Genomic DNA, 55,198 nt, shown 5'->3' with positions numbered 1-55,198 from the left:
CAGGACGTGGGACGCCTCGTCGACGAGTTGCCGGACGCGCTCGGAGCGAGCGCGCGCGCGGAGCATCAACCGCTCCGTCGCCAGGAGCAGCGCTCGCAGCTTCAGGTCACCCAGGAATGCTTGCATGTCATGCGGCTCCGCGAATCAGGTCGATGAGCCGACGCGGCTCGGACGGGAGCGTCTCGCCCCGGAAGCAGACGTGCTGGTCGGGCCGCACCAGCACGAGGGGACGTTCGTAGAGCTGCCTCAACCTCGGCTCCTCGAGGAGGACCTGCCTGAGCGGGACCCCGGCCTCACGCGCGGCGAGGGTCAACCGCTCCGCTTCGTTCCTCGCGGACGACGCGGCGAGGAGTGTGAACCCGCTCGCGTCCAGCAGGTCGAACACCGCCTGCCCATCATCGCGGAAGGCGCTCGGCAGCCGCGCGCCGGGCCACGTCGTGGGCAGGTACGCCACCTCGTCACAGGGCGGCTCCCTGCCCTCCTCCCTCGCGATGATGGGGGAGTCGCCGTAGCGATACCCCAACTCCGCGCCGAGCGACTCGTAGAGACGTGACGTCCGGGCCTCGAACTCGCGGGCGACCAGGGCCCGCGCGGCCTCGCCCACGGCGCCCGGCGCCAGCACCGCGGCGCTCGTCTGGAACTGGGACTCGAACGCGGCGGCGGCGCACTTCTTCACGTGCTCGCGGTTCCTCCGGGCCACGGGCAGGCGCTCGGCCTCGTAGCTCGGCAGCAACTTCGGACCGCCCCAGCCCGCGAGCGTCGCGGCCAGCTTCCACGCCAGGTTGTGGGCCTCCGTCACGCCCGTGTTCATGCCCAGCCCGCCCGTCGGCATGTACTGGTGCGTGGCGTCGCCCGCGAGGAAGACGCGGTGACGACCGAAGGACTTCGCGACGAGGAACTGCGGGCGCCACGGTCCGCTCTGCACGATGTCATAGGGCACCTGGGTGCCCAGCGCCGCGTCCACGATGTCCTCGAGCGACTCGCCCGGGCGTGGACCGAAGGGGCGGTGGAGCACGTAGTCGTCCCGGCTCGCGTCGGGCGACACCAGCAGGCCGCTGAAGCCGGGGCGGGACAGCCACGTGTGCCAGTACGGCTGCCCGTTCGGGAAGAGGCCCGCGATGGCCTTGGACCGCAGGTGGATGATGAACAGCTCGCCCATCAGGTCCCGCGTCCCGTCGTAGTCGATGTTGAGGAAGTTGCGGACCCGACTCGATGGACCGTCGCAGCCGATGAGGTAGCGGGCCCGGTGGTGCTGTTGCGCGCGGGTGTCCACGTCGTGGACGAGCGCCGTCACCCCCGTGGCATCCTGCTCGAAGCCGAAGAGGCGAGCACCGAAGCGCACGTCGATGTTCGGATCGGCGCGCGCTTCGGCGAGCAGCACCGGCTCCAGGTGCATCTGGGCGATGCGCTGCATCGACTCGAGCGGCAGGCTCCCGTCCGTGCATTCCCGGATGAGCGTCCGGGCCGTCTCGACAGGTTGGTAGATGAGGTGACGCTCCCGCATCACCGTGTACACGGGCCCCTTCACCGACGCGGCGATGGCCGAGTACTGGTTGGCATCGAGCGGGTTTCCCGCCGCGCGGATCTTCTCGTCCAGCCCGAGCTGCCGGAAGATCTCCATCGAGCGGCAGTTGACCACGTCCAGCTTGGGGTGACGCGTCGTCTCCTTCCGGTCGTTGACGACCGTGGAGCGGACGCCCTGTCGGCTCAAGGCCAGCGCGAGCGTGAGCCCCACCGGTCCACCGCCGACGATGAGCACGGGTGTCTCGTTCATGCGGCCTCCCGCATCGCCACCGGGGTGAATCGGCTCAACGCGAACTCCACCACGCGCCCCAGGTCCGCCAACCGGCCAGCCCCCAGGACGTACCGGTCCGGCCGCAGCAGCACGAAGTCGAGGTCCTTCTCCGTGAACCACGCCGTCAGCACGCCGTCGCGGTCTCCCAGCTCGGCGCCAGGGCCGAAGTCCCGGACCTCCAGCGGCAACCGCTCCCGCAGCAACGAAACCGAGGCCCGTGCCTCGGGCGTGTCGAGCAACCGCGAGCGCGCGAGCAGCGTGAAGTCCGTGCCCAGGGTCTCGTCCAACAGGACCTCCGCGCCATCCCGTCTCAGCACCCACGGTTGGGGGGGCAGTTCGCCCGCGCAGGTGCTGCCCTTCAGGAGGTACCCCGTCTCGAGGGGGCGCTTGCGGTTGGCGTGCCGATACGCGAGTCGCTTGAGCGGCGCGAGTGCCTCGGTCGGACGGAACAGCAGCCAGTCACGCAGGAAGCCGACGAGCCTGCTTCGCGTCTGGATGACGCGACCGAGGTACATCGCGCCCTCGATGATGTGCCGCACGTGCGTCGAGCGCTCCGCCTGGTAGTCGTCGAGCAGCCGCTCATCCCCGAGCCCTCGGAGCAACAGCCGCAGGCGCCACGCCAGGCTCACGGCGTCCCGGATGCCCGCGCACATCCCCTGCCCCAGGAACGGCGGCATCTGATGGGCGGCGTCTCCCGCGAGCAGGATGCGCCCCGCCCGCCAGTCCGGCGCCCAGAGCGCGTGGAACTTGTAGTACGCGATGCGGACCAGCTCGACGGTGTCGAGGTCGACGAAGCCGCGCAGTTGCTCCCGCACCCGCACCGGGTCGGTGGCCTCCCGCTCCGACAGGCCCCCCATCACCATGAACTGCCATTCGTAGTGAGGGCCCGCCAGGGGCACGTACGTCACCGGCTGCCGCGGGTCGCAGATCTGCCGATGATGGCGTGGCAGGTCCGGGTGCTTCTGCCCCGTCCGCGTCTTCGTATCGACGACGACCCAGGCCTCGTCGAAGTCCGCGCTGACCAGGGGCAGCGCCGCCTCACGACGGACCATGCTCCGCGCCCCGTCACAGCCCACGACGTAGCGCGCGCGGAAGAGGTGCTCCTCGCCCGAGCGGGACCGCGCGCGCACCTCCACGTGCCCACCCTGGTCGACGACGCTCGTCACCTCCATGCCCCGGTGGACCTTCACGTGGGGATACCGCGCCAGCCCCGCGTGGAAATGTCCCTCCAGGGTCGGCTGGTGGAACCAGTACGCCCCCGCATATCCGTGCCGCCCGTCCTGCGAGCCGATGGTGGTGCGCATCACCGGCTCCGTCCCCGGCTTCAACAGGAACTCCATCTGCGTGAAGGGCTCGCTCGTCCGGGCAATCTCCGAGGCCAACCCCACGCCCTGGAAGACGCGCATGACCTCGTCGTCGAAGTGCACGGCGCGAGGCGCGAAGTAGATGTCGTCCTCCCGCTCCAGCCCCACCACCGAGCAGCCTTCCCTGCCCAGCAGGTTGCCGAGCATGGCCCCCGTCGGGCCCAACCCCACCACCACCACGTCGTGGAGCACTCCTGAGGAATCGATGACCATGATGGGATAAAATTGAACACGAGTGTTCATTTCGTCAAGCCAATGTTGAACTTGACGAATCAATTTTGAACACGCATGTTCAAGTCCATGAATGTCGCCCAGGTTCGCATCCATGACGCCGCGCTTCGGCTCTTCGCCGAGAAGGGCGTGACCCAGCTCACGGTGAAGGAGCTGGCGGACGCCGCGGGGGTGGCGCGAGGCACCGTCTACAACCACTTCGAGTCGGTCGATTCGCTGTTCCAGCAGGTGGCCACGCGGCTGGCGGACGAGATGCACGAGCGCGTCACCGCGAGCTTCGAGCAGACGGCGGATCCCGCGCAGCGACTCGCCAACGGCATCCGCTTCTTCGTGCGGCGGGCGCATGAAGAGCCACACTGGGGTCGCTTCCTCGTCCGCTTCGCGGTCAGCACCCCCACCCTCCAGGGACTGTGGAGCGGCCCGCCCGCGAGCGACATGGCGTTGGGCATGGAGCGCGGCCGGTTCTCGTTGAGGCCGGAGCAGTTCCCCTCGGCCATCGCCCTGCTCGGCGGCGGGGTGCTCGCCGCGATGGCGCTGGTGCTCGAGGGGCACCGCACCTGGCGCGACGCGGGCGCGGAGACCGCGGAGCTCTACCTGCGAGCCCTGGGCGTCCCGCCGGACGAGGCCCTCCGGCTCTCCACCACGGAGCTGCCCGCGCTCCCACCTCCCGGAGGCCTGGCATGACGCCCACGCTCCAGACGCCGCAACCCGCGCGCCATCCGAACCCGACAACGAAGGCACGCAGTCTCGCCTTCCTGCGCTTCGAGCGTCCGAACGGCGCCGACACGGAGCGCTTCCTCACCGACTTCGGTCTCCCGTTCGCGGGACGGTCCGGCGAGGCGTCGTTCTACCGCGCGGCGGACGCCGCTGCGTACTGCTACCGCGTCGACGTGGGGAGGCGCGCGCGCTTCGTGGGGCTGGGCTTCGAGGTGGCCTCGCGTCGAGAGCTCGCCGCGCTCACCCAACTGCCCGGCGCGTCCGGCATCGAGCCGCTCGAAGGCCCCGGCGGTGGCGCCGTCGTGCGACTCACGGACCCCTCCGGTTTCCAGGTCGAGGCCGTCTGCGGACGCGAGCCCGCGACAGTCCTGCCCCATCGCGCGCCCCTGCCGCTCAACCTGGACGCGCCCACGCGCATCAACGCCACCCAGCGGCTCCCTGAGTCCCCCCCCGAGGTGCTCCGCCTGGGCCACGTCGTGCTGGAGGTCGCCGACTACCAGGCGACGTGCGCCTGGTACACGCAGCACTTCGGGCTCATCCCGTCCGACGTGCAGGTGCTGCCGGATGGCTCTCCCGCCGTCACGTTCCTCCGGCTCGACCTGGGCGCGACGCCCGCGGACCACCACACGCTCGCGCTCGCGCAGGGCGTGATGCCCACGTACAGCCACAGCGCCTACGAGGTGGTCGACGCGGACGCGGTCGGCATGGGCCAGCGCATCCTGCGTGAGCGGGGCTACACGCACGCGTGGGGCATCGGCCGACACATCCTCGGCAGCCAGGTCTTCGACTATTGGAAGGACCCGTTCGGGGCGAAGCATGAGCACTACTGCGACGGAGACCTCTTCACCTCCGAAGTCCCCATGGGCGTCCACACCGTGAGCCGCGAGGCCATGGCGCAGTGGGGCCCTCGCATGCCCGCGAGCTTCACCCGCCCGCCGCTCTCCCCCGCCACGTTGGCCCGAATCCTCGGCCACGTGCGCAGCAGTCCCGACCTCTCGCTCTCCAAGCTCAGGACGCTCGCCACCCTGTTCGGGTGACGGCCCCTCCCAGAGGACTCACTCACATGGCTCTCAATGTCGTTCGCTGTGCGTTCGAGGGACGCACCCGGTGGGGTGTGCTCGAAAAGGACCAGGTCGCCCTCGTCCCGGGGGAGTTCGCCACCACGGGGGACTTCGTCACCGCGATGCCCGTCTCCCGCCTGTCCGGACTCGACGGGCCGCGCGTCCCACGGAGCGCGATCACGGTGCTGTCGCCCGTGACACGCAACCAGCGCTTCGTCTGCCAGGGGGCGAACTACCGGCAGCACATGATCGAGTCCGGCGTCGATCCCGACGTGAAGAACTTCAACATGATCTTCACCAAGGCCCCCAGTTGCATCGTGCCCGCGGACAGCGACGTCGTGCGGCCTCGACGCGTGCGCTTCCTCGACTACGAGGTCGAGCTGGGCCTCGTGCTGCGGCGGGACATCACCGGGCCGGAGACCTTCACCGAGTCGAACCTGCTCGGGGTCCTCGCGGGGCTCGTCATCGTCAACGACTACTCCGCCCGCGACATCCAGATCCCCGAGGGACAGTTCCACAAGGGCAAGAGCTTCCGCACCTTCGGCCCCGTGGGCCCGCACCTGTGCCTGTTGGAGCCCCAGGACCTTCCCCGGCTGCGAGCGCTCGAGCTGGAGTTGAGGGTGGATGGGCAGGTGCGCCAGCGCGACAGCACCCGGAACCTCGTGTACGGCCCGGCGGAGACCCTCACGGAGCTGTCCAGCGTGCAGGACCTCTCCGCGGGGGACCTGCTCGCCACCGGTACGCCCGCGGGCTGCGCGCTCGCGGTGCCCTCGCCCCTCAAGCAGCGGCTGGGGGCCCTCCTCCCGGAGAGGAAGAAGTGGGAGCTCTTCTTCGCCCAGCAGGCGCGGCGCCCGTACCTCCAGCCCGGTCAGCTCGTGGAGGCCACCATTCGCAGCGGTGACGGCGCCATCGACCTGGGCCTCCAGCGCAACCGCGTGGTCCAGGAGGCATGATGTCCGGCATCGCGCGGCTCGCGGACGTCGAAGCCATCGAGGCCGAGGGACTTCCGTCCGACCTTCCCTCCAGCACCTACGAGCTGCTCCAGCGCACCGCGCGACGAACACCCGACGCCCCCGCGCTGTCGTTCTTCCTGTCCATCGACGAGCACCGGCGCCCGGAGACCTGGAGCTACAGCGGGCTCCTGTCCATGGTCACTCGCGCGGCGAACGCCTTCCACCGCCTGGGCGCGACCCGGGACACCGTCATCGCCTACGTGCTCCCCAACCTCCCGGAGACCCACTTCGTCCTCTGGGGCGGCGAGGCCACGGGCGTGGCGATGGCCATCAATCCCTTGCTGGAGGCCTCCACCCTCGGCGCCCTGCTGCGCGCGACCCACACCAGAATCGTCGTGACGTTGGCCCCCTTCCCGGGAACGGACGTCTTCCCGAAGGTGGCCCGCGCGCTCGAACAGGCGCCGTCCGTGCGCGACGTACTCCTCGTCGACCTGTCCGACCACGTGCGAGGCCCCCGGCGATTCGCCGCGCGCGCCCTCCAGAGACTCGAGGCGGCTCGACGCCACGGCCTTCGCGGCGCACGCGGCGCGCTCCCCGCCCACGTGCGCGTCCAGGACTTCGGCCGCGCCCTCGCCCGGGAGCGCGGCGACACCCTGCTCAGCGGCCGGGTCATCGCGCCGGAGGACCGCTCCTCGCTGTTCTGCACGGGCGGCACCACGGGCCAGCCGAAGATCGCCGTGCGCCGACACCGCAACGAGGTGGCCAATGCCTGGAGCGCCTCGCGCCTGCTCGGGCGCAACGTAGGCCCTGGCAAGAACATCTTCTGTGGCCTCCCGCTGTTCCACGTCAACGCGGGCATGGTCACCGGGCTCCTCCCCTTCTCCGTCGGGGCCCACGTCGTCCTCGGCACGCCGCAGGGCTACCGGGGCCCCGGAGTCGTCCCCCGCTTCTGGGAGGTGGTCGAGCACCACCGGCTCCACTTCTTCAGCGGCGTCCCCACGCTGTTCGCGTCGCTGCTCCAGGTCCCGGTCGGAGACCACCGCATCGACTCGCTCGAGTTCGGCCTGTGCGGCGCCGCGCCATTGCCGGTGCAGGTGCTCCACGACTTCGAGGCACGCACGGGCCTGCGCATCCTCGAGGGCTACGGTCTGACCGAGGGGACCTGCATCAGCAGCGTGAACCCGCCCGAGGGTGAACGCCGCCACGGTTCGATCGGCCTGCGCATCCCGGGTCAAGCGATGAAGGTCATCCAACTCGACGCGCGCGGGCGCTTTCTGCGCGACTGCGCCGACGACGAAGTCGGGCTCCTCGTCGTGAGCGGCCCCAACGTGTTCGACGGGTATCTGTCCGCGGAGCAGAACACCGGCCTGTTCCTCGACCTGGGGGACGGCAAGCACTGGCTGGATACCGGCGACCTGGGGCGGCGCGACGCGGACGGCTTCTTCTGGCTCACCGGACGCAAGAAGGAGCTCATCATCCGAGGCGGACACAACATCGACCCGGCCGACATCGAGACGGCCCTCTACAAGCACGCGGCGGTCCAGCTCGCCGCGGCCGTGGGTCGCCCTGATGTCCACGCGGGCGAACTCCCCGTTGCCTACGTCCAGCTCAAACCGGGCACGAGCGCGACCTCCGAGGCCCTGCTCGCCTTCGTCGCGAAGGAGATTGGCGAGCGGGCGGCCATGCCCAAGGCCATCCACGTCGTGGAGTCCCTGGCCCTCACCGCGTTGGGGAAGATCCACAAGCCTTCGCTCAAGCGGCTCGAGATCGAATCCGCCCTGGGCGCCGCGCTGCGGGACGGCGACATCCGGCTCCTCCAGCTCGACGTCCTGGAGGACGCGAACCGGGGCCTGAGCGTCCGGGCACGCATCGCGGACGCACGGCAGGCCCCGCACGCGGCGAGCATCCTGGGCCGGTTCGCGTTCGCCAGCTCCGTCGAGGTGACCCCATGAGTCCCCACGGGAAGATCGACGTCCACCATCACGTCATCCCGCCCGCGTTCTCCCAGGCGATGGAGCGCCATGGGCTGCGGGAGGTCGCCGGCGCGCCACTGCCGCGTTGGACGCCCACGCGCTCGCTGTCGGTGATGGAGGAGAACGACATCGCCACGGCCCTCCTGTCGCTGTCCTGTCCCGGGGTGTACTTCGGAGACCTCGCGGAGGCCGTCGACCTGGCGCGACGCTGCAACGACTCCGTCGCGGAGCTGACACGGCTCCACCCCGGCCGCTTCGGCTCCTTCGCGGTGCTCCCCATGCCCTTCGTGGAGGAGTCCTGCGCCGAGGCCATCCGCGCGCTCGACGTGCTGCACGCGGACGGCGTGGTGCTGCTGGGCAGCACGGAGGGCGTGTTCCTGGGAGCCCCCCGGCTGGAGGAGTTGATGGCCGAACTGGATGCGCGCGGAGCGACGGTGTTCGTGCACCCCAACCTCCACGCCACCAGCACCACCCTGGGCCTCGAGGGCCCCGGCTTCCTCCTCGAGTTCCTCTGCGACACCACCCGCGCCGCGCTCAACCTCATCCTCACCGGGACGATGGAGCGCTACCCGCGCATCCGGTTCATCCTCGCGCACGCGGGCGGCTTCCTGCCCTATGCCGCGTGGCGGCTGTCGTTGGCGAACCTCATGCCGCCCTATGACACACAGGCCCCCCAAGGCATCCTGACCTACCTGCGACGCTTCTACTTCGACACCGCGCTGTCCCCCGGGGCACCGACGCTGGCGGCCCTCCGTGAGTTCGTCGACCCGTCGCACCTCCTCTTCGGAAGCGATTTCCCGTTCGCCCCCGAGCCCATCACCGCGCTCCAGGTGAAGACGCTGAAGGAGAGTCACGTCCTGTCTCCCGACCTGAGGGCCGGAGTGGACCGGGCGCACGCGCTGCGGCTCTTCCCTCGCTACGCGAGCGCGTCCGAGCACCCCGAGCCGCTCCCCACCCCACCGCGAGAGGCGGCCCTCGACCGCGTGAAGCGGCTGCTGCGCCGGCCGCTCGTCTCCGTGGCGCAGCGGCTGAGAGATCGCTGACACTCGCCACGCGCGAGACCTCCGGCCCCGGCCAGCCGTGGCCCCCTCCCCCGCAGGACGCTTCCCCGTCGGCTCCCCGACCCGACGGGTCCGGGCGGCTTCCCACAACCAACACAACGGCGGATTGCGGCACGACGAGGACTCACGACCGCGGGCGCCTCCTCTAGCGTGTCGTCCGACTGGAACCTCGCCCTGACATGGCACGCGTCGCGCTCATTGCCCACGTCGCCCACATCCCGGACTCGGGGCCTCCTCCCGACCGGCCTGCTCGCGCTCCCCGCGCCTGGCCGTGGTCGCCTCGGCCCCACGACATCGCCCACCTCACACCGCGGTCCGAGCACGTCGACCTCCATCGACGCCTTTCGGACACGCCGCCCCCGCGACGGGAGGCGCCTCCGTGCAGTTGAAGGTGCTGCTCCCCAAGACGCACTACACCGCGGGCGAACACCGCACGGCGCTGCTCATCCTGCGCAACGAGAGCCACGTCCCCTTGGAGTTCCCGGACCCGCTCCATGCGCCGGAACAGGCCCTGCGCTACACGCTCACGGGCCCCGTGTTCCCGGAGTCACGTCACATCCCCTGTCGGGAGGTCTCCTCGCGAGGACTCTCACACGTCCTCGCCTCGCGGCCCGGCGCGCGGGTGCGGCTCGCGCCGGGGCAGACCTTCGAGTCCCTCATCGCCTTGCATGACTGGCTCCCCGTGACCCGGCCGGGCCGGTACCGACTGGAGGCGAGCCTCACGCACCCCGACTTCTCCATCACCTCGCCTCCCGTGGAGTTCGACATCCTCGCGCCTCCCACGGGGCCGGTGTCGCTGGCCTGTGACGTGGCCGCGCCCGACGGGAGCGGCGTCGAGGCGACGTGGCTCCAGGACGTCGAGGGACGGCCCTCGCTCCTGGTGCGCGGCTACGAGGAGCCACGCGAGGACACCTCGCGGCCCCCCTCACCCCGGCAACCCGCGAGCGTCATCGGCCCGGTGGCGCCGGGCATCACCGAGGCCCTCGCACCGTGGTCGAACGACCCGGATCGCATCTCGTCGGTGTCATGGCGGGTGTGGCGCCAGGGCGCTTCCCTCATGGCCCTGGCCGGACCGGCGACGCCGGGGCGTCCGTTCCGCTTCGACCTGGAGGCGCCACCCGCCCAGGTCGTCCGCCCACCACTGCAGACGGCGGCCGGGGAGCTGTTCATCCCCGTGGTGGCCGCGTGCGGAAGGGAGTTGCGGCTCATCTGCTTCCAGACCTCGTCCGACGCATCGGACCTCACCCCGGGCTGGGAGATGGGGCGCGTGGGCTTGCACGGTCGCATCGTCGCGGCGCGCGCCACCCTCCAGCCCGCCTCGCGCGGCAATGGCGTCAGCGTGGTGCTCGTCGAGCAGACCGACCGCGGGCTGGACCTGCACCATGTCCGGACCCATGGGTCGGGCCGCTTCACGCGGGTGGCGACCACGCGACTGAAGGGGCTCCATGCCCTCCCGGACTCCGAACCGGGGATATGGGTGGACGAGGCGGGACGGCTCCACGCCGCGCTGTTGACGCTGTCCCGGAAGAACCCACGGCAGGTGGTCCTCGCGGAGGTGCACCACCGGCCGGATGGGCGTCCTGCCGCGAAGCCGCGGCTCACCGCCCTGCGCGAGCTGCCGTGTGCCCCCCGCGCCGCCGTGGCCCGCCATCACCCCGAGCGGAGCCGCGCCGGAGTCCTGACCTGGGCCATCCTGCTGGAGAATGGGAGCCTGCTGACGCCCCACACCGTGGGCGCGCCCATGCGCCCCCGGCACCCCGTGGGGCTCCCGCTGGAGCTGTTCCCCGCGCGCAGGACGTATGTCCTCACCTGGGACCCGGTGCAGGGGCCCGCGTTCGAGGCGCTGCGCTGAGCGGGAGGCCCCGGCCAGGCCCCACTTGACGGATGCCCACCTACAGTGCGGTCGGCGGGCCGGGCGTCCGCCGCACCGGTTTCGGATTCCAATGGGCGCCCGGTAGCGCTAGGTAGGGGCGGCGCCCTGGGAGTCCCGATGACCGCCGCCCTGCTGTCCCTGACCCTTGCCTTCGGCCTCGCCACCGGCCAGTTCGCCCCGCAGCAGGCGGGCAGCGAACCGCTCGCGCCAGAGCTGGAGGCCCGCGTCCAGAAGCTCGGCAAGACGCTGCGCTGCGCCGTCTGCCAGGGCCTCTCCATCTCCGACAGCCCGTCCTCCATGGCCCGCGCCCAGCTCGACATGGTCCGCGAGCTGGTCTCCGAGGGGAAGAACGACCAGGAGGTCGTCGACTTCTTCGTGTCGCGCTACGGCGAGTGGGTCCTCCTGGAGCCCAAGGCCGAGGGCTTCAACTGGCTCGTGTGGCTCGGCCCCATCGCCCTGCTCGGCGTGGGGGGCTTCGTCATCTGGCGCCAGCTCCAGCACGGCCCTCCGGAGGCGACCCCCGCCGCGGGCGGGACTTCCGCCGCCGCGGCGCCCTCCGCGACTCCTTCCGCGTCCGCAGACGACGCCGACCCCTATCTCCAGGCCGTGCGCCGGGAACTGGAACGCTAAGTCATGCAGCCTCAACCGACGAACTGGTTGCCGGGAATCATCGTGCTCGCGGTGGCCTTCGTGGCCGCCGCCGCGTGGCTCCTCTTCATGCGCCGCAAGGGCGCCCTCTCCGCGCCCGAGCCCAAGGACGGCGTGCTCGATGACCTGACCCAGCGGGCCCAGTCGCTCATCGACCAGCTCCGCGCGTTGGAGGCGGAGAAGCACCACCTGGGCGCCGAGCAGTACGCGGCGGAGAAGTCCCGCCTGGAGCGCGAGGCCGCCGGGGCGCTGCGCGCCAAGGACGAGCACCTCCAGCGCAAGACGTCCGCGAAGGACGCGCGTCCCCGGGCGCACCAGGCTCCCGCCGCCACGGGCTGGTCCGCGCGCAATCCCCAGTTGGCCGGCGCCCTGTGGGGCGCGGGCATCGTCCTGTTCTTCGGCGGCCTGGGCTACCTCCTCGTCTCCGAGCAGCAGGGCCGCGGCGAGGGCCAGCAGGCCACCGGCCGCATTCCCCCGGGCGGCGGCGCCGCCGCGCAGCAGGGCGGGATGGACGACCAGGGCGAGAGCCCCGACATGACCGAGGCCCGCGCGCGCCTGGCCGGGAACCCCTCCGACCTCGAGTCCGCCTCGCTGCTCAGCCACGAGCTCATCCGCCGCCAGGCGTTCGACGAGGCCGCCACGGTGACGGCGAAGGGGCTGGCCGTGGACCCGTTCCACGTCGAGCTGCGCGTGCACCGCGGTGTCCTGCGCGCCACCAAGGGCGACCTGGAGGGCGCCGAGGCGGAGCTGACGGAGCTGGTGAACACCTGGCCCGACTCGCAGGAGGCGCTCATCTTCCTGGGCAGCCTCGCCCTGCGCCGCGGTGACAAGCCCAGGGCCCTGGAGCACTTCGAGCGCTTCTCCGTCGAAGTGCCCCGCAACATGCAGCCGCCCCAGCTCGCCGCCGCCATCGCCCAGCTTCGCGCCGAGGTCGCCGCGCCCTGACCGTGGGGCCCGCGGGCGACGGGTCAGTCCACCTCCTCCATCTCGTCCCCCGTCGAGGCGCTCCCGCCCACCGGGTCATCCGCCCACGTCGCGCCCCCGATGCCGCCTTCGACGTGCGCGTAGAACATCATGATGGCGTCGTGCAGCCAGCCCTCGTGGTTCATGATGAACGACCGGGCCTGGATGATGTTCGGCTTCGAGATGACGTTGCAGTAATCGAGGTACTGCAACGTCCGGCTCAGGGCGACGCTCGAAGGGTCCATCGCGAAGTCCGTCTTGCTCCTGTAGCTGTAGGGCAGGTCCCGCTTCATGAAGGGGACCGTCTTCCCGGCCCGCTGGACCTCGTAGACGAGCGCGGCCTCGATGGCCCACGCGCGCCACTCCGCGTGGAGGGTCGCCTCGTCCCGCCCGTTGAACGTCACGTTCTTGGCGAGATGATCGATGGCGTGCTGGGTCTCGTGAGCCATGGCCGCGAGGAGGCCGAAGTACTCGGACCCCGCCTCCTTGATCTTGTCCCCGGGGAGGGCACCAATCTCGAGCTTCCCCGTCGCCGCGCTCACCTGCTTGTACAACGCACTCCCCAGAGGCTGCGGCGAGTGCTCTGGAGCGAAGCTCACGTAGATGGTCTGGGGCAACCGCTTCGCCTGCATCAAGATGTCGTTGTAGACCTTCGAAGGGATCTTCGAGTTGAGCTCCGGGTCCAGGAAGCGGGTCCCCTGGAATGGGTCGTCCGCCCCGATGAAGATCATCTTCGTCTGGATGACCGGAGCGACGCCGGGTGCCCTGGCCATGGCAGGCGGGCACGGGGCCCCGTGGCGAGCCCCGACGGGCGCGAAGTCGTCGGGCCGCCGTCCTAGCTCGAACCAGGCCCTGGCCTGACGCCCGAGGAGGTCCGCCTCGCCCTCGAGCGTGGCGTCGACGAGCAGGCCGGAGGCTTCGGTGCGTCGCCGCTCCGTCAGCCCCTGTCGCTGCTGGAGCACATGGGTCAGCTCGTGCGCGAGCAACTCGAGGCCCGCCAACGTCTGGGGCCGATACTGCCCGCGGGCGAAATGGAGCGCTTCGCCAGAGGCGAACGCGCGCGCGCCCAGCGCTTCGGCGGCGGCGCTCTCGTGGACGCGCACCGGGGCGAGGTCCGCGTCGAAGAACGCCTCCAACGCGTGCCGCAACCTCGCGGGAAGAGGCCTGCCTTCCGGGGCAGGCAACCCACGCGGCGAGCACGAAGCCCTGGCTTCATCGAGTTCGGGTCCACGATGCATTGCGACAATCTCCAGGATGAGGGACGAGGGACGCCCTCGATGTTCTCACCCCCGACCTTGGGCGACAATGTGCCCCCTGGCCGCATCGCTCACGGCGCCACGTCCCGGCAGGACGCGACCATTGGAAGATGCCCGCGCATCCCGCATACACTTGTAGCGCCGTAACCAACACCCCACGAGGAGTCGAGCATGAACAAGACGTTTGCCGTCCTGTCCTGTGTCGTGACCATGGCGCTGATGGGTTGTGGTGGAGCCCCCGAGCAGGAGGCCGCGCCGGAGGACGTCCAGTCGGCGGAGCAGTCCATCATCTGGGCTTGTGATGGCACGCGCGAGTTCGACCGCATCTGGTCGCGGAACGGGGTCGAGGTGGGTCGCGAGAGCTGCTACTGCGACGGGTCCACCTACGCGGCCGGCACGCTGAGCGGCAGCTACACGCAGAACCTCATCCGCTACTGCAACTGACGCGGCGCCACCGGGACGGCGCGTCCACACGGTCGCCGTCTTCCGTATCACCCGCGAAGCCGTGCCCCGCTTCGCGGGTCCTTCCGTCGGCACCGAGCACGTGTGCCGCCCGGAGGGCTCAGTGCAGGGCCGCGCGCCGCCGCCGCAGTCGCCGCACCTTCTCCACCAGGTGCGCCGGCAGGGCGTGCTTCACGGCGTTGCGCGTCTTGCGCGCCAGCTCCTCCGAGCGGGTGAACCAGCGCGCCGCGCGCGTCCCCGCATGGACGCGGACCGACACCGTGTGCCGCTGCTTCGACACCCAGTCGGACTTGTACGTCTCCGTGCCGCGAAGGAAGTCGTACTCCGTCAGCCCCTCCGCCAGCGCGTCCTTGAAGGTCTCCCCCACCAGCACCAGGCCCACGCTGCGCGAGCGCCACTCCGGGTCGTATCCGGATTGGAAGTAGACGAAGCGGCCCCCGTGGACGAGCCCGTACACCGAGGCCACGGCGCGGCCTCCCACCTTCATCGTGTACAGGCGCAGCCGGCCCCGCTCGGCCAGCAACTGCGTCGCGTCCCGGTGGAACGCCTCCACGCCCGTGCCCTTGATGCCCTGGGAGCCACCGTCCGTGGCCCACCGCGCCGCGTGCAGGCGGAAGAAGTCCGTCATCGGGGCCGCCAGCTCACCGGGCGCCTCCACGCGCTCGATGCGGTAGCCCTCCTGCTTCTCCAGCCACTTGCGCCGCCGCAGGTAGTTGTCCCGACGCCCCGTGCGCTTGAGGAACGCGTCGAAGGACTCGTCGGGTGTGAGGACGTCGTAGGGGCATACGTAGCGCTCGGCCAGCCGCACGTCGTCGGCCGCGAACACCTGACGCAGCACCTCCACGGTGACGGAGTCGTCGCGCAGGTCCGTCAGGTCCAGCACGTCCCACTCCTCGCGCAACGCCGACAGCATCCGCGCGAAGACCTCGCCCACCTCGCGCTCCGCGCCACGACGGGCGACGACGTCCAGGTAGTCGCTGCCCACGTGGGTCTCGCCCAGGAACCCCAGGCGGCGCACGGGGACCCCGGCCACCCGGCGCGTCTCCAGCCCCAGCGGCCACAGCCCCACCAGCGTCCCCGCCGCGTCCCGCGCGGTGAGCACCAGCGGCCGCCGCTCCGGCGCGATGCGGCGACACCAGGGATACAGCCACTCCCAGGCGTTGAAGGGCCCCGCGTCGCTCGCGTCGAGCAACGCATCCCACTCCGCGCGCATGCCCGCCAGCGCGGACAGGCTGCCCACGGCACTCACGTCCAGCCGCCGCGCGGCGCGCGGCCCCTGCTTCAGCTCGTCCTCGCGGATCATCGCCCGTCTCTCCCGAGGGGCTCGACGGCCCCTCGCCAAACCTGGACTCGCGCTACCCCGCGCGCTTGCGCGTGCGCCGGTCCGCCTTCACCGCGTCGCGCACCACCAACGCCACGTCCGCCATCACCTCCGGTGTCAGGTCCTGATGACATGGAATCTCCACGATGGTGCGCCGGAGCTGCACCACCTCCGGGAAGGCCGCCGCGTCACACGCCGGATGGAAGCGCTTCCAGAAGTCGATGGCGTCCACGCCCCGGGCCCGCAGGCGCGCCAGCACCTCCGCCTTCTCCTGCACCACCAGCGGGTAGAACAGCGGACAGGCCCCCGGCGGCAACTGGTTGAACAGCGGCGGCACCACGTCGCGCAGCCGGCCCAGGAGGTAGAAGTAGTTGCGACGCCGGCGCTCGACGATGGCCTCCAGGTCCTGCGCCTGCGCGATGCGCTTCGTCAGCGGGCTCATGCCCAGGTCCACGTGCTTGCGGTCGAAGTGCTGCGTGCCCGTGGCGACCCGCTCGATGCTCGCCGCCTTCACGGTGCCGTGGCCGACCGCCCGCACCAGGCCCCGCAGCGAGCGGCCCATCGGCCCGCCGCGCAGCTCCAGGTTCTGCAGGAGCGCGGACACGGTGTGGCTGAACGTCGACGCGGACGGCGGCGACGGAGGCTCCGGCAGGCTGTACTGGCGGGGCCCGTTGATGACCAGCGCGCCCCCGTTGGGCACCGGCAGCGTCTTGTAGAGGCAGAAGATGCCCACGTCGCCGGTGGTGCCCAGCGGCACGCTCCCGTCCGAGGACAGGAGCGACAGCGCGCAATCCTCGATGAGCACCAGCCCGTGCTGGTCCGCCAGCTTGCGCATCTGCTCCACCGGCCCCGGGAAGCCCGCGTAGTGCGTCAGGTACAGGGCCTTGGTCTTCGGACCGATGCGCCGGGCCACGTCGTCCAGGTCCACGTCCCAGTGGTGGCCCACCCGGTAGAAGCGGGGCGTGGCGCCCGCGTCCACCAGCGCCTCCACCTCCACGCCGTGGTGGTAGGCGGGCATGAGCACCTCGCCCTGGTCCAACCCCAGCATCTTCACGGTGAGCCAGACGGCGTTGCGCGCGAAATAGAAGTAGCGGACGTTGGGCGACGAGAACGGCGGCAGCGCCCCCGGCTTCGGCCGCGACAGCAACATGCCGGGCCAGAGCGTCGGAAGGGACGGCACGAACAGGCGCCCCGGTTGCTTCATCTCTTCCATTTCGACACCACCTCTTTCGCCGCCGGACCCCACCGGAACTTCGCCGCGCACAGCGCCCGGCCATAGGTGGAGTCATTGAAGACGTAGAGCCAGGTGTGGCGACGGACCTGGTCGGTCCAGTCCCGCTTCCACACCATGTCCGGCCCCAGGAAGTCGAACTCGCGCAGCCCCCGGTCGACGCACGTCCCCGCCACCTCCTCCAACAGGAGCTGTCCGGGACTGCACTCGCGAAGCTGCTCGTCGTAGCCGGGCTTCAGGAGGAAGTAGCGCCCCCCGTATTCGAGCCCGTAGTGGAACGCCACCGCGCGGCCGTCCAGCCGCAGGAAGTACAGCGCCAGCCGGTCGCGGTAGGCCGCGTCCCGCGCCAGCTCCGTGTAGAAGCCACGCGTGCGCGCGTCCTGCGCCATCGCCGTGCCCCGCTCCCCCTTCCAGCCGCTCTGCTCCAGCAGGAAGCCCTGCTCCAGCATCCCCTCCAGGCCGAGCCCGCCGGACACCCGCTCGAAGTCGACGCGCCCCTTCTCCTCGAGCTTGCGTCGACGCCGCCGGCAGTTGGCCTTGAACTTGGCCTGGAGCGACGCCTGGAAGGCCTCCCGCGTCCTGGGCAGCGGGATGTAGGGCGATTGGAGCGACTCCCAGGCCCCCACGGGGAGGCCCGCGGCGCCGGCCGCCGCGTGGAACCGCCACGCCGCCCCACCGTCCGGCACGTCCGTCAGCCGCAGCACGTCCCAGCCCTTCTTCCCGCGCAGGTGCGCGACGAAGGCCTCGGCGGCCACGTCCGGCTCGCGTGCCAGGAGGTCGAAGCGGCACGAGTGCGCGTTGGCCGCGCCGGACAACTGCCGGACGGGCACGCCGTAGAGCGTGGTGCGCTCCTCCCACAGGGGCAGCGCCGCGCTCAGCCGGCCCTCCGCGTCCCGCAGGGTGAGCACGCACAGCCGCGCACCCGGCGCGAAGTTGTCCAGCCAGATGCGCAGGAACTCGTGCCGGTAGAACACCTCGTCGGAGGTGGCCTCCACCAGCGCGTTCCACTCCGACTCCAGGGCCATGAAGGCCGCCCGGTCGTCGACCTCGACGACGCGCGGCCCGGGTCTGCTCAGGATTGCTTCCATGTTCGGGCGCCCAAGGTGGTGATGGGGGTGCGTGACTACAAGCCGCTGCGGGCCATCTTCAGCAGGCACGCGGCGACCTTGCGGCTGTCGTGTCGGATCCTCGACCCCGCCTTGAGCAGATCCGCCCGCACGGGCACCACGCCCGCGGCGATGAGCTCACGCGTGTCCACCTCCACCGGGAACGAGCCCCGCCGGCCATAGCGCTTCATGGCGTCCGGTGACGGCGCCGTGCCATTGACGAGCACCGCGTCCAGCACCGGCCCCACGTGGTCCCGCACCGCGTGGACGTGGTCCAGGCACGACATGCCGTCCGTCTCCCCCGGCTGCGTCATCAGGTTGGAGACCATGACCTTCAGCGCCCGCGTCTCCTTGAGCGCCTGGGCCACGCCGTCCACCAGCATGTTGGGCAGCAGGCTCGAGTAGAGCGAGCCCGGCCCGATGGCCACCAGGTCCGCGGTGTAGATGGCCTCCAGCAGCCCCTCCACCGGCGGCGGCGAGCGCGGGCTCAGCGACACCCGGCGCACGCGCCCCCGCGCGCGGCAGATGTTGCGCTCCCCCACCACCTCCGTGTCGTCGTCCATCTGCGCCACCAACTGCACCGAGGCCAGCGTCGACGGCAGCACCCGGCCCCGCGCGCCCAGCAGCTCGCCGGACATGCGCACCGCCTCCATGAAGTCGCCCCGCAGCTCCGCCAGCGCGGCGATGAGCAGGTTGCCCACCGCGTGCCCGGCCAGGCCCCTCGCGCCCCCGAAGCGGAACTGGAACACCTCCTTGAGGGCGCTGCGGCCGCCCGCCAACGCCACCAGGCAGTTGCGGATGTCGCCGGGCGGCAGCGCGCCGTGCAGCCGGCGCAAGCGCCCGGAGCTGCCCCCGTCGTCGCTCATCGCCACCACGGCGGTGATGTCCACCCCCGGGTCCCCCGGCTTCGGCGTGGCGCGCCGGGCCAGGCCCCTCAGCACCATGGGCAGGCCCGTGCCGCCGCCGATGGCGACGATGCGCGTGGGCCGCTCCAGCTGCGGCTGCAACAGCTCGTTGCGCTCCGCTTCCCGCTCCCACTCGCGCTGCTTGCGGGCCCGGGCCTCCTCCCATGACTCCGGGAGCGGTGAATCCATGTCCATTCCCACCATGTCCCAACCCCCATCCACGACGCCCGACCCGCCACCCCTGGCGGGCCCCCGCCCGACCTCCCGCCCCAGGAGGCCGTCCAGGTGGTGTTGCTACCGAGCTCCACGCCCGAGCAAGACATGCCTCACGGTGTGGAAGATGATTCCCATGTCCAGGAACAGCGAACCGTTCTTCACGTAGTACAGGTCGAACTCGAGCTTGTTGCGTGCATCCTCCACCGAGGCCCCATAGGGGTAGCGGATCTGCGCCCAGCCGGTCAGCCCCGGCTTGACGGCCTCGCGCAGCCCGTAGAACGGAATCTGTTGCTTGAGCTGTGCCACGAAGACCGGCCGCTCGGGCCGCGGGCCCACGAAGCTCATCTCCCCCATCAACACGTTGAACACCTGGGGAATCTCGTCGATGCGCGTGCGCCGGATGAAGCGCCCCACCCGCGTGACGCGGTCGTCGTTGGCGCGCGCCCACACCGCGCCGTTCTTCTCCGCGTCCGTGCGCATGCTGCGGAACTTCCACAAGTGGTACGTCGCGCCGCCCAGGCCCGTCCGCTCCTGGCGGTAGAAGACCGGCCCGCGCGAGTCGAGCTTGATGGCCGCGGCCACCAGCAGCAGGAACGGCGCGGACAGGCCGAGCAGCAGCGAGGCGATGGCCAGGTCGAACGCCCGCTTGAAGGCCCGCCGCAGCGGCGACACCGTCAGCTCGTCCGCGAACGCGAAGTCGCTCGCCCTGAGGAACTGCACGGGGATGCGCCGCAGCACCCGCTCGCAGAAGCCCGTCGCGTCGTAGACGCGCCGGCCCTGCAGCCGGCACGACAGCAGCGAATCCACCCACTTCACCCCGCCGCGCATGTCGTCCGCGGCTTGCACGACGAAGTCCGCGCCCAGCCCGGCCGCGAGCCGGTCGAGGGGCTCCTCGAGGGTCGCCGGGTTGACCATGCCCACCACGCGGTAGCTCCCCTCGCCCCCCGCCTCGATGGAGGTGGCCACCGCGCGGGCCTTGAGGCCGTCGCCGACGATGAGGACGTCATGCGGCGCGCCCACCAGCGCGCGGATGGACACGCGCACCACCAGGGTGCCCGCCAGCGCACCCATGGCGCCGCCGAGCAGCGCGCCGGGCGGCAGCGCCACGGGCAGCACCAGCGGCACCACCAGCATCACCCCACCGGCCACCATCGCCGTGACGCCGGCGGCCTTGAGGAAGCGGTAGCCCCGCGCGCGGTCCTCCGCGGCGATGCGCAGGTCATACAAATCCAGCAGGTACAACGTGAACTGGAAGGTGACGACGAAGGCCGCCCCCAGCCCCAGCAGCGTCGGCCACAACGTCGAGAGCGGCGGCCGCGTGCCCGCGGGCGCGAAGAGTGCCGCACAGGCCGCCGCGCCCATCACGCAAGCCAGTGCGATCGCCGAACTCTCGGCGAGGAAGAACGTCAATTTCTTGGCAGAAAAATAGTGGTGAAAGACCCGGAGCACGTGCCCCTCCGACCAACCCGCCCGACTCACGACCGTCCCCAGAACACCCCACCTCCGCCCCTCTCCCGGTGAAGGGAGGCCGGGGCGGAGGGCACCACCGCTACCGCTGCTTCTCGTAGTTCTTCAGGTATGGCGTCGCCTGGATCTCCGCGCCATTGAGCACGCAGCCGAGGATGGGCGCGCCCGCCAACTGCTCCACCGCCTGGTGCACCGTCTTGCCCGGCGTCACGTTGGCGCGGATGACCATCAGCAGACCGTCCACCTGGTGGCCGAGGATGGCCGCGTCCGCGAACGGCAGCGTCGGCGGCAGGTCCACGTACACCTCGTCGAAGCCCTCGCGCACCGCCTTGAGGAACTGCTTCATGCGGGGGCTGGCCAGCACCTGGGACGGGTCCTCCGGCGTGGCCCCGGCGGGGATGAGTGCCATGCGCGTGGCGTGGAAGCGGCGCACCACCTCGCGCACCTCCACCTCCCCCGTCAACAGCTCCGCCAGGCCCGTCTTGTTGCGTACCCCCAGCGTCGCGGCCACGCCGCCGCGCCGCAGGTCCGCGTCCACCAGGAGGATGCGCCGGTCGGGGTTCGCCCGCGCGGCCGCCATCGCCAGGTTGACGCTCGTCACCGTCTTGCCCTCCCCCGGCATGGCCGAGGTGAGCGCCACGACCTTCATGGGCCGCAGCTCCCGCATCCGCTCCAACCGGTAGTAGAGGCTCCGGTACTGCTCCGCCGCCGCCGAAGCCGGGGCCGTGAGTGTCACCACCCGCCGGTCCACCGAGTTCGGATTCGTCGTGTTGTCATCCACGCGGGGGAGGAAGTTGCCCGCCCGCTCCATCGTCTGGTCCATGTCCGCCTTCCGTCCTTTCCGTCGGTGTCAGTTCAATGAGGTGGGGCTCTGAACGTTGTTCCGAGTCCCCGAAGACGGCATCAGCACGCGCTTCTCCGTCTTGCCCTGCATGTCCGGCACCACCGCCAGCACCGGGAGCGTCAGGCGCTGATGCACCTCCGTCCCATCGCGCAGGCTGTCATCCCGCATCTCCAACACCGCCCCCGTGAGGACCCCCAGGCCCAGCGCCACCAGCAGCGCGATGAGCATCCCCGTCATCCGGTCCGGCCGCGCCGGCGTCACCGGCGCCCCCGCGGGCGAGATGACGTTGAACAGGCTCTTGGAGCTCTTGGCCTCCAGCTCCTGGGCGATCTCCGCCTCCACCTTCCGGCTCACCACGCTCTGGTACTTGGTGCGCGCGATTTCATAGTCGCGGTTCATCACCCCCAGCTCGTGCGCCCAGCGCGGCGTGTTGTTCAGCCGCCCCTGGTACGCCTCCGCCTTCTGCTGCAGGTCGACGATCTCCTTCTGGATGTTGGCGATGAGCGAGGCCACGCGGGTGCGCTCGGCGCGCTCCGCCCACAGCCGCCCCTCCGCGTCCTTGCGCCGCGCGACCATGCCCTCGAGCTCCGCCTCCATGCGCTTGATCTCCGGGTGGTCCTCCGTCCAGTTGGTGCGCGCGCCCACCAGCGCCCGGGTGAGCCCGCTCTCCGCGGCCTCCAGGCGGCCGGCCTCGCTGTCCACCGCGTTGCGGGCCCGCGCCAGGTCGGAGCGACGCGCCTCCGCCACGCGCAGCTCCTCCGACTTCGTCTGCATCTCGTGCGACACCCGCTCCAGGCCGCGCATGTTCATCTCGATCTGCTCGGGCAGCTCCCCCAGGTGGTCCACCTTGAACTGGGCGATCTTCCGCTCCCAGCTCGAGACGGCCTTGCCCATCTGCGACATCTCCTCGTTGAAGAGGTCCGTGGCGCGCGCCGCCTGCGCCTGACGGATCTTCAGCGTCTCCTCGGAGAAGATGGTCGGCAGGCGGTTGGCCACCTGCGCCGCCACCTGCGGGTCGTGGTTCGCGTACGTCAGCTCGAAGGCCGTGTCGCCCTCCACGCGCACCGTCAGGTCCTTGCGCATCTGCGTGACTGCCGCCTCCATGCCCTTCTCGGACACGATGTCCGGATAGAGGTTCATCTCCTCGATGGCCTTCTGGAGCACGGGGCGCGCCAGGAGCTCCTGTCGGACGGTGAGGAGCCGCTGCTCGATGAGCTCGCTCACCGTGCGCTGCACCATGTCCTCCCCTGGCCGCTGCGGCTCCACGCGGACCACCACGGACGCCTCATACATGCTCGGCCGGGTCATCACGATGGCCGCGCCCACCGCGAAGACCGCCGCTGCGATCGCCCCCACCAGCGCCTTGCGACGCCAGAGTGAGGCCAGCAGCTGATCCGCCGTCATCCCACGCTCCATGTTCCGCTCCTCCTCCAACCCACTCACGTGTTGTCACCACGCCGTCACGATGAGGCGGACGGCGAATACGTTGCGCGTCAGATCACCCGCAGCGCCCGCCGCCTCCGCCACGCCCACCTGGGCAATCCGATCCACCGCTCCCTGCGCCGCCATCCGGCGGTTGAAGCGGTACTCCACTCCGCCCCCCACTGCGTACCCCTGGGACACGAGGGGCGTACTGCCGAACGTCGTCCAGTCCCGCGAGGGCGCGCGCCCGTTGCGGAAGAAGCTCGCCGCGCCGAACGCGGAGAACTCGTGGTTGAAGCGACGCGCCAGGCTCACCGTCGCGTAGTCGGCCCACAGCGCGTTGGCGAAGCCGCTGGCGCCCACCAGGTCGTGCCCCACCGCGATGCCCAGGTCGAACAGCTCGCCGTCGCGCGCCAGCTCCACGTTCACCCGCGGCACCCAGCCGCCCTCCTGTCCGTCCGGCGCCAGGTAGCGCACCGGGCCGCCCCGGACGATGAGCGTCGTGGGACGCGTCAGCCGGTAGCGCAGCGTGGCCGCCACGCCGTGGGACTGGGACAGGGTGTTGTCGTAGAGGAAGCCCTGGTAGCGGTACTCCGCGCCCAGGGTGAGCCGCCGCGTGGTGCGGTACATCAGCTCCAGCGTCGGCGTGTGCGCGTAGCCCGCCTTCTGCCCGGCGTCGAGGATCTTCACCGCCTCGAGCGTGTAGCCGACGCGCACGTCCGTGCGCTCCGTCGCCCGCCCCGTGAAGCCCAGCCGGGCCTGCGTGAAGAAGGTGGGTGAGGTGGAGCGGGCCAGACCGTCACGCGGCAGCGAGGTGGGGTCCGACACGCGGTAGAGACGCACCGCCGAGTCCACCCGCAACCGCCGGGACAGGAGGTAGCGCCCCTCGATCGTCCCGCGGTGGTCCAGCGTCAGCTTGCCGGAGCCGTGCCGCATCAGCATGTCCGCGGCGTAGGCGCCATCCAGCGTGAGCCGCTCGTCCTGGCCCCGGATGCCCACGCGCGGCGACACCTTCGTCATCAACTGCCCGTCACCCGTGCCCAGGCGCAGGTCGTCGTCGTAGCGCTCCTCCGCGGCGACGCGCAGCCGCGGCTCCCACAAGGTCGCCGCCGACGCCGCCGGCGCGGTGAGCATCAGGCCCGTGAGCAGCCATTTCTTCCAGTCGCCCTTCACCGTCGTCCTCCCTCGCCAGCCCCGACACCGTCCATGGACACCCCGCCCCGACCGCCCCCGTCGCCTCACGGCACGACGATGGTGTCGCCGGGACGGAGGATGACGTCCTGCCCCCCGTCCGGAGAGATGAGGTCGCTGTAGCGCACGGGGATCTGCCCGCCGTTGCCGTCGCTGCGGATGACCACGATGCCGTCGGAGTTGGCGAAGTCCGTGAAGCCGCCCGCCAGCGCGATGGCCTGCAGCAGCGACACGCGGCCGCGCAGCGGATACGCCCCCGGGTGGGTGACCTCGCCGGTGACGAACACCCGGCTGCTGTTGACCTCGCGGACGATGACCGTCACGCGCGGCTCCTGCACGAACGGCTGGTAGCTCGACTTGAGCGCCTCGGCCAGCTCCGTGGGCGTCTTGCCCGCCGCCATCACCTCGCCGATCATCGGCATGGAGATGTAGCCATCCGGACGGACCGGCAGCGTCCGAGACAGCTCCGCGTCGCGCCACACCGCGACGTCCAGCACGTCCTCACGGCCGATGCGATACGGCTGGTCCGAATTGTCCACGTTCTTCGCGGACTGGTGAGCACACCCCCCCAGGAGCACCACGCCCAGCACCGTCCAGAACCCCGCGCTCGTCTTGCCCATCGTCTGCTCTCCCTCGTCGCTGCGGATGTCTCGCGTGCCCGCACCCACGCGGTGCACGCCTTCGGCGCGCTTGCCATAGCAGCGGGTGTGCCATTCGGACCCGGGAGGGAAAACCCATGGATCGCCGTGGGTTACGAAATGCCACGGCATGCGACGTCCCCGGGTCCGGGAAGAATTACCGCCATTGGACGGGTACGACTCCTGGAGCTTTCGCCAGCCAACCTCCCGCGTGTGGAAGTCCTTTTCCCCTCGGGAGGAACCGTGCTGCCCATTCCGCACCGTCCGTGCGCGGCACGCCGTTTGTAATTGGAGGAACACGAGGTGATTCGGTTCCACATCGGGCCTGCGGAGGCTCGACAGCGAGGGAGCGAGCGGATGAGGAAGGCAGCGGGGGCGGTGGCGGCGGCGTTCGCGACGGCGACGGGAGTGATGGCGTGGATGGGCGTGGTCTTCGCCGTCCACACGGAGGCCGCGGCGCTCGGCGTGGTGGGCCTGGCCCTCTACGCCGGCAGCGCGGTGCTCAGCGGCAAGGCCGCGGACGAGACGGCGCGCGGCGTGGCGAACCAGACATAGGCGACCCACCTCGGTCGACATGAAGAAGGCCCGGTGCCCCCTCGAGGACGCCGGGCCTTTTTCATGTCATGCGCGGCTCGCGCGGGAGCGCGGCGTCAGGGGATGGCGCGCACCACGCCGCCGTCCACCCGCAGCGCGCTGCCGTTGATGCCGGAGGCGCGTGGGCTGCACACGAACGCGACCAGGTCCCCCACCTCCTCGGTGCGCGCGAAGCGCTGGATGAGCGACGACGGCCGCGCGTTCTTGAAGAACTCGCGCTCCACCGTGTCCACGTCCACGCCCCGCTGGCGCGCCAGGTCCGCCAGGAACACCTCCACGCCTTCCGAGCGCGTGGGCCCCGGCAGGATGGAGTTCACGGTGATGTTCGTCCCCTGCAGGCCCTCGGCGATTCCGCGCGCCAGGGCGATCTGCGCCGTCTTCGTCACGCCGTAGTGGATCATCTCCACCGGAATCTGGAGCGCGGACTCGCTGGAGATGAAGACGATGCGGCCCCAGTCCTTCTGCTTCATGCCCTTCAGGTAGTGGCGGCTGAGCCGCACGCCGCTCATCACGTTGACGTCGAAGAGGCGCAGCCAGTCCTCGTCCGGAATCTCCTCGAACATCTTCGGCTCGAAGATGCCCAGGTTGTTCACGAGGATGTCCACGTGGGGAACCAGGGCGACGATCTGCTTCACCCCCTCCGCCGTGCCCAGGTCCGCCGCCACCCCGCGCAGCCGCGCGTCCGGCAGCTTGCGCCGCACCTCCGCCACCGCCGCGTCCACCCGCGCCTGGGTGCGGCCATTCACGATGACCTCCGCGCCGTCGCGCGCCAGCGCCTCGACGATGGCGAGCCCGATTCCTGCCGTGGAGCCACTGACCAGCGCGACCCTGCCCTTCAGATCCAGATCCATGTTTCCCTCGGGAGTTTGGCGTTGCTTGCTAACGCCCCGCCCGCCTCCCCGCCAGCCCCCGGGTCCCGGGCGGCCATCCAGGGGAGCGCCGAAGAGACGCGTTGCGGATAATCCGCATTGCGGAGTATCTGCATTGTGGTGTATCCACCAGTGGACGTGGGCTCCGGCACCCCGCATCGGGCCCGCGCGACGCGACGGGCGCGTCTCCCGAGGCGCGTGACGGCGACGGACGGAGATCCGATGGAAGGCTCCCGATGACGATGCACTCGAACCAGGTGGCGCCCATCCTCGCGCCGGCCCGGGACCTCCGGGAGACGAGCGACCGGCTCCTGCGCAAGTTGATGGACTTCAACAGGGATCGCTCGGTGCTGAGGGATCCGGTCCGCCAGTTCTGCGACGAGCACGAGCTCAGCTCTCCCCAGGGTCACGTCATCCTCTGGTTGGGGCACGAGGGCCCGCTGAGCACGGGCGCCCTGTCGCGGCTGGCCAACATCAACGACAAGAGCATCACCGGCATCATGGACCGGCTGGAGTCACGCGGGCTGGTGAAGCGCACGCGCCTGCCCGCGGATCGCCGCACGGTGATCAACGCGCTCACGCCCCGGGGACAGACGGCCTACGTCGGCATCAAGGACCGGATGGCGACCGCGCTCGCCAGCTTCATCGCCACCATGAGCGACGACGAGGAGGCGACCGTCTTCCGCCTCATGGACCGCCTGTTGGCGGCCGTGAGTCCCGCCCCCAGGTGACCGGGCGCCAAGCGTTCGGCCCACGACACCTCGCGCCCCCCTGAACCACCGCACCCGCTCCTGGATGGAGCCGGGGCGCTACCCGTACGTCTCCTTTCCGCCGGCCCAGCCCCACGGATGCCCGCATGCGCACGCCCTCGGCCCACGACCGCCCACCGCCCTCCGCCGCGCCGCGGACTCCGGCGCACGCCGGCCCGCGCACGCCGGGAGTGGCCCCACTCCGCGCCACGTCCCAGCCCCTCTCCCCACGCCTGTCCGGCACGTTCTGCCCCATCCCGCCGCAAGCGTGGATGCTGCTCGCCCTGCAGTTGATGGGCATGCCCGACGTGGCGCACGCGCAGGAGGCCCCGAGCCAGCCCGCGGTGGAGGTGGAGGTATCCCAGGTGGCCTCGCCCCCGGAGGGCCCGCTCCCGGAGGCGGAGCTGGTCCCCGGGCGCATCGAGCGCATCGACATCGAGGGCAACGCGCGGACCCAGGACGCCGTCATCCTGAGGGCCCTGCGCACGCTGCCGGGGGAGCTGCTCACCCGCGACGCCGGCCCCGAGCTGAAGCGCCGGCTGCTCAACCTCAAGCTCTTCAAGAGCGTCGCCGTGCGCTCGAGGCCGGAGGGCGAGGGCGTGGTGCTCCAGGTCCAGGTGGACGAGCGCTGGACGCTGCTGCCCATCCCCATGTTCACCTCCAGCAAGGGCCAGTGGCAGGTGGGGCTGTTCGCGCTGGAGACCAACCTCTTCGGCCTCAACAAGACGTTCGTCCTGGGCGCGCTCGCGGGCAACCGCGGCGGCAACGTCTTCTCCCTCTATCGAGACCCCGGCATCGCCGGCACCCGGTGGACCGCCTCCCTCTTCGGGCAGTACGCGAAGCTCGACCGCGAGCGCCGCGTCCGCGACGTCGTCGTGGAGGAGTACACGGACCGGCGGGTCGACGCCTCCGCGACGCTGGGCTACCAGTTCCTGCCGGAGCTCAACGTGGGCGCGGGGGTGTTCACCCTGCTCAACAAGCCCCTGCCCCGCGCGGCGGGTGGCGTCGCCCCCGAGCGCAGCGACGTGTTCGGCGTCAGCGTGTCCGCCGAGTACCTGGGGCAGGACTTCCACTTCTATTTCAACGAAGGCCCCCTGGCCCGGTTGAGCTTCCGGCAGGGGCTCGAGGCCATCGGCTCGACGCGCGCGTTCCGGCAGGTGTCCGCGTTCGCCGGCTACACGCTGTCGGTGTTCGGCAAGCAGTCACTCACGCTCCTGGGCAGCTTCGAGCGCGTGTGGGGCGACCCCACCGTGCACGCGCTCCTGCTGGGAGGCCGCACGGGCAGCCGCGGCTTCACCAAGGAGACGCTCTGGGCCGAGCAGGCCGCGACGGCCACGCTCGAGTACCAGGTGCCGCTGTGGAGCCCGAGCATGGCGACCTTCACGGCGCACGCCTTCCTCGACGTGGGGCGCGTCGCCTGGAAGAACGCGCGGCTCCGCTACGCCGCGCCCGGCGCGGGCCTCCGCGTCTACCTGCGCAGCGTCGCCGTCCCCGCGCTCGGGCTCGACTTCACCCGGGAGCCCCAGACGGGTGAGTTCGTCGTCAACTTCGCCGCCGGCCTGTCGATGTAGCCCCCTGCCCGTGTCATGAGCCCAGAACAGCGAATCGTCATCGTCTCCGCCGCCACGCAGCACTTCGCCCTGCACGGCTTCTCCGCCACGTCGCTGGAGGACGTCGCCCGACGCGCGGGCCTGCCCCCGGAGTGCATCCACCAGCACTTCGAGAGCAAGGCCGCGCTGTTCGCCGTGGTGGTGCGGCAGGTCTCCCAGCAGATGCACGAGGAGATCGAAGCCGCCATCGCGCGCGCCGCGTCCCCCGAGGACAAGATGCTGGCCTTCGTCGAGACCCGCCAGGGGCAGGTCGAGCGCACCCTGCGCGAGCTGCGCGTCTCCACGGAGGCGCTGGTCGACATGCTCCCCCTGGTGGACCCGCTGCTCGTCGACGTCCGGGCCCGAGAGGTGCTGCTGCTCGAGCACATCCTCAACGAGGGCAACCGCCGCGGGGTGTTCGCCATCCACAACCCCCGGGGCGTCGCGCTCGCCATGGCCTCCGCCCTCCAGAACATCGAGCGGGTGCTCCTCCAGGTGCAGTTGGGCGCGGACTTCACGGACGGTCCGGAAGACCCGCTCGTGTCCGCGCCGCGCCCCCCGCGTCATCGGCTGCACTAGCGCCATGGCTGCTCTATGGTGCGCCGCCATGGCGAAACCCCAGTACTGGCTCATCAAGAGCGAGCCTTCCGTCTACGCGTACGCGCAGCTCGAGAAGGACGGGAAGACGGAGTGGACGGGCATCCGCAACTTCGAGGCGCGCAACAACCTGCGGGCCATGAAGCCCGGCGACCTGTGCCTCTACTACCACTCCAACGAGGACAAGGCCCTGGTGGGCGTGGCGCGGGTGCTCACCCTGGCCGGACCGGACTCCACCGCGCCGGACGAGGACTGGGCCTCCGTGCGGGTGGAGGCGGTCGCCCCGCTGAAGCAGCCGGTGGACCTGGCCACCGTGAAGGCCACGCCCGCCCTGGAGGAGTTCCCGCTCGTCACGCGCAGCCGGCTCAGCGTGGCGCCCGTCACCGCCGAGCACTTCAAGCTCGTCCTCAAGATGGCGAAGACGGCGCTGCCGAAGTAGCCGCCGGGGGCGGACGCAGCAGCGTCACCTGGGGGCCGGTGAAGGTGTGGCGCTGCGCCAGCCCCCAGTAGAGGCCCAGCAGCGCCAACGCGCCGGCGAACGTGTAGCCCGCGAGCTGGTTGGGTGGCAGCACGAACAGCACCATCACCACCGCGCACCACCCCAGCGCCACCCCGTTGACGGCGCGCGAGGCGCGCCCCAGGTCCCACGGCCCCCGGTGCGACCACGTCCCCGCGCGACGGGCGCGCATCCCCACCCAGATGGGCAGCGCATAGGACGCGTAGAGCGCCAACGTGCTCAGCGCCACCATGGCCGCGTAGGCCTCCGCCCACAGCGCCACCACGCCCGCCGCCGCGACGGACACCCACACGGCCACCGCCGGACTCCGGAAGCGCGCGGACACCTTCGCCAGCCACCTCGACGCGGGCAGGCCGTTGTCGCGCGCGAAGGCGAACAACATGCGCGAGTTGGACGTCACCGACGACAGGCCGCAGAACCACATGGCCCCGATGGCCACCCACACCAAGGCCCCGCCGAGCGACGGCCCCAGCGCGTGGGTGAGGACGTACAGGAAGGGGTTGGCGGCCGCGGCCGTGGTGGGCAGGTCCTGGATGGCCAGCGTCACCGCGCCCAGGAGCACGTAGCCCGCCACCGCGCTGACGGCCACGGACAGGAAGATGCCCCACGGGGCGTTGCGGGTGGGGTCCAGGGTCTCCTCGGAGACGTGCGCGCTGGCGTCGTAGCCGGTGAAGGTCCACTGCGCCTGCAAGAGGCCGATGAGGAAGCCGTACGCGTACAGCGGCGTCTCGGTGCTGAAGCGCGTCAGGAGGAAGGCCGCGTCCTGCTTGGGCGCGAGCATGGCGAGCGCGGCGATGAGCACACCCACGCCCGCGACGTGGTACCAGGCGGAGAAGTCGTTGAGCCACGCCACCACGCGCCCCCCCACGTGGTTGAGCACCGCGTGGGACAGCAGGATGCCGGCGTACAGCGGCAGCACGTGGGTGCGCTCGCGCGGCCAGCCCAGCATGTCCGCGAGGAACTCGGCCAGGCCGTAGTCGATGCCCGCGGTGATGGCGAACTGTCCGAGCGTGTTGAGCCACGCGGTGAAGAAGCCCACACGGGGGCCGCCCAGCATGGCGGCCCAGTGGTAGAGCGCGCCCGCGGTGGGGAAGGACGAAGCGAGCTGGGCGAGGCTCGCGGCCACCGTCAGCGTCATCACCGCCACCAGCGGCCAGCCCACGCCCATGACCAGGGGCCCGCCGAAGCGCAGCCCGTGGCCGTAGAGCGTCACCGCGCCCGTGAGGATGGAGATGATGGAGAACGAGACGGCGAAGTTGGAGAAGCCGCCCATGCCGCGCAGGAGCTGTTGCGCGTAGCCCAGGCGCTGGAGCTGGGCGGCATCTTCGCGAAGCTGACGCTCATGGTCCGGAGCATTGGCCATGCCCGCCAGGATACGCGGGCCCCTCCGCGTCACCGTGGAGGGGCCCGTCGGAAGGGCCCGCGTCTGTCCGGAACGTTACGGCCGGCGAATCACACGTCCAGGCCCCGACTCCTCGGGCCCCCTGATGTCCTCCATCTCCAGCCCGCCCGGGCCGTGGATTTGAATCTTCTTCGTCACCGGCGGGGCCATCCCCTCCACCTTGCGCCAGACCTCGGGCCCCAGGGCCTTGCGGATGCGCAGCATCAACCCCACGCGGTTGCGGCGCACGGCCGTCTCCGCGCGGCCGATCTCCTCCACCAGCTTGAGCACCGCCGGCTCGTCCGGCTTCTCCGCGTCGAGCTGCCGCTCGAACCGCAACTGGGCGCGCTTCAGGTCCGCCTCCAACGGGATGACGGCCTCGTTCGCCTCGAACGTGAGGTCCTCCACCTCCTTCACCGTCTCGCGCGGCACCCCCAGCCGCTCGAGCAGCCGCGACGGGACGCCCCCGCTCCCCGGACCGCCCAGGGTGAGCACGTCCACCGGGAGCCCGGGTGACGCCGGGCCCATCACCGTGACGGTCGTCGCGCCTCCGGGTCCGGGGCCCTCGATGCGCCGCACGGTGTGTGCCGTGAAGCCCGGGCCCGCGAACGCCGGGGGCTCGTCACGCGGGGGCGCCTTGTCGGAGGCCTCGGCGCGGGCCTCCGGAGGCTTCTGCGCCAGCGCGGGCGCCGAGCACAGCAGCGACGCCAGGGGGGCGGACCACCACCAGGGAACACGATTCTTCATGGGTTCGACTCCAGATAGACGAGTGGCATGAGTGCCGTACGGAACGGCGTTGCTTCCAGCGCGCGGGAATCCGGGGGGCGCACCCAGCTCGCGAGCGCCCCGAAACGTCGGTACACGTCGTCCTGGCCCACCACGTCGCGGCGCGAGTACCCGCGCACCTCGACGACGAGCGCCGCCAGCGCGTCGCGCTCGGCGGGCCCCTCCTCTCCCTGGGCGGCGTCCTCCACCGCCGCTTCCCGGGTGAGCGACCCCTCGGGCCTCGGGGGCTGGCCGGTGTCGACCACCTCCACCCGGTCCTCGGAGAGCTCCGGCGGAGGGGACGACGACGAGAGGATCATCCACGCCAGCCCGGCGACACCGAGCGACGCGGCGGCAACCGCGAACGTGCGACGGCGCACGCGGCGTCGCCGCACCTCGCCCAGCACGCCCTCCCGCGCGATGGCGGGCAGGGCCGGGAGCGCCGGCGCCCCCAGTCCACTGGCCGACACATGCAGGGCCGCCAGCGAGCGGCAGCGGGCGCAGCCCTCCAGGTGCAGGCGCAGCTCGGGAGACCAGGGCGGGGACGCCTCCAGCAGGGCATGGACCGCGTCTCGGCACTTCATGGTGTCCCTCCTTCGACGAGCGCATCCAGGGCCTTGAGCCGCGTGAGCGCCCGGTGCAGATGCGTGCGGACCGAGCCACGTCCGATGCCCATCGCCTCCGCGACGCCGTCCACGTCGAGCCCCTCCAGGTACCGCAGGGTGAAGGCCGTGGCCTGTTGTGTGGGAAGTGCCCGGAGCGCCCGCGACAGGGTGTCCCAGCGTTGCGCCCCCGCGTAGCGCTCCTCCGCGGAGGGCGCGACCTCCGGCGGCCCCCAGTCCAGGGCGTCGCGGAGGGCGCTCCACACCCGCCGCCGGCGCAGGTGGCTCATCGCGCGCGACACCAGGATGCGGCGCAGCCACGCGGCCCCGGCCGCCCCATCCCTCAGCCCGCGGCGCTTCTCGTACGCGTCCGCCAACGCCGCCTGCACCAGGTCCCTCGCCTCCTCCGCGTCCCAGACGAGCCGCCGGGCGAGCCGCAGCAGCGCGCCCTGCTCCGCCTCCAGGAGCGCGTCGAAATCCATCGCGGCCATGGCGGTCGCGGGACTTCCGGACTCCTCAAGGATGGCGGTGCCTTTCACGGTGCAACGACCTCCGCGTCTGCCTTCACGGAATGAGGACGCACGGGGCTGGAAACCGGCATACTCGCCTCGTGAGCACCCCTGATATCCGCCGGATACCGGCTGCCGAGACGCGCGGCCTGCGTCGCGCCGTCCTGCGCCCCCACCAACCCCCGGAGGCCGTCATCTATCCCGGTGACGACGACCCGGACACCCTCCACCTGGGCCTGTACGTGGATGGGCGACAGCTCGGCGTGGCGTCCCTCTACCGGGAGCCGCCTCCCTTCGCGCTGAAGGACATCACGGCCTGGCGGCTGCGGGGAATGGCCGTCGAGCAGGTCCGCCAGGGCATGGGGTTGGGCGCGGCGCTCTTGCGCGCGTGCATGGCGCACGCGGCGTCCCAGAAGGGCACCCAGGTGTGGTGCAACGCACGCGCGACGGCGGAGGGCTTCTACCGCTCCATGGGCTTCGTCTCGCGGGGCGAGCCCTTCGACCTGCCGGGCATCGGGCCGCACCACCTCATGTGCCGCGACCTCGCGGGGGCCGCGTCATGACGGCGCCGAGCCAGCCGGACCTGGGCGCCCTGCGCACGGCCATCGAGCGCATCGACGAGGAGCTCCTCGACGCCCTCCGCCGCCGCATGGACCTGGCGGACGACGTGGCCCGCTCCAAGCTGGCCAACGCGGCGCCCTTCCGCGACCAGCGGCGCGAGGACCTGTTGCTGCGCAGCATCCGCGCGCGGGCCTCCGAGCACGGGTTGGATCCCCACGAGGTGGAGCGCATCTGGCGGCTGGTCATCGACATGTCGGTGGCGCGCCAGCAGGCGCTCGTCACGCGCCAGGACACCACGCCGCTGCGCGTGGGCTACCCCGGCGTCGAGGGCTCCTACAGCCACCTGGCCGCCCGCCGCCTGTACGCGGGCCGCGCCGGCGGCGTGCTCCTCACCGGCTTCGACCAGCCTCGCGAGGCGGTGGAAGCGCTGCGCCGGGCCGAGCAGGACCTGGTGCTGCTGCCCATCGAGAACACCACCGCGGGCAGCATGAACGAGACGTACGACCTGCTCGCCGAGGGCGGCGTGGTCATCACCGCGGAGCTGGTGAGCCAGGTGGACCACCGGCTCCTGGGCCTCCCCGGCGTGAAGCTGGAGGACCTGCGCGAGGTCGTCTCCCATCCCCAGGCGCTCGCCCAGTGCGAGACCTTCCTGCGCGAGCGGCTCCCCTGGGCCCGGGCCGTTCCGGACGCGGACACCGGGGGCGCGGCGCAGAAGGTGCGCGAGCGCAACGACCCCTCCGTCGCGGCCATCGCCAGCGAGACGGCGGCGCAGCGCTTCGGCCTGGAGGTGCTCGCCAGGGAGCTGCAGCCCGCGTCGGACTACACGCGCTTCGTGGAGGTGGGCCGCGAGGCCACGCCGATGAAGCCGGGCGTCCCGTTCAAGACGTCGCTGCTGATGGTGCTGGGGGACGACAAGCCCGGCTCGCTGGGGGAGATGCTCCAGCGGCTCACCTTGCGCGGCGTGAACCTGAGCAAGCTCGAGTCGCGCCCCATCCCCGGCAGTCCCTGGCGCTACCGCTTCTACGTCGACGTGGAGGGCCACGCCGCCTCCGCGCCGCTGACGGCCGCGCTGGACGACATCCGGCCGCTCACGTCCTTCCTGCGCGTGCTGGGGACCTATCCCCGCGCCGAGGGCGAGGGCAGCCATGGCTGAGTCGCCCCGCCGCGTCGCGTTCCAGGGCGAGCACGGCGCCTATGGCGAAGAGGCCCTGCGCGCGCTCTACGGGCCGGACGTGGAGGCCGTCCCCTGCCTCACCTTCCGCGGCGTCTTCGAGGCCGTGGCCGAGGGCCGCGTGGCCAGCGGCGTCATCCCCGTGGAGAGCTCGCTGGGCGGTCCGGTGGCGGAGAACGTGGACCTGCTGCTGGAGCACGACCTGCCCATCTCCGGCGAGCTGTCCCTGCGCGTGCGCCATTGCCTGGTGGCCCCGCCCGGCCGCGCCCTGGAGGACATCGAGCGCGCCCTGTCCCATCCCCAGGCCCTGGCCCAGTGCGCCGGCTACCTGCGGCGCCGCGGAATCACGCCGGTGCCGGAGGCGAACACCGCCATCGCCGCGCGCAAGGTGGCCGAGGAGGCCCCGCCGCGCACCGCCGCCATCGCCAGCCGCGTCTCCGCGGAGCTGTACGGCCTCACCGTGCTGGAGGAAGGGGTGGAGGACTCGCCGGACAACCACACGCGCTTCCTCACCCTGGGCGCGCCGGCCCCGCGCGCGTGGACGCGGCGCAAGACGGCGCTGGCCTTCACGGTGCAGAACGCGCCGGGCGCGCTGTACCGCGTCCTGGGCGCCTTCAGCGCGCGCGGGCTGGAGGTCTCGCGGCTGGAGTCGCGGCCCCAGCGCCGGGCGTGGGAGTACGTCTGGTGCCTCGACGTCGAGGGCTCGCTGGAGGACCCGCGGGTGCGCGAGGCGGTGGGCGCCGCCCAGGGCGCCTGCATCACCCTGCGGGTGCTCGGCAGCTACGGCGTGGCCTGAGGGCCTACGCCGCCACCTCCGTGGGGGCGGTGCCATCGCCGTTCTTCACGACGGACAGGTAGGCCTCGCGGACGATCTGCGTGTAGCGCTGGAGCGCGGCGAGCTGCTCCAGCCGCAGCGCCTGCGGGCCGTCGCACAGCGCCGCCTCCGGGTGCGGGTGGAAGTCCACCAGCACCATGGACGCGCCGGCGATGAGCCCCTGGCCGATGGAGTGGAAGATGTCCGGCAGGCCGTCCGGCGGCGCGTCCGCGCGGCCGATGGCGTGCGACGGGTCCACGCACACGGGCATGCGGGTGAGCCGGCGGACCACCGGCACGTGCGCGAAGTCCACCATGTTGCGGTGCGGGTCGCCCAGGTGCGTCTTCACGCCGCGCAGGCAGAAGACGATCTTCGGGTTGCCCTCGCTCGCGATGTACTCGCACGCGTTGAGCGACTCCTCCAGGGTGATGCCCATGCCGCGCTTGAAGAGCACGGGGAAGTCGCGCTGCTGGCCGATCTGCTTGAGCAGCTCGAAGTTCTGCGCGTTGCGCGTGCCCACCTGGAGCATGACGCCCGTGGCGCTGCCGGAGCGCTCCAGCGCGTCGCGAATCTCGTCGATGTGGCGGGGGTGCGTCACCTCCATGGCGACGACCTTGATGCCGTGCTTGCCCGCGGACTCGAACACCCACGGCAGGCACGCGGCGCCCAGGCCCTGGAACTCGTAGGGGTTGGTGCGCGGCTTGTATGCGCCCATGCGGGTCGTGCGGATGCCGCAGCGCGCGAGCGCCGCCATCATCGACTCCACGTTCTCCCGCGTGTCCACCGCGCACAGGCCCGCGAACAACTGCACCGAGCGCTCGTCGAACGTGACGCCGTTGTACTCGAAGCCCGTGGTCGCCTTCTGGCCCTTGTGCCGACCGATGACGCGGTACTTCTGCGAGACGCGCACCACCTGGCGCACGCCCGGAATCTGCTCGAACGCCTCCGTCGGCACCTGCGCCGTCGGTCCGAGCAGGTACACCTCGGTGACGGTGTACTCGGCCCCCTCCATGACGTGCGGCCGAGGCGTCACTCCCTTGTACTGAGAGGCAACCTGCAGGACGGCGGCAACCACGGACTCAGGCGAGTCCGGCTCGAGCATGACGATCATCTTCGTGCGTCTCCAACCACTTGGGCGTGTAGGTCTTGATGTGGGTCGCGAATGATAGCAACAGCGTCCGCGCGGTGTGTAACACCGCGAGGCCACCGGATGCTTCGCCCCGGGGCGCGAGGAGCCCGTGACAAGAAGATGGCGGCCCGGCGGCCGCCCGCTCAGCTCCCCATGGGGCGCAGCCGCAGCGCCAGTTGGGCGTAGTGGTCCCGCTGGGCGGTGTCTCCCAGGTGTTCCCAGACTTCCGCGAGCGCCTTGGCCGCCTCGACATATGCGGGCGACAGCTCCAGGGCGAGCTCGAAGGTGCGCCGGGCCTGCCGGTAGCGGGCCTTGTCGGGCCGGCGGGAGCCCTGGGTGAGCAGCGCGTTGCCCCGCTCGTAGACCTCGACGGCGGCGCCCTCGCGGAAGCCGGGCTCCGGGTTGAGCTGGATGGCGCGCTCCATGAGGGTGGAGGCGGCCTCGGGCTCCCCCAGGGCCAACTGGCACAGGGCGGCGTCGCGGTGGGGGTCCGCGGCGGTGGGGTCCACCTCGATGGCCCGCTCGAAGCAGGCCAGCGCGTCCTGGGGACGGTCCAGGAGGAGGAGGGAGGCCCCCTTCGCGGAGAGGGCCGGGGAGTGCCTCGGGTCCACGGAGAGGACCTTGTCGAAGGCGACGATCGCGGCCTCGTGTTGGCCCGACATCGAGAGGCTCACGCCCTCGGTGAACGCCGCGAACAGCAACTTGGACATCGTGCCCCCAGGACAAGGGTTGCCCGGTCGCGCCAGCCGCCGACCGTCTTCCAAGCCTGTCACCAGGGGGTGCGCGATGGAAAGCCGCTCGGCCCGGGGGGCGTGGCGTCCGGCTGATGGAAGCCCTCAGCTCCGCTCCGCCCCGCGGCCGCTGTCCGACGGGAGGGAACGGGCCGCCCCCTCCCCTGCCCGGGTCACCCGGTGGGTCGCCCGCTCAGATGCGCAACCCCGCCTGCACGCCGGGCCACATCGAGAACTCCTTCTGCGACGACGAGGCGAAGCGGCTGACCGTCCCCACCGGCGTGCTGTCCGTCGTGTGCAGGAGGTTGAAGGTCGGCCCCGCGACGATGGCCAGGTGCGACGCGAGCTGGAAGCCGAACTGGAGGCGCGCCTGCTGCAGCATCCGGTTGCCCTCGAGCGCCTTGTCCCACACGAAGATGTTGTTCGACACCACGTCCACGTCGAAGAAGAGCCGCTCCGTCACCGGCACGTGCCCGCCGACGCCCAGGCCCAGCGACCAGTGGCTGGGGCCCCGGCTGCCCGCCACCGAACCGATGCCCGCCACGAGCGTCGTGTAGAGGTGCGTGCTCCCCACCTTCAGGGACAGGTTGCTGAAGTTGACGTCGCTGCCGAACACCTCGACGTGGAACTGGCCGTTGCGCACGATGCTCAAGAGACCCACCGGCACGCCGGACTCCAGGTTGTTCGCCACGTTGACGAGGCCCAGTTGCAGGCCGTTCATCTTCCCGGCGACGTTGACGAGGCCCAACTGCATGCCGGTCACGTCCCCACCCACGTTGACGAGCGACAACTGCGCGCCCCGCGCGGAGGCCGCGTAGCTGACCCCGCCCATCTGCATCCCCTCCAGGTGGCCCCGCACCATGCTCAGCCCCACCGACGCCTGGTAGCCGTCGAAGTCGCCCTCGACCCAACTGGAGCCCACCGCCATCTGGAGGCCGGCCGTCGAGGCGTTGGAGAGGTTGGCCCCCACCGCCATCTGCGCCAACAGGCCCCCCTGGCGCGCGACGTTGAGGCCCACCGAGGCCTGGATGCCCTCCACGCGGCCCGAGGCCCAGTTGCCGCCCACCGCCAGTTGCGCGCCCGACACCGCGTCCCGCGCCACGTTGCCGCCGGTGGCCATCTGCACGCCATGGATGGGGCCGTGGGTGAAGTTCGCGCCCAGCGCCAGGGCCAGGCCGTCGAGCCGGGCGTTCTCCGAGACGCCCAGCGACACGGACAGGTTGTTGGAGACGTCCCCCCCGCCGAGCCAGTCGTTGGTCTGCAGCTTGGGGAAGAGTCCCAGGTTGACGAAGCGATGGCGCATGCCCCCACCCGGGGCCGCGTCGGGGAGCGCCGCGCCGCCCGCGACGGGCGCACCGCCGCGCATGGCGGTGAGCTCGCCCGTGACGCCCACGAACGCGCGGTCCGCCAGGAGCGTCCGTCCGCCCTCGCCCACCACCAGCTCCGCGCGCGAGGACGCGCCGCGCGCCTCGCGCACGACCGTGTAGCGCCCCGGCATGAGCGCCAGCTCCGTGGCGCGGCCGGCCAGCTTGTTCAGCTCCACGACCAGGCGCCCCGGCTCGTCGCGCACGAAGAGGCGTCCCTCCACGTCGTCCCCCAGCACCAGCACGGCCGAGGTGCCGCGCAGGTCCGTCATCACCAGCTCGCCGGTGCCGGCCAGCTCGATGTCGTAGGCCGGGTGCTGGGCGCCCCCGCGCGTGCGCTCGGTGCGCGCGAGCGTCTCGTGGAAGGCGAACTGGTACGCCTCGTGGAGGGTCACCTTCCCGTCGCCCGTCGCGTCCGCGGCGCCGCGCAGGCCGGACACCAGGTTGTGGGTGAAGAACGAGCCGCCGATGCGGTCGGACTCCTGGGACACCTCGTCCTCGGACGACGAGGTGAGGATGGCGTGCCCGCGCACCGCGGTGGAGGCGTCGACGAGGAAGGCCGGCCGGCGCACGCCGCCCTTCTGCCGCGCCATCGTCCCGGAGGCGCACGAATCGAGGATGGCGATGCGCACGTCGGCGGGGAGCTGCTCCAGCGTCTGGCGCAGCTCGCGGTAGCCGAAGCGGTCCTGGTGCAGCAGCAGGCCCTCCTCGTCGGAGTGGCCGGAGTAGTAGATGAGCGCCTCGGTGCGCGCGCCGCTCCCCTTCGCCGCGGCGACCATCGCCTTGAAGCGCGTGAGCGCGGCCTCCAGCGCCGCCCGGTCCCCCTCCAACATCAGGAGCTGGTCCTGGGGCTGCACGCCCCCGAGCTCCCCCAGCACCTGCGCGAACGAACGGGCGTCCGTCACGGCATAGCGCAGCTTCGCCCGGCCGGGGCCGCCGTCGTTGACGCCGACGAGCAGCGCGAAGCGCCGCACCGCGCCGGCCTCGGAGGACGGCGCCGCCGATGCCAGTACGGGGAGCAGCAGGGACAGGTACAGGAACGAGCGCGCCATCACGGCACCTTCTCCAACGTGAAGGATGTCTGGGCCAGGGTATCCGGAAGCGGCAGCGGATGGGTGCCCGCTTCGACCGGCTGACGGGCCAGCAGGCGCGCCGCCTCCAGGACGGCCCCCGCATCCAGCGGCCCCTGGGAGGTGACCAGGAAGAAGCGCTCGAAGTCCGGGGCGTCGTCCAGTTCGTACGAGTGGGCCAACGACACCGCGCGCCCGGGCTTGAGCGCCGTCGACCCCACGAGCGTGGTGGGGAAATGCAGGGTCACCGCCCCCCGCCCGTCCACGGAGACGACGACGCCGTGGGTCTTCCCCCCGGAGACGTAGCTGAGCTGGAGCAGGTCGCCCGCATGGGCCTGGGCATGGTCCATCAACAGCTCTGGGTCCCCCAACCCCATTCCCTGGCGGTAGACGAGGAGCCGCGCGTCGCCCTTGATCCCCGGCGTCTCCAGGAGCTCCACCCTCGCCGGAGAGAGCAAGGGGGGCTCCACGCTGTCGCGAGGCGCGGAGAGGAACAGGAGCACCAGCGACGCGACGACGGGCATGCCCAGCGCCAGCCCCTGCCAATCCGGCCGCTCGGACGGGCGCGCCGCGTCGCCCCGCACCCGGGCCAGGTGCTCCCGGCGACGGACCTCCGAGGCCACGGCCTCGGCGGAGTGCCGCGACAGCGTCCGCTGGGAGTCCTCCTCCAGGCGCGCCAGCCGGGCCCGTCCATCCGGCTCCTGCTCCAGCCGGGCGCGGGCGGCGACGAGCGACTCGGGGGGAAGCTCTCCCAGCGCGATTCGCTCCAGCAACCAGTCAGGGGTGCAAAGGGCCATGCTCACGAAGCCTCCGGCGCGGTGCGCTCGGCCTCTCCACCAGGCCACCGCGGCGTCCTCCGTGCACCTGAACACCCCTGTGCCGCGGATCTGTCACCGGCCACTCACGACACTGTCCGTCCGTGGGACGCTTCGGGTGTGGAGGGGTGCGCACGAGGCCCGCGTCAGAGGGAGAGGACCATCAGCTCCTTGTCGACGTAGGCGTCGCCGATCTTGATCGCCCGCGGCTCCACGCCATAGGTCTGGAAGCCCAGGGAGCGGTACAGGGAGGAGGCGGAGGCATTGCCGGAGACGACGGCCAACTGCACCTGCTCGACGCCGGGCATCCGCCGCGCCTCCGACACCAGCCCCATGAGCAGCCGCCGCCCCAGGCCCCGGGAGCGGGCCTCCGGCGCGACGTAGATGCCCCAGATGCCGGCCTTGTGGGCCACCTTCGCGCCCGGCTCCCGGCGCACGCCGCCCATGCCCACCAGGCGCGTCCCTTCGTAGGCGCCCAGCACCAGCGCCGTCGCGCCTCCGTCGAGCTTCGACCGGAGGACCTCCAGCGGCAGCGCGGCGTCCTCCGCGGCGGACGCGCCGAAGCTCTCCGGGTGGGCGGTCAGCGACGCCAACCGCAGCGCCCGGAAGGCCTCGACCTCGTCGGGGAGGATCCGGCGGATGACGAGCTGCGCGGGCGCGACGGCGTGCCCCTCCGCGGCCAGCACCGCCGGGAAGCCCGCGGTGAAGTCCGGGTAGCGGGGCGTCCAGCCCAGCGCCTTGAGGCGGGCGTTGGACACGGCCCGGTCACCCCGGAGCGTCTCCGGGAGGCTCTCCAGCGGCACGGTGGGGGGCAGCGGCACGCCCAGGCACCCGGCGAGGAAGGAGACCGACTCCACCTGGGGCGCGGCGCGGTCATCCGCCACGCAGTAGAGGGCCCCAGGCTCTCCGTCCGCGAGCACCACGCGGATGGCCTCCACCAGGTCGTCCACGTGGACGCGGGAGATGCGCCCGCCCCGGTCGGGAAGCCGCAGGGTACCGGCGAGCAGTCGCGTGTGCATGCTGCGCCCCGGGCCGTAGATGCCCGCGATGCGCAGCACCATCGCCCCGTGCGGCAGGTAGCGCGACTCCGCCTCGACGCGCGCCAGCGAGCCGGGCGTCGCCACGTCCACGGGCGTGTCCTCGTCCACCGCTCCCCGCGCCTTGCCGTAGACGCCGGTGGAGGACAGGTAGACCAGCCGCGCCGCGGGCCGCGAGGCCAGGGCCTCGGCCACACGCGAATCCAGGCCGGCCTCGGGGGGCAGGGAGACGACGACGTCGGCCCCGCCCGTCCGGGCCAGGGCCTCCTCGAGCTCGACGACCCGGGCGCCGGCGAGCGTCAGCGCCTCCCGCCGGCCGGGGTCGCGGGTCGCCGCGAGGACGTCTCGCCCCGCCCGTGCCTCGTCGACGGCGAGCCGCGTGAGGGTGTAGCCAGACCCCAGGAGGAGCAGTGGAGGCGCCATGCTCCCCGCGATACCGGGCCCCGGGGAGCGATGCAAGCCGCCGCGGCGTGACGTTCACAACTCCGCGCTGGCGCGCGGGTCGATGATGCCGCACTCCTTGATTTTGTAGAGGAGCGCCTTGTAGCTGATGCGCAGCTTGCTCGCCGCGCGTCGCTTGTTCCACGCGGTGCGTTGGAGCATCGCCAGGATGGCCTCGCGCTCGGCCAGCATCGCCGCGCGCTTGCCGATGTCCTTCAGCGACAGCTCCCCGCTCGGAGGCGGCGGAGGCGGCGGCTGGGGCACGTCGAAGGGATTGACGTAGCGCGGCGACGGAATCACCGAGTTGATGGGCTCGAGCACCGTCGGGACGGCCTGGGGCGCGAGCGCGGTGGCCCCCGCCCCCCGGGACGGCATCTCCAGTACCTGCACGGACGGCGACGAGGGCCTCGCCGGCTCCTCGGGCATCCGCATGGGATAGCCGCCGTCGTCCCCTCCGTACGCGGTGGGCAGGGACGGCGCGCTCGCCGGGGCCCGGCTGGCGGTGTGGAGCTCGTCGAGCACCAGCGTCGGGTCCTTCAGGACGCACAGCCGCCGGACCATGTTCTCCAGCTCACGCACGTTGCCCGGCCAGTCGTAGTCCGCGAAGGCCTGGAGCACCTCCGTGGGCAGCTCCGACACGCCGCTGATGTAGTGGCGCCCGTACTTCTTCAGGAAGTGGTCCGTCAGCGGCACCACGTCCTCGCGCCGCTCGCGCAGGGGCGGCAGGCGGATGGCCACCACGTTGAGGCGGTAGTAGAGGTCCTCGCGGAAGTTGCCGAGGGCGATCTCCTTCTCCAGGTCGCGGTTGGTGGCCACCACGACGCGGCTGTCGACCCGCACGCTCTTCTTGCCGCCGACGCGGAAGAACTCCTCGTCCTGGAGGACCTGGAGCAGCTTGGCCTGGAGCCGGATGGCCATCTCGCCGATCTCGTCCAGGAAGATGGTGCCCTGGTCCGCCAGCTCGAACTTGCCGGGCTTCTCCGCCGTGGCGCCGGTGAAGGCGCCGCGCTCGTGGCCGAACAGCTCGCTCTCCAGCAGCTCCCCGGGCAGCGCCGCGCAGTTCACCTTGATGAACGGCCGTCCCCGGCGCTGGCTGCGCGCGTGGATCTCCCGCGCGATGACCTCCTTGCCCGTGCCGGACTCGCCCAGGAGCAGCACCGGGACGTTCTCGTTGGCGATGCGCTCCACCAGCGCGCGGGCGCGCCGCATCGAGGGCGAGGTGGAGATGAGCACCCGGGCATCCGCCGCGGGGTCCACCGGCGGACGCGCGACCAGCCCGGGCGGCGCCCCCGGCCGGTCGGGCGCGCGCGCCCCCAGCGCCCTCGACAGCGCGTCCTGCAGGTCGTCGTTGCCCAACGGCTTGGAGAGATAGTCGCTGGCGCCCATCTTCATCGCGCGCACCGCGTCGTCCGCGCCGGTCAGGCCGCTGAGCACGATGACGGGCGCGTTGCCGCCCTGCCCCCGGTAGCGCCGCAGCACCTCCAGGCCACTCATCTCCGGCATCACCACGTCCAGGAGCACGGCGTCGAAGGACCCTCCCGCGAGCATCTCCAGCGCCTGCGCCCCGCTCGAAGCACAGCGCACCTGGTAGCCCGCGCTACCGAGCAGCTCGGACATGAAGGTGCGTACCGACTCCTCGTCATCCACCACCAGCACCGCGATCCGATCCATCCCCTCGCCTCCGCTCGCCCTCTGCATCGACCCTCCACCCATCCTCAAACCGAGAGCCGGGTCACGGACCCGGCCATCCGGCGAAACTCTCGCGTCCGGCGCATGTCCTGCTGCGCCGCGCTCAGCAGTTGCTGGGGCGTGCCCGCGATGTCCGGGAAGCTCACCGCGCCCAGCTCCAGCGACGTGCGCACCACGCGCCCCTCCACCTGGAAGCGCGCCGTCTCGAAGCGCTCCGTCACCCGCGCCATCATCACCGGCACCGCCTCCGCGGGCGTGGCCGGCAACATCAGCGCGAACTGGCAATCCCCCACCCGGGCCACCGCGTCCGCCTCGCGCACCGTCTGGCCCAGCACCACCGCGCTGTAGACCAGGAGCCGCTCCGCCATGCCGCGGCCGTACTCCTTGCGCAGCGCGCTCCAGCCCCCCACCTCCGCGACCACCACGGAGAAGCTCCCCCCGTGGCGCTCACACCGCCGCGTCTCCAGGCCGATGAGCGCGAACAGGAAGGCGCGGTTGTAGAGCCCCGTCACCGGATCATGCAGCGCGGGCGCCGTGCCGGACTCCTCGCCCGAGGCCGCCCGCTGCACCGCCGCCTTCAGCCGAAGCTGCGCGTGCAGCTTCACCGCCAGCTCCGCGCCCGCCCCCGTGCGCGGCACCACGTCCACGCACTGCCCCTTCTCCAGGCAGTGCTGCCGGGCCACCACGTCGTGCGGGTCCACCATGTAGAGCAGCGGCACCGTGCCCCGGCTGAGCTGCCGCAGCCGCCGCGCCACCTGCACCGCCCCGTAGTCCGGGGCCTGCACGGCCAGCAGCACCGCGTCCGGGCGGATGACCTCGAACAGCGGCACCGCCGCGTCGAGGCGGGTCACCGGCACCACCCGGAAGCCGGACTCTCCGAGGAGCATCCGGGTCCGCTCCAGGTCCTCCGCCCGAGGTTCGATCAGCAGCACGGTAGGAGGCTGCCCCGCCTTCCCCACGCGCCTCCCCTTCACGCCCACCACGTCTGCCTCCCCGCCAGAATTTTCTCCACCGCTCCTCCGGCACGTGCCCGGATTTACAGCCCCACGCCCTTCCTCCACCTTTCCATCCCCCCGGATTTACTGGGGAAGGGCAACTGGCTACCCATCCTGGGCACCGGTTTTAGCAACGGACATGCCACCTTGGACTTCACGCAGCCGCGCCTCCAGCTCCTCCTCCGTGACGCGGAACTTGAAGGCGGGCTCGCCGTCGATGGCGATCACGGGGATGTCGTAGCGCCAGCGCTCGAACAGCGCCGGGTCCTCGAGGATGGAGATGATCCGCAGCTCGAAGGGGATGCGGGCACGCACCGCCTCGACGACGTCGGCCGCCTTGTCGCAGAGCGAGCACTTGGGTTTCGAGTAGATATCGACTCTCATGGGGTGCAGGATGGACGGTCGATGCGTGGGCTGAACGGTGACTTCTCGACGATGCCCCTCAAGGACCTCGTCGTCTATCTCGGGAACCGTCGAGCCACGGGCTCGCTGAGGATGGAGCGGGGCGAGGTGCGCAAGCAACTGGTGCTCAGCGACGGGAGCGTCGTGTGCGCCAGCTCCAACCAGCCCCGGGAATACTTCGGCCAGTTCCTGCTCAACATGGGTCACCTCACGCAGGCCCAGTTGGAGAAGGCGTTCGCCACCCAGACGCAGACGCGGGTGTTCCTCGGCCGGGTGCTGGTGATGACGGGCGTGGTGGCGGAGGCCACGGTCCGCTCGACGCTCAGCCACAAGTTCCGGGAGACGCTGCTGGACGCCTTCCACTGGGAGGACGGCGACTTCACCTTCGAGGCGTCGGACTCCGCGCCGGAGATCGCCGGCCTGGACGCGGCGGTGGACCTGCTGGACATCCACCGCGAGGGCGAGTTCCGGGAGACGGCGTGGCAGGCCATCCGCGCGGTGTTCCCCTCCGGCGCCGCGCGGCTGACGGTGGACGAGCGCAAGCTGCCCGAGCGCAAGCCCGGCAGCATGGACGAGCGCATCGTCCAGCTCATCCAGGACGGCGTGAGCATCGACGGCATGGCCCGCGCGCTGCACGCCACGGACTTCTTCCTCTACCAGCGGCTGTACGCGCTCTACCGCCTGGACGCGGTGAAGGTCTCCGAGCACGCGCCCGTCCCCGTCACGGCGGCGGTGGTGGAGGAGGACAAGGCGGCGGAGGCGGCCATCATCGGCTCGGAGTCCTCGTCCGACGAGGTGCTCCAGGCGGCGCAGCTCTTCCTCGACGCGGGCAACGTCCGCGACGGCGAGGCGCTCGCGCGGCAGGCCCACGAGATGGCGCCCTCCCCTCGCACGGCGGCGCTGGTGAAGACGGCGCAGGAGAAGCTGCTCGTCGTGCTGCGGCGGGAGCTGATGGAGTCCCCCCGGGTGCCCGCGCTCCAGGTGGCCCCCGCGCAGCTCAAGACGCTCCAGCTCACCTCTCCGGAGCGCTACCTGTTGTCGCGCATCGACGGCCAGCGCGACGTGGCGACCATCGTCCACGTCTCACCGCTCCAGGAGCTGGACGCGCTGAAGTTCATCCACGGCTTCCTGGACATGGGCCTGGTCAAGCTGTCCGCGCGGTGAGCGCGAGACGTCACGGCGTGCCGGCGGACGCGGCCGGGGCCGTGAGCACCATGGGCCCGGGCACGCGCTCCAGGCCCAGCCGCAGCGCCTCGCGCCCCAGCCACGTGCCCCGGATGCGCCACTTCGGGTCGTTGACGATGAGCGCGGCCACGGCCACGCGCGGGTTGTCGCGCGGCGCGAAGCCCACGAACCAGGAGTAGTCGCGGAACGGCGTCTTGTCCGCGAGCGTGCCCGTCTTCCCCACCGCGTGGTCCACGCGGAAGTTGCGCTCGCGGAAGATGCCGCGCGCGGTGCCGTGGGTGACGGTCTCCTCCATCATGTCCGTCAGGGCCTTGGCCACCTCGGACGTGAGGATGCGCTCGCCCTCGGGGGGCAGCAGCGGACCGGCCTCCGGCTCCTCCAGCACGGGGTCCACCCAACGCCCGTCGTTGGCCGCCACGGAGGCCATCAGCGCGCCGTGCAGCGGGGACAGGTACACGTCGCCGAAGCCCGCGCCCGTGTTGGCCAGGTCGAAGCCGTCCTCCGGCACCGAGGCGAGCGACACGTCGGTGGGCACGGCGAAGGGAATCTCCCGGTTGAACCGGAAGCGGGCCGCCATGCGGCGCAGCGCGTCCGCGGACAGGTGCTTGTTCGTCAGCTTCGCGAAGATGACGTTGGCGCTCTTGCCCATGGCCAGCGCCAGCGAATAGCAGGCCCCGTCGCGCTCGCTGTCCTCCAGGTGCTTCTCCGACAGGCGGCGCTTGCCGCCGTGGAAGCACTCCTCCGTGGTCGGCGAGACGCCCGCCTCCACCAGCGCGCTGCCGGTGACGATCTTGAAGATGCTCGCGGCGGGGAACACCGCGCGGAACGGCAGGCCGCGCAGGTCCGGCTGCGCCGCCGAGTGCTCGGCCAGCGCCAGCACCCGCCCGGTGGACGGCTCCAGCACCACCGCCGCGCCGTACGGCACCTCGTAGTCGCGGAGGATCTTCGTGAGGGACGCCTGGAGCACCGGGTCCACGGTGAGCACGCGCTTGTGGCCGTCCTTCTCCTTCACCACCAGTCGCTCGCCCTCCAGCTTCGCGCGCGCCAGCAGGTCCGCGGAGCGCGGCATCGTCGCGAGCTTGTCCATGGGCGGCGCCTTCAGGCGCGCGGGCACCGAGGCCGGGGGCACCATCCCGGGCTCCGTCCCCAGCGCGACCTGCCCTCCCGCCGCCTTCTCCTCCTGGACGACCGTCGCCGCCACGGGAGCGCCGGCGTCGTCACCACCAGCGGCGACTGCGGGCGGAGCCAGCGCGGCCCCTGGTGCCCCCTCCCCGGCGTCGGACGCGAGCGCCACTTCCACCGAGGGGACGCCGGAATCCACGCCAGTCACCGGGGGCGCGCCCTGAATGGGGTCGTTCGCCCCGAGCAGCAGGGCGAGGGGGAACAGCGCGGCGGCGGACAGGAGACGTCGGGGCATCGTCATTGCTGCGGCGGACTCGGAGGGGGCGGAGGCGGGAGGAATCCTAGCGGCTGGCGGCGCGCTGTCCACGGACGCGTCCCCTGGCCGCCTCCTCGGTCGTCGCCGGAGTGCGCCCCATCAGAAACTTGGCGGCCGGGTGGACAAGTCCGCTAGGGTCCCCCACACCGTGGATGGATTGAAAGAGACCGTGGTCATCTGGGGCGCGGAGCTGCGCCGGGCCGTACGGAGCGGGCGCGCGATGGTGCTGCTCGGCCTGTACAGCATGTTCTCCGCGCTGGTGCTGCTCGTGGTGGGCTGGCTCGCCAGCGAGGTCCGCGCGGCGGTGAACGCGCGGCTGGCGGAAGCCGGCGCCGGCGGCGAAGAGGCCTCCGCGCGCATCGCCGAGGAGATGCGCAAGGGGGTGCTGGGCTTCCTCACCAGCAACGACACCGCGATGATCGAGGCGCTCGCGCAGGTGCCGGTGGAGGTGCTGCTCGTCTTCAAGATCACCCTCTTCTTCCTGCCCGCGTACGTCGCGCTGATGGGCTTCGACCAGCTCAGCGGTGAGGTGGGCCCGCGCTCCATCCGCTACCTCACGGTCCGCGCGCGGCGCTCGTCGGTGCTCCTGGGCAAGTTCCTGTCCCAGGCGAGCATGCTGCTGGGCCTGGTGCTCATCATCGACCTGGCGGTCTTCATCTACGCGCGCATCGCCAACCCGGACTTCGGCTTCGCGGCGATGTCCCTGAACCTCCTGAAGTTCTGGCTGGCCGCCATCGTCTTCTCGCTGTCGTACGTGGCGCTCACCACGCTGTGCTCGGCGCTGTTCCGCGCCCCGGCGGTGAGCCTGGTGTTCAACTTCATCATGCTGTTCGTCTTCTGGCTGATGGACACGGTGGGCCGCGCGGTCGGCGAGGAGAGCGTCCTGCACTTCCTTCGCTACCTGTCGCCCTCGTACTACGCGGGCAACCTGCTGCACCCGGGCCTGGCGCAGTTCGGCGCCAGCGGAGCCGCGTACGCGGCCTTCGCGACCCTCTTCATCATGTGCGCCTACGTCACGCTGCGCGCGAGGGACCTGTGAGCGACCTGGCCATCGAACTGTTCGGCGTCTCCAAGCGCTTCGGCCCCAAGGTGGCCGTCGACAACGTCAGCCTCCAGGTGCCGCTGGGCGTGGTGTACGGCCTCATCGGCCCCAACGGCGCGGGCAAGACGACCACCTTCTCCATGATGTGCGGCTACCTGTACCCCAGCGACGGCACCGTGAAGGTGATGGACGTGGACCCCACCACGCCCGGCGCCCTCAAGGGCCGGCTGGGCGCGCTGCCCCAGGACGCCATCCTCCCGCCCGGCTGGGACGTGGGCGCGCTCCTGATGTACTGGGCGCGCCTGTCCGGGCTCGACAACCCGGAGCGCGAGGCCCGCGCGGCGCTGGAGAAGGTGGGGCTCCTGGAGGCCTGGAAGGTCCAGACCCAGGCGCTCAGCCACGGCATGGCCAAGCGCGCGGCCATGGCCCAGGCGCTGATGGGCACCCCGCCCCTGGTGTTGCTGGACGAGCCCACCGCGGGCCTCGACCCGCGCATCGCGGCCCAGGTGCGGCAGGTCATCCGTGACATGAAGGGCAAGCAGACCGTGGTGGTCTCCAGCCACAACCTCCAGGAGCTGGAGGAGCTGTGTGACGCGGCCGCCATCCTCGACAAGGGCGCGCTCGCCCAGGCCGGCTCCATGAGCGAGCTGACCGGCCAGGACGCCGAGTTCCGCGTGCAGATCGCCCGCGGCACCGTCATCCCCCCGGAGCTCACCACCATGCCGGACGTCACCGACGCGCGCATGGAGGGCGAGCACGTCCTCGTGGTGCGCTTCAGCGCCAAGGCCCTCCCGGAGGAGGTCATCAGCCGCGTGGTGGGCCACCTGCTCGGCCACGGCGTGCTGATCCTCGGGGTCAGCCGCGGCCAGCGGCTCGAGGACCGCGTGCTCCAGCTCCTCTGACGAGGGGCCTCAGCCCGCCTTGCGCACCCACCCCACGTAGCTCGTCCCCCTGCGCTCCAGTCGGACGAGCACGTGGCCGGTCGCCTCGCACCACGCGGGGAGATCCGCCTCCAGGCCGCGATCCGTGGAGATGAGCTCCACGAGCGCCCCCGCGGCCAGGCGCCGCATCACCTTGGCGATCTCCAGGATGGGCACGGGGCACAGGGCCCCCGAGGTATCCACGCGCACGACCGTGTCCATGAGCGGACTCTCTCATGCACACCGTCAATGCGGGCACGTGGAATTTTTCCGGAGCGCGTGGGGTTCCGGCCCCGTTCAGGGGCCTTGTCGACACGCGGTTGCACCGTCCACTCGGCTTGCGCGTCTGGAAAACCCTCTGTTAAGTACCCCGGCCCTCACACTTTTCCCGTACATCCACGCTCGGGGCCCGGAGTCGGACCTATGGCGAAGGAGCATGACCAACCCATGAAGCCCAATATCATCGTGGCCCTGCTGGTGGGCCTGGTGCTTGGATTCGTTGGCGGCCGCGTGACTGGCGGCCCGTCGACGAAGGCCGAGACCAAGCCTGCTGCTGCCGCTGCCGCCCCCGCTGGGCGTCGGCCGGTGGACCCCACCGTGTTCAAGGTTCCCCTCGACGGTTCCCCCTCCCGGGGCAACCCCGAGGCCCTCGTCACGATGGTCGAGTTCTCCGACTACGAGTGCCCGTTCTGCAGCCGCGCGAACGCCACCGTCCAGAAGCTGGAGGAGGACTATGGCAAGAAGCTGCGCGTGGTGATGCGGCAGAACCCGCTCTCCTTCCACGCTCGCGCGAAGCCCGCCGCGCTGGCCGCCCTGGCCGCCGGTGAGCAGGGCAAGTACTGGGAGATGCACGAGAAGCTCTTCGCCAACCAGAAGAAGCTGGATGACGCTTCCCTGGAGCAGCACGCGAAGGACCTGGGTCTGGACATCGCCCAGTGGAAGGCCTCGCAGGAGGACCCCAAGCTCCAGGCCATCATCCAGAAGGACCAGGCCCTGGCCCAGCAGCTCGGCGCCAGCGGCACCCCGGCCTTCTTCATCAACGGCCGCTTCCTGTCCGGCGCGCAGCCCATCGACAACTTCAAGGCCCTCATCGACGAGGAGTACGGCAAGGCCGAGGCCCTCGTGAAGGGCGGCGTCGCGGCGCGCGACGTCTACGCGAAGATCATCGAGAAGGGCCAGGAGAAGGCCGCCCCGAAGGCGCAGCCCCAGCAGCCGGCCCCCTCCGTCCGCAAGATCGACGTCCCGGCCGAGTCCCCGTCCTTCGGCCCCACCACCGCCAAGGTGACCATCGTCGAGTGGTCCGACTTCGAGTGCCCCTACTGCAGCCGCGCGGTGCCGGTGCTGAAGCAGATCAAGGAGACCTACGCCAAGGACGTGCGCGTCGTCTTCCGCCACCAGCCCCTGCCCTTCCACGGCAGCGCCAAGCTGGCCGCCGAGGCCTCCGAGGCCGCCCACGAGCAGGGCCGCTTCTGGGAGATGCACGACAAGCTCTTCGCCAACCAGAAGGCCCTGGACCGCGCCTCCCTGGAGAAGTACGCGGCCGAGCTGAACCTCAACGTCGCCAAGTTCAAGGGCGCGCTCGACTCCGGCAAGTTCAAGGCGAAGGTCGAGGCGGACAGCGCCGCCGGCAGCGCGGTGGGCGCCAACGGCACCCCGACCTTCTTCATCAACGGCCGTGAGCTGGTGGGCGCGCAGCCCTTCGACAGCTTCAAGCGCGTCATCGACGAGGAGATCGCCAAGGCCGACAAGCTGCTGGCCGGTGGCACCAAGGCGGAGGAGCTCTACGCGAAGATCAACGCGGAGAACGTGGCCAACGCCCCGGCTCCCGCTCCCGCCGGCGCCCCCGCCGAGCCCCCGGTCCAGAAGGTGGAGGTCGGCAACGCGCCGGTGAAGGGCGCCGCCAACGCGCCCGTCACCATCGTCGCCTTCTCCGACTTCGAGTGCCCCTTCTGCGGCCGCGTGGTGCCCACGCTGAAGCAGATCGAGGAGCAGTACCAGGGCAAGGTGAAGGTGGCCTTCAAGAACCAGCCGCTGCCCATGCACGCCAACGCCAAGGCCGCCGCCGCCGCCGCGCTGGCCGCGCACGAGCAGGGCAAGTTCTGGGAGATGCACGACAAGCTGTTCGCCAACCAGCGCGCCCTGGACCGCGCCTCCCTGGAGAAGTACGCCCAGGAGCTCGGCCTGAACTCGGAGAAGTTCAAGAGCGCGCTGGACTCCGGCAAGTACGCCCAGCAGATCGAGGCGGACTCCGCCGAGGGCTCGCGCCTGGGCGCCAACGGCACCCCGACGTTCTTCATCAACGGCCGCACGCTCGTCGGCGCCCAGCCGTTCGACAGCTTCAAGCGCGTCATCGACGAGGAGCTGAAGAAGGCCGGCGGCACGGTGGCGGGCAACAAGTAGTCCCTCGCCCGCCTCACCCGAGGCCCTGAAGCACCAGAGGCCGTCGGACCTTCCGGTCCGGCGGCCTCTTGCTTTCTGGGGGGCTTCGTCGCCCGGCCCGCCTCAGGAGACGGCGATGGCGTCGATCTCCACCTTGGAGCCGCGCGGCAGCGCCGCCACCTGCACCGTGGCGCGGGCCGGGGGCGCGCCGGTGAAGTGCCGGCCGTAGACCTCGTTCACCTTGGCGAAGTCGCCCAGGTCGGTGAGGTAGATGGTGCTGCGCACCACGTGGGAGAAGTCCAGGCCCGCGGCCTCGAGCACGGCCTTCAGGTTGAGCATCACCCGCTCGGCCTGGGCCACGACGTCGCCCTGGACCATCTCCATGGTGGCGGGGTCGAGGGGAATCTGCCCGGACAGGAAGGTCAGCTTCCCGGAGTCCACCTGGATGGCCTGGGAATACGGCCCGATGGCCTTGGGGGCCTGGTCGGAGTGGATAGCCTTGCGCGCCATGGAACGCTCCTCGTGGGTGCGGGCGGCCGGAGGTGGCCGCCCGGTTCGAGGGGCGCTCTACCACGAAAGCGCCGGGGCTAGATGCGCTCGACGGAGTAGACGCCGCTCAGCCGCTCGATGGTGCGCATCAGGTCCGTGAGCTGCTTGAGGTCGGAGATGATGACCTCGAAGGTGTTCACCGCCCGATCATCGCCCGTGGCGCGACAGTTCGCCTGGGAGATGTTGACGCCCTTCTTCGAGAAGATGTTGGAGATGTCCGCCAGCAGACCCGTCCGGTCCGCCGTGAGCACCCGCAGGGTGACGGGGCGCTTGAAGTCTCCGCGCACGTCCCACGTCACATCCACGCGTCGCTCGGGGTCGGTCGCGAGCGCCTTCTCGCAACCCACCGTGTGGACCGTCACTCCCCGCCCCCGGGTAATGAAGCCGGCGATGGGATCCCCGGGAACGGGGTTGCAACACCGCCCGAAGCGCACGAGCACGTCGTCCACGCCGCCAATCTGCACGCCGCTGCGGTTGCTGCGCCCCACCAGCCGCTTGGCCAGGTCCGTCACCCGGGACAGGCCAGGGAGCATGGACGTGGCGCCCGCGGGGGCGCCGTTGCCGGAGCCGTCCCCCTGCGGAGCGCGGGAGCCGCTGGCCTCCGCCTCGTTGCGCTTGTCCTCCGGCACCAGCCGCTGGACGAGCTGCTGCGGCGTCACCTTGCCGTAGCCCACCGCCACCAGCAGGTCGTCCTCGACGCGGAAGCCCAGCTCCTCGGCGACCCGCTTCACCTCGCCGTTCTTGAGCAGGCGGTTGAAGTTGAGCTGGAAGCGCTTGAGCTCCCGGTCCGTGAGCTCGCGGCCCAACTGGAGGCTCTTCTCGCGCTGCTGCTGCTTGATGAAGCCGCGGATGCGCTGCTGCGCGCGGCTCGTCTTCACGAAGGTGAGCCAGTCCTTCGACGGGTGCTGCTGCGGGCTGGTGAGCACCTCCACCGTGTCGCCGTTCTTCAGCTTGTAGCGCAGCGGGACGATCTTCCCGTTCACCTTCGCGCCCACGCACCGGTTGCCCACGTCCGAGTGGATGGCGTACGCGAAGTCCACCGGCGTCGCGCCGCGCGGCAGCGAGCGCACGTCGCCCTTGGGCGTGAAGACGAAGACCTCGTCGGTGAAGAGGTCGACCTTCACCGTCTCCAGGAACTCCTTGGGGTCCTTCAGGTCCTGCTGCCACTCCATCAACTGGCGCAGCCACGCGAACTTCTCGTCATCCTTGGAGATGACCGCCTTGCCCTCCTTGTACTTCCAGTGGGCGGCGATGCCCTCCTCGGCGATCTTGTGCATCTCCGCCGTGCGGATCTGCACCTCCACGCGCTCGCTGAGCGGACCAATCACCGTGGTGTGCAGCGACTGGTACATGTTGGGCTTCGGGATCGCGATGAAGTCCTTGAAGCGCCCCGGCACCGGCTTCCACATCTCGTGCACCAGGCCCAGCGCCTCGTAACAGGCGGGCGCCGCGGGCGCGATGATGCGGAACGCGATGATGTCGTGGATCTGATCGAAGTCGATCCCCTGCGCCTTGATCTTCTTGTAGATGCTGTAGACGTGCTTGAAGCGGCCGCTCACCTCGCCCTTGAGCCCGCGCTCGGTGAGCTTCGTGCGGATGAGGTCGCACGTGTCCTCGATGTACTTCTCGCGCTCCTTCTTGCGCTTGTTCAGCTTGTCCTGGAGCGCGAAGAACTCCTGCGGCTTCACGTAGCGGAAGCTGAGGTCCTCCAGCTCCGTCTTGATCCAGGAGATGCCGAGCCGGTTCGCCAGCGGCGCGTAGATGTCCAGGGTCTCCTGGGCGATACGCGCCTGCTTCTCCTCGGACATGTGGTCCAGCGTCCGCATGTTGTGCGTGCGGTCCGCCAGCTTCACCAGGATGACGCGGATGTCCTGCGCCATCGCGATGATCATCTTCCGGAAGTTCTCCGCCTGCTTCTCCTCCTGGGAGAGGCTGGCCGAAGCCGAGAACTTGGAGAGCTTGGTGACACCGTCCACGAGCTGGGCCACCTCGGAGCCGAACAGCTCCGTGAGCTCCTCGGCCGTGGCCAAGGTGTCCTCGATGGTGTCGTGGAGCAGACCGGTGACGATGGAAGCCTCGTCCAGCTTCAGGTCGGCGAGGATGCCGGCGACCTCCAGCGGGTGGACGAGGTAGGGCTCGCCTGACTTCCTCAGCTGGCCTTGATGCACCTTGGCCGAGTAGACGTAGGCTTTCTTGATGATGTCCAGGTCGGGGTCCGGGTGGTACGAGGAAACCCGTTGGAGGATGTCGTTCAGGCGGATCATCGACGCAAACGCAATCGTAACTTTGCCCCCGAGGGGGGGCAACGTTGCCCCCTCGAAGGTTGTCTCATTTCTCCGCCGGACATGTCCCACCCGGCGCGTTCGCTTTCGTTGACCCGACGTTTTACGCGCCCGTAGATTCACGCTCGCCCATGTCACAGCTCCTGCAGTCCTCACTCTCCGTGGTTTGCCCGAACTGTGACGGGTTCAATGCCCCGCGCTCGGTCTCCTGCGTGCTCTGTGGGCAGGCACTGGTGGAGGCGCCTGCCCCCCGGGCGCCCCCGGCGAAGCCCGCCGCCCCCGTCCGGCCGCCCCCCGCGCCCTCCCAGGGAGGG

The 55,198-nt window shown here is 71.2% G+C and carries 51 protein-coding genes (1 of these 51 cut by a window edge); 21 read left to right on the top strand and 30 right to left on the bottom strand.

The window, feature by feature from the left end; all coding sequences use genetic code 11:
- The 3 genes in view from LZ198_RS31375 to LZ198_RS31365 are tightly spaced (at most 1 nt apart) and all read right to left on the bottom strand, a layout consistent with a single transcriptional unit that may run on beyond the window.
- Positions 1 to 126, bottom strand: partial view of a hypothetical protein gene (locus LZ198_RS31375; protein WP_253975796.1) — the 5' end (the start) only. The gene continues 255 nt to the left of window position 1, outside the view; 126 of the gene's 381 nt are visible here — the first part of the coding sequence; its start codon is at positions 124 to 126; its stop codon lies off the left edge, out of view.
- A gap of 1 nt (position 127) precedes the next feature.
- Positions 128 to 1,774 carry an FAD-dependent monooxygenase gene (locus LZ198_RS31370; RefSeq protein ID WP_253975795.1) on the bottom strand — a complete coding sequence of 549 codons (1,647 nt, stop codon included), beginning with the start codon at positions 1,772 to 1,774 and terminating at the stop codon, positions 128 to 130.
- On the bottom strand, positions 1,771 to 3,372 hold the full coding sequence (locus LZ198_RS31365; protein WP_253975794.1) for a bifunctional 3-(3-hydroxy-phenyl)propionate/3-hydroxycinnamic acid hydroxylase: 1,602 nt from the start codon (positions 3,370 to 3,372) through the stop codon (positions 1,771 to 1,773). Before LZ198_RS31365 ends, LZ198_RS31370 begins: the two co-directional genes overlap by 4 nt.
- 75 nt (positions 3,373 to 3,447) lie before the next feature.
- Between LZ198_RS31365 and LZ198_RS31360 the strand changes: the two genes are divergently transcribed.
- The 8 genes from LZ198_RS31360 (at position 3,448) to LZ198_RS31325 (ending at position 12,621) form a co-directional block, all read left to right on the top strand.
- Positions 3,448 to 4,074 carry a TetR/AcrR family transcriptional regulator gene (locus tag LZ198_RS31360; RefSeq protein ID WP_253975793.1) on the top strand — a complete coding sequence of 209 codons (627 nt, stop codon included), beginning with the start codon at positions 3,448 to 3,450 and terminating at the stop codon, positions 4,072 to 4,074.
- The gene (locus LZ198_RS31355) at positions 4,071 to 5,144 is read left to right on the top strand and encodes a VOC family protein (protein ID WP_253975792.1); all 1,074 of its coding nucleotides are present in this window, start codon (positions 4,071 to 4,073) and stop codon (positions 5,142 to 5,144) included. Before LZ198_RS31360 ends, LZ198_RS31355 begins: the two co-directional genes overlap by 4 nt.
- A gap of 26 nt (positions 5,145 to 5,170) precedes the next feature.
- The gene (locus tag LZ198_RS31350) at positions 5,171 to 6,121 is read left to right on the top strand and encodes a fumarylacetoacetate hydrolase family protein (protein ID WP_253975791.1); all 951 of its coding nucleotides are present in this window, start codon (positions 5,171 to 5,173) and stop codon (positions 6,119 to 6,121) included.
- Positions 6,118 to 8,073, top strand: coding sequence for an acyl-CoA synthetase (locus tag LZ198_RS31345; RefSeq protein ID WP_253975790.1), 1,956 nt, complete (start codon positions 6,118 to 6,120; stop codon positions 8,071 to 8,073). Before LZ198_RS31350 ends, LZ198_RS31345 begins: the two co-directional genes overlap by 4 nt.
- Positions 8,070 to 9,137 (top strand): amidohydrolase family protein, encoded by a 1,068-nt coding sequence (locus tag LZ198_RS31340; RefSeq protein ID WP_253975789.1) that lies wholly within the window; start codon positions 8,070 to 8,072, stop codon positions 9,135 to 9,137. Before LZ198_RS31345 ends, LZ198_RS31340 begins: the two co-directional genes overlap by 4 nt.
- A 397-nt stretch (positions 9,138 to 9,534) precedes the next feature.
- The gene (locus LZ198_RS31335; RefSeq protein WP_253975788.1) at positions 9,535 to 11,007 is read left to right on the top strand and encodes a hypothetical protein; all 1,473 of its coding nucleotides are present in this window, start codon (positions 9,535 to 9,537) and stop codon (positions 11,005 to 11,007) included.
- Positions 11,008 to 11,145: 138 nt separating this feature from the next.
- The gene (locus LZ198_RS31330) at positions 11,146 to 11,658 is read left to right on the top strand and encodes a cytochrome c-type biogenesis protein (protein WP_253975787.1); all 513 of its coding nucleotides are present in this window, start codon (positions 11,146 to 11,148) and stop codon (positions 11,656 to 11,658) included.
- A gap of 3 nt (positions 11,659 to 11,661) precedes the next feature.
- Positions 11,662 to 12,621, top strand: a complete 960-nt coding sequence (locus LZ198_RS31325; RefSeq protein ID WP_253975786.1) for a tetratricopeptide repeat protein — start codon at positions 11,662 to 11,664, stop codon at positions 12,619 to 12,621.
- 23 nt (positions 12,622 to 12,644) lie between these two features.
- Here the strand turns inward: LZ198_RS31325 and LZ198_RS31320 are convergent, their stop codons facing one another.
- Positions 12,645 to 13,877 carry an eCIS core domain-containing protein gene (locus LZ198_RS31320; RefSeq protein ID WP_253975785.1) on the bottom strand — a complete coding sequence of 411 codons (1,233 nt, stop codon included), beginning with the start codon at positions 13,875 to 13,877 and terminating at the stop codon, positions 12,645 to 12,647.
- Positions 13,878 to 14,066: 189 nt separating this feature from the next.
- Here LZ198_RS31320 and LZ198_RS31315 point away from each other — a divergent pair, with 189 nt between their 5' ends.
- Positions 14,067 to 14,339 (top strand): hypothetical protein, encoded by a 273-nt coding sequence (locus LZ198_RS31315; protein ID WP_253975784.1) that lies wholly within the window; start codon positions 14,067 to 14,069, stop codon positions 14,337 to 14,339.
- Positions 14,340 to 14,457: 118 nt separating this feature from the next.
- Here LZ198_RS31315 and LZ198_RS31310 read toward each other — a convergent pair whose 3' ends face one another.
- The 9 genes from LZ198_RS31310 to LZ198_RS31270 form a co-directional block, all read right to left on the bottom strand.
- Positions 14,458 to 15,660, bottom strand: a complete 1,203-nt coding sequence (locus tag LZ198_RS31310) for a GNAT family N-acetyltransferase (RefSeq protein WP_253975783.1) — start codon at positions 15,658 to 15,660, stop codon at positions 14,458 to 14,460.
- A gap of 52 nt (positions 15,661 to 15,712) precedes the next feature.
- The gene (locus LZ198_RS31305) at positions 15,713 to 16,882 is read right to left on the bottom strand and encodes a DegT/DnrJ/EryC1/StrS family aminotransferase (protein ID WP_253975854.1); all 1,170 of its coding nucleotides are present in this window, start codon (positions 16,880 to 16,882) and stop codon (positions 15,713 to 15,715) included.
- Entirely contained in the window at positions 16,879 to 17,997 is a 1,119-nt protein-coding gene (locus tag LZ198_RS31300; protein ID WP_253975782.1) for a GNAT family N-acetyltransferase, read from the bottom strand. The genes LZ198_RS31305 and LZ198_RS31300 overlap by 4 nt, the downstream gene beginning before the upstream one ends.
- A gap of 35 nt (positions 17,998 to 18,032) precedes the next feature.
- Positions 18,033 to 19,124 (bottom strand): gluconeogenesis factor YvcK family protein, encoded by a 1,092-nt coding sequence (locus LZ198_RS31295; RefSeq protein WP_253975781.1) that lies wholly within the window; start codon positions 19,122 to 19,124, stop codon positions 18,033 to 18,035.
- A gap of 90 nt (positions 19,125 to 19,214) precedes the next feature.
- The gene (gene exoE / locus LZ198_RS31290; RefSeq protein ID WP_253975780.1) at positions 19,215 to 20,585 is read right to left on the bottom strand and encodes a polyisoprenyl-phosphate hexose-1-phosphate transferase ExoE; all 1,371 of its coding nucleotides are present in this window, start codon (positions 20,583 to 20,585) and stop codon (positions 19,215 to 19,217) included.
- A gap of 100 nt (positions 20,586 to 20,685) precedes the next feature.
- Positions 20,686 to 21,426, bottom strand: coding sequence for a CpsD/CapB family tyrosine-protein kinase (locus LZ198_RS31285; RefSeq protein ID WP_253975779.1), 741 nt, complete (start codon positions 21,424 to 21,426; stop codon positions 20,686 to 20,688).
- Positions 21,427 to 21,453: 27 nt separating this feature from the next.
- A complete protein-coding gene (locus LZ198_RS31280) occupies positions 21,454 to 22,863 on the bottom strand; it encodes a GumC family protein (RefSeq protein ID WP_253975778.1) in 1,410 nt (469 codons plus the stop codon).
- 33 nt (positions 22,864 to 22,896) lie between these two features.
- Entirely contained in the window at positions 22,897 to 24,042 is a 1,146-nt protein-coding gene (locus LZ198_RS31275) for a hypothetical protein (RefSeq protein WP_253975777.1), read from the bottom strand.
- A gap of 65 nt (positions 24,043 to 24,107) precedes the next feature.
- On the bottom strand, positions 24,108 to 24,680 hold the full coding sequence (locus LZ198_RS31270) for a polysaccharide biosynthesis/export family protein (RefSeq protein ID WP_253975853.1): 573 nt from the start codon (positions 24,678 to 24,680) through the stop codon (positions 24,108 to 24,110).
- 375 nt (positions 24,681 to 25,055) lie between these two features.
- On the opposite strand from LZ198_RS31270, the gene LZ198_RS31265 reads away from it, so the two are divergent.
- Positions 25,056 to 25,253 carry a hypothetical protein gene (locus tag LZ198_RS31265; RefSeq protein WP_253975776.1) on the top strand — a complete coding sequence of 66 codons (198 nt, stop codon included), beginning with the start codon at positions 25,056 to 25,058 and terminating at the stop codon, positions 25,251 to 25,253.
- A 95-nt stretch (positions 25,254 to 25,348) separates the two neighbouring features.
- Here the strand turns inward: LZ198_RS31265 and LZ198_RS31260 are convergent, their stop codons facing one another.
- Entirely contained in the window at positions 25,349 to 26,143 is a 795-nt protein-coding gene (locus tag LZ198_RS31260; RefSeq protein WP_253975775.1) for an SDR family NAD(P)-dependent oxidoreductase, read from the bottom strand.
- Between the two features lie 254 nt (positions 26,144 to 26,397).
- Here LZ198_RS31260 and LZ198_RS31255 point away from each other — a divergent pair, with 254 nt between their 5' ends.
- The 4 genes from LZ198_RS31255 to LZ198_RS31240 all read left to right on the top strand — a co-directional run bounded on the left by LZ198_RS31255 (position 26,398) and on the right by LZ198_RS31240 (position 29,535).
- Positions 26,398 to 26,892, top strand: a complete 495-nt coding sequence (locus LZ198_RS31255; RefSeq protein ID WP_253975774.1) for a MarR family winged helix-turn-helix transcriptional regulator — start codon at positions 26,398 to 26,400, stop codon at positions 26,890 to 26,892.
- Positions 26,893 to 27,017: 125 nt separating this feature from the next.
- Positions 27,018 to 28,481 (top strand): BamA/TamA family outer membrane protein, encoded by a 1,464-nt coding sequence (locus LZ198_RS31250; protein WP_253975773.1) that lies wholly within the window; start codon positions 27,018 to 27,020, stop codon positions 28,479 to 28,481.
- Between the two features lie 15 nt (positions 28,482 to 28,496).
- Entirely contained in the window at positions 28,497 to 29,078 is a 582-nt protein-coding gene (locus LZ198_RS31245; RefSeq protein WP_253975772.1) for a TetR/AcrR family transcriptional regulator, read from the top strand.
- A 28-nt stretch (positions 29,079 to 29,106) separates the two neighbouring features.
- Complete coding sequence (locus LZ198_RS31240) at positions 29,107 to 29,535, top strand: EVE domain-containing protein (protein ID WP_253975771.1); 429 nt, start codon at positions 29,107 to 29,109, stop codon at positions 29,533 to 29,535.
- Here the strand turns inward: LZ198_RS31240 and LZ198_RS31235 are convergent.
- The 4 genes from LZ198_RS31235 to LZ198_RS31220 form a co-directional block, all read right to left on the bottom strand.
- Positions 29,504 to 30,976 (bottom strand): amino acid permease, encoded by a 1,473-nt coding sequence (locus LZ198_RS31235; protein WP_253975770.1) that lies wholly within the window; start codon positions 30,974 to 30,976, stop codon positions 29,504 to 29,506. The two genes, LZ198_RS31240 and LZ198_RS31235, sit on opposite strands and share 32 nt — an antisense overlap.
- A 75-nt stretch (positions 30,977 to 31,051) precedes the next feature.
- On the bottom strand, positions 31,052 to 31,741 hold the full coding sequence (locus tag LZ198_RS31230) for a periplasmic heavy metal sensor (protein WP_253975769.1): 690 nt from the start codon (positions 31,739 to 31,741) through the stop codon (positions 31,052 to 31,054).
- The gene (locus tag LZ198_RS31225; protein ID WP_253975856.1) at positions 31,738 to 32,343 is read right to left on the bottom strand and encodes a hypothetical protein; all 606 of its coding nucleotides are present in this window, start codon (positions 32,341 to 32,343) and stop codon (positions 31,738 to 31,740) included. Before LZ198_RS31225 ends, LZ198_RS31230 begins: the two co-directional genes overlap by 4 nt.
- The gene (locus tag LZ198_RS31220) at positions 32,340 to 32,852 is read right to left on the bottom strand and encodes an RNA polymerase sigma factor (RefSeq protein ID WP_253975768.1); all 513 of its coding nucleotides are present in this window, start codon (positions 32,850 to 32,852) and stop codon (positions 32,340 to 32,342) included. Before LZ198_RS31220 ends, LZ198_RS31225 begins: the two co-directional genes overlap by 4 nt.
- 119 nt (positions 32,853 to 32,971) lie before the next feature.
- Between LZ198_RS31220 and LZ198_RS31215 the strand changes: the two genes are divergently transcribed.
- The 3 genes from LZ198_RS31215 to pheA are packed head-to-tail and all read left to right on the top strand — an operon-like array spanning position 32,972 to position 35,398.
- Entirely contained in the window at positions 32,972 to 33,433 is a 462-nt protein-coding gene (locus LZ198_RS31215) for a GNAT family N-acetyltransferase (protein WP_253975767.1), read from the top strand.
- Entirely contained in the window at positions 33,430 to 34,584 is a 1,155-nt protein-coding gene (locus tag LZ198_RS31210) for a bifunctional chorismate mutase/prephenate dehydratase (protein WP_253975766.1), read from the top strand. Before LZ198_RS31215 ends, LZ198_RS31210 begins: the two co-directional genes overlap by 4 nt.
- The gene (gene pheA / locus LZ198_RS31205) at positions 34,577 to 35,398 is read left to right on the top strand and encodes a prephenate dehydratase (protein WP_253975765.1); all 822 of its coding nucleotides are present in this window, start codon (positions 34,577 to 34,579) and stop codon (positions 35,396 to 35,398) included. The genes LZ198_RS31210 and pheA overlap by 8 nt, the downstream gene beginning before the upstream one ends.
- Before the next feature lie 4 nt (positions 35,399 to 35,402).
- Here pheA and LZ198_RS31200 read toward each other — a convergent pair whose 3' ends face one another.
- From LZ198_RS31200 to LZ198_RS31165, 8 genes are all read right to left on the bottom strand, one after another.
- A complete protein-coding gene (locus LZ198_RS31200; protein WP_253975764.1) occupies positions 35,403 to 36,527 on the bottom strand; it encodes a 3-deoxy-7-phosphoheptulonate synthase in 1,125 nt (374 codons plus the stop codon).
- A gap of 161 nt (positions 36,528 to 36,688) precedes the next feature.
- Positions 36,689 to 37,255: a tetratricopeptide repeat protein gene (locus LZ198_RS31195; protein WP_253975763.1), complete on the bottom strand. Its 567-nt coding sequence runs from the start codon at positions 37,253 to 37,255 to the stop codon at positions 36,689 to 36,691.
- 214 nt (positions 37,256 to 37,469) lie between these two features.
- A complete protein-coding gene (locus tag LZ198_RS31190) occupies positions 37,470 to 39,692 on the bottom strand; it encodes a caspase family protein (RefSeq protein ID WP_253975762.1) in 2,223 nt (740 codons plus the stop codon).
- Positions 39,692 to 40,507: an ActD protein gene (locus LZ198_RS31185; protein ID WP_253975852.1), complete on the bottom strand. Its 816-nt coding sequence runs from the start codon at positions 40,505 to 40,507 to the stop codon at positions 39,692 to 39,694. The genes LZ198_RS31190 and LZ198_RS31185 overlap by 1 nt, the downstream gene beginning before the upstream one ends.
- A 164-nt stretch (positions 40,508 to 40,671) precedes the next feature.
- The gene (locus LZ198_RS31180; protein WP_253975761.1) at positions 40,672 to 41,985 is read right to left on the bottom strand and encodes a GNAT family N-acetyltransferase; all 1,314 of its coding nucleotides are present in this window, start codon (positions 41,983 to 41,985) and stop codon (positions 40,672 to 40,674) included.
- A 54-nt stretch (positions 41,986 to 42,039) separates the two neighbouring features.
- Entirely contained in the window at positions 42,040 to 43,674 is a 1,635-nt protein-coding gene (locus LZ198_RS31175; protein WP_253975760.1) for a sigma-54-dependent transcriptional regulator, read from the bottom strand.
- A gap of 44 nt (positions 43,675 to 43,718) precedes the next feature.
- Positions 43,719 to 44,672: a GGDEF domain-containing protein gene (locus LZ198_RS31170; RefSeq protein WP_253975851.1), complete on the bottom strand. Its 954-nt coding sequence runs from the start codon at positions 44,670 to 44,672 to the stop codon at positions 43,719 to 43,721.
- Positions 44,673 to 44,792: 120 nt separating this feature from the next.
- Positions 44,793 to 45,071 carry a glutaredoxin family protein gene (locus LZ198_RS31165; RefSeq protein ID WP_253975759.1) on the bottom strand — a complete coding sequence of 93 codons (279 nt, stop codon included), beginning with the start codon at positions 45,069 to 45,071 and terminating at the stop codon, positions 44,793 to 44,795.
- Between the two features lie 21 nt (positions 45,072 to 45,092).
- Between LZ198_RS31165 and LZ198_RS31160 the strand changes: the two genes are divergently transcribed.
- Positions 45,093 to 46,253, top strand: coding sequence for a DUF4388 domain-containing protein (locus LZ198_RS31160; protein WP_253975758.1), 1,161 nt, complete (start codon positions 45,093 to 45,095; stop codon positions 46,251 to 46,253).
- A gap of 10 nt (positions 46,254 to 46,263) precedes the next feature.
- Here the strand turns inward: LZ198_RS31160 and LZ198_RS31155 are convergent, their stop codons facing one another.
- Positions 46,264 to 47,697, bottom strand: coding sequence for a penicillin-binding transpeptidase domain-containing protein (locus LZ198_RS31155; RefSeq protein WP_253975757.1), 1,434 nt, complete (start codon positions 47,695 to 47,697; stop codon positions 46,264 to 46,266).
- A 163-nt stretch (positions 47,698 to 47,860) separates the two neighbouring features.
- On the opposite strand from LZ198_RS31155, the gene LZ198_RS31150 reads away from it, so the two are divergent.
- Together LZ198_RS31150 and LZ198_RS31145 are read left to right on the top strand one after the other, a co-directional pair.
- On the top strand, positions 47,861 to 48,751 hold the full coding sequence (locus LZ198_RS31150) for an ABC transporter permease (protein ID WP_323383080.1): 891 nt from the start codon (positions 47,861 to 47,863) through the stop codon (positions 48,749 to 48,751).
- A complete protein-coding gene (locus tag LZ198_RS31145) occupies positions 48,748 to 49,656 on the top strand; it encodes an ABC transporter ATP-binding protein (protein ID WP_253975755.1) in 909 nt (302 codons plus the stop codon). The genes LZ198_RS31150 and LZ198_RS31145 overlap by 4 nt, the downstream gene beginning before the upstream one ends.
- A 9-nt stretch (positions 49,657 to 49,665) precedes the next feature.
- Here LZ198_RS31145 and LZ198_RS31140 read toward each other — a convergent pair whose 3' ends face one another.
- Positions 49,666 to 49,896 (bottom strand): sulfurtransferase TusA family protein, encoded by a 231-nt coding sequence (locus LZ198_RS31140; RefSeq protein ID WP_253975754.1) that lies wholly within the window; start codon positions 49,894 to 49,896, stop codon positions 49,666 to 49,668.
- 225 nt (positions 49,897 to 50,121) lie between these two features.
- On the opposite strand from LZ198_RS31140, the gene LZ198_RS31135 reads away from it, so the two are divergent.
- Positions 50,122 to 52,074 carry a DsbA family protein gene (locus tag LZ198_RS31135; protein WP_253975753.1) on the top strand — a complete coding sequence of 651 codons (1,953 nt, stop codon included), beginning with the start codon at positions 50,122 to 50,124 and terminating at the stop codon, positions 52,072 to 52,074.
- Between the two features lie 102 nt (positions 52,075 to 52,176).
- On the opposite strand, the gene LZ198_RS31130 is transcribed toward LZ198_RS31135, so the two are convergent.
- Both LZ198_RS31130 and LZ198_RS31125 read right to left on the bottom strand, forming a co-directional pair.
- Positions 52,177 to 52,563 (bottom strand): RidA family protein, encoded by a 387-nt coding sequence (locus LZ198_RS31130; RefSeq protein ID WP_253975752.1) that lies wholly within the window; start codon positions 52,561 to 52,563, stop codon positions 52,177 to 52,179.
- Positions 52,564 to 52,640: 77 nt separating this feature from the next.
- Positions 52,641 to 54,866: a RelA/SpoT family protein gene (locus tag LZ198_RS31125; protein WP_253975751.1), complete on the bottom strand. Its 2,226-nt coding sequence runs from the start codon at positions 54,864 to 54,866 to the stop codon at positions 52,641 to 52,643.
- Positions 54,867 to 55,198 lie beyond the last annotated feature (332 nt).

The organism is Myxococcus dinghuensis (assembly GCF_024198235.1).
Lineage (GTDB): Bacteria > Myxococcota > Myxococcia > Myxococcales > Myxococcaceae > Myxococcus > Myxococcus dinghuensis.
Note: the sequence above shows the minus strand (reverse complement) of the source record. Positions and strands in the feature narration are given on the sequence as shown.

Excerpts from the sequence above, each read along its gene's own strand:
- LZ198_RS31310 (WP_253975783.1), bottom strand. The coding sequence starts at position 15,660 with ATGATCCGCGAGGACGAGCTGAAGCAGGGGCCGCGCGCCGCGCGGCGG.
- LZ198_RS31250 (WP_253975773.1), top strand. The coding sequence starts at position 27,018 with ATGCGCACGCCCTCGGCCCACGACCGCCCACCGCCCTCCGCCGCGCCG.
- LZ198_RS31220 (WP_253975768.1), bottom strand. The coding sequence starts at position 32,852 with ATGGCCGCGATGGATTTCGACGCGCTCCTGGAGGCGGAGCAGGGCGCG.
- LZ198_RS31255 (WP_253975774.1), top strand. The coding sequence starts at position 26,398 with ATGACGATGCACTCGAACCAGGTGGCGCCCATCCTCGCGCCGGCCCGG.
- LZ198_RS31155 (WP_253975757.1), bottom strand. The coding sequence starts at position 47,697 with ATGACGATGCCCCGACGTCTCCTGTCCGCCGCCGCGCTGTTCCCCCTC.
- LZ198_RS31295 (WP_253975781.1), bottom strand. The coding sequence starts at position 19,124 with ATGGTGGGAATGGACATGGATTCACCGCTCCCGGAGTCATGGGAGGAG.
- LZ198_RS31260 (WP_253975775.1), bottom strand. The coding sequence starts at position 26,143 with ATGGATCTGGATCTGAAGGGCAGGGTCGCGCTGGTCAGTGGCTCCACG.
- LZ198_RS31285 (WP_253975779.1), bottom strand. The coding sequence starts at position 21,426 with ATGGACCAGACGATGGAGCGGGCGGGCAACTTCCTCCCCCGCGTGGAT.
- LZ198_RS31160 (WP_253975758.1), top strand. The coding sequence starts at position 45,093 with ATGCGTGGGCTGAACGGTGACTTCTCGACGATGCCCCTCAAGGACCTC.
- LZ198_RS31330 (WP_253975787.1), top strand. The coding sequence starts at position 11,146 with ATGACCGCCGCCCTGCTGTCCCTGACCCTTGCCTTCGGCCTCGCCACC.
- LZ198_RS31320 (WP_253975785.1), bottom strand. The coding sequence starts at position 13,877 with ATGCATCGTGGACCCGAACTCGATGAAGCCAGGGCTTCGTGCTCGCCG.
- LZ198_RS31125 (WP_253975751.1), bottom strand. The coding sequence starts at position 54,866 with ATGATCCGCCTGAACGACATCCTCCAACGGGTTTCCTCGTACCACCCG.
- LZ198_RS31140 (WP_253975754.1), bottom strand. The coding sequence starts at position 49,896 with ATGGACACGGTCGTGCGCGTGGATACCTCGGGGGCCCTGTGCCCCGTG.
- pheA (WP_253975765.1), top strand. The coding sequence starts at position 34,577 with ATGGCTGAGTCGCCCCGCCGCGTCGCGTTCCAGGGCGAGCACGGCGCC.
- LZ198_RS31135 (WP_253975753.1), top strand. The coding sequence starts at position 50,122 with ATGAAGCCCAATATCATCGTGGCCCTGCTGGTGGGCCTGGTGCTTGGA.
- LZ198_RS31240 (WP_253975771.1), top strand. The coding sequence starts at position 29,107 with ATGGCGAAACCCCAGTACTGGCTCATCAAGAGCGAGCCTTCCGTCTAC.
- LZ198_RS31305 (WP_253975854.1), bottom strand. The coding sequence starts at position 16,882 with ATGAAGCAACCGGGGCGCCTGTTCGTGCCGTCCCTTCCGACGCTCTGG.
- LZ198_RS31265 (WP_253975776.1), top strand. The coding sequence starts at position 25,056 with ATGAGGAAGGCAGCGGGGGCGGTGGCGGCGGCGTTCGCGACGGCGACG.
- LZ198_RS31345 (WP_253975790.1), top strand. The coding sequence starts at position 6,118 with ATGATGTCCGGCATCGCGCGGCTCGCGGACGTCGAAGCCATCGAGGCC.
- LZ198_RS31365 (WP_253975794.1), bottom strand. The coding sequence starts at position 3,372 with ATGGTCATCGATTCCTCAGGAGTGCTCCACGACGTGGTGGTGGTGGGG.
- LZ198_RS31175 (WP_253975760.1), bottom strand. The coding sequence starts at position 43,674 with ATGGATCGGATCGCGGTGCTGGTGGTGGATGACGAGGAGTCGGTACGC.
- LZ198_RS31340 (WP_253975789.1), top strand. The coding sequence starts at position 8,070 with ATGAGTCCCCACGGGAAGATCGACGTCCACCATCACGTCATCCCGCCC.
- LZ198_RS31195 (WP_253975763.1), bottom strand. The coding sequence starts at position 37,255 with ATGTCCAAGTTGCTGTTCGCGGCGTTCACCGAGGGCGTGAGCCTCTCG.
- LZ198_RS31300 (WP_253975782.1), bottom strand. The coding sequence starts at position 17,997 with ATGGAAGCAATCCTGAGCAGACCCGGGCCGCGCGTCGTCGAGGTCGAC.
- LZ198_RS31130 (WP_253975752.1), bottom strand. The coding sequence starts at position 52,563 with ATGGCGCGCAAGGCTATCCACTCCGACCAGGCCCCCAAGGCCATCGGG.
- LZ198_RS31315 (WP_253975784.1), top strand. The coding sequence starts at position 14,067 with ATGAACAAGACGTTTGCCGTCCTGTCCTGTGTCGTGACCATGGCGCTG.
- LZ198_RS31245 (WP_253975772.1), top strand. The coding sequence starts at position 28,497 with ATGAGCCCAGAACAGCGAATCGTCATCGTCTCCGCCGCCACGCAGCAC.
- LZ198_RS31370 (WP_253975795.1), bottom strand. The coding sequence starts at position 1,774 with ATGAACGAGACACCCGTGCTCATCGTCGGCGGTGGACCGGTGGGGCTC.
- LZ198_RS31190 (WP_253975762.1), bottom strand. The coding sequence starts at position 39,692 with ATGGCGCGCTCGTTCCTGTACCTGTCCCTGCTGCTCCCCGTACTGGCA.
- LZ198_RS31180 (WP_253975761.1), bottom strand. The coding sequence starts at position 41,985 with ATGGCGCCTCCACTGCTCCTCCTGGGGTCTGGCTACACCCTCACGCGG.
- LZ198_RS31350 (WP_253975791.1), top strand. The coding sequence starts at position 5,171 with ATGGCTCTCAATGTCGTTCGCTGTGCGTTCGAGGGACGCACCCGGTGG.
- LZ198_RS31325 (WP_253975786.1), top strand. The coding sequence starts at position 11,662 with ATGCAGCCTCAACCGACGAACTGGTTGCCGGGAATCATCGTGCTCGCG.
- LZ198_RS31200 (WP_253975764.1), bottom strand. The coding sequence starts at position 36,527 with ATGATCGTCATGCTCGAGCCGGACTCGCCTGAGTCCGTGGTTGCCGCC.
- LZ198_RS31280 (WP_253975778.1), bottom strand. The coding sequence starts at position 22,863 with ATGGAGCGTGGGATGACGGCGGATCAGCTGCTGGCCTCACTCTGGCGT.
- LZ198_RS31185 (WP_253975852.1), bottom strand. The coding sequence starts at position 40,507 with ATGGCCCTTTGCACCCCTGACTGGTTGCTGGAGCGAATCGCGCTGGGA.
- LZ198_RS31235 (WP_253975770.1), bottom strand. The coding sequence starts at position 30,976 with ATGGCCAATGCTCCGGACCATGAGCGTCAGCTTCGCGAAGATGCCGCC.
- LZ198_RS31230 (WP_253975769.1), bottom strand. The coding sequence starts at position 31,741 with ATGAAGAATCGTGTTCCCTGGTGGTGGTCCGCCCCCCTGGCGTCGCTG.
- LZ198_RS31270 (WP_253975853.1), bottom strand. The coding sequence starts at position 24,680 with ATGGGCAAGACGAGCGCGGGGTTCTGGACGGTGCTGGGCGTGGTGCTC.
- LZ198_RS31165 (WP_253975759.1), bottom strand. The coding sequence starts at position 45,071 with ATGAGAGTCGATATCTACTCGAAACCCAAGTGCTCGCTCTGCGACAAG.
- LZ198_RS31355 (WP_253975792.1), top strand. The coding sequence starts at position 4,071 with ATGACGCCCACGCTCCAGACGCCGCAACCCGCGCGCCATCCGAACCCG.
- LZ198_RS31360 (WP_253975793.1), top strand. The coding sequence starts at position 3,448 with ATGTTCAAGTCCATGAATGTCGCCCAGGTTCGCATCCATGACGCCGCG.
- LZ198_RS31210 (WP_253975766.1), top strand. The coding sequence starts at position 33,430 with ATGACGGCGCCGAGCCAGCCGGACCTGGGCGCCCTGCGCACGGCCATC.
- LZ198_RS31225 (WP_253975856.1), bottom strand. The coding sequence starts at position 32,343 with ATGAAGTGCCGAGACGCGGTCCATGCCCTGCTGGAGGCGTCCCCGCCC.